We start from the raw sequence: 57,671 nt of genomic DNA on the forward strand, positions 1-57,671 counted from the left end.
TCAGGACGTCTTTTCTCTTTACTTTAAATGATTATGTAAAAGGTTTAGTAAAATGTTATACATAACTTTAATTGTTTTAGGGAAATACCTTTCATCTATTTTTTCTTTCTTTTAAGATTAAGAAGAACTGTTTTTTACGTGAAGAGAAAAACATTATTGAGGAATGAACGAAATAAGGGAAATACCTCTTAATAATCATACTTGAGTGGGCGTGATAAAAGTTTTCTAGCCTTTCTTTATAAAGGAATCATCAATCTAAAGTTGGGGATGACATTTTGTTAAAACGTATGTTATGAGGATAAGTTGATTGGAGTGGAGACTGGGCGACTCCTTGGGGATTAGCGATAGAGGAACGAAGGCTAAAACCATCACATCCTGTGATAATGCCTTCGTGACCAACATCGTGTTGGCCCGAGACCCTGGAGCGAGCAACGTGAGTGAAGCGGCTCATCGGACGCCCCCAGGAAGCTCTGCTCTGCGCGAAAGCGAAGCGTCAGCGGCAAAGCGCCCAGTCGGAACGGAAATCAACCCCACGTTTCGGTGATCATCCTAAAATGTGTGTAGTTCTAAAATAAGATAGTTCATACATAGTCAATTTAGAGGGGAAAAAAAGACAAAATGCGCTTTTGTTTGTTATGATAGGTTAGTATACGTCCGATTAGTTGTAGTGGGGGAGTTAGCATGTTTAAAAAGCTATTAGGTAAACAAATAAATATGGATTCACAATCATTGGAGGAACGTGTTGCCCTTGCTAAAAACGAGCCGATTCCTGCCCATGTAGCGATTATTATGGACGGAAATGGACGTTGGGCGAAGAAACGTGCCATGCCACGTGTTGCTGGGCATCACGAAGGTATGAAGACAGTCCGGAAGGTAACTAGATTTGCATCCGATTTAGGTATTAAAGTTTTAACGGTATATGCGTTCTCTACAGAAAATTGGAAGCGACCAAAACCTGAGGTCGATTTTCTAATGCGTTTACCTGTAGAATTTTTAGGTTCCTTTTTACCTGAAATGATGGAGCGTAATGTACGTGTTGAAATGATAGGGGATCCATCTTTATTACCTGCACATACGCAAAAAGCGTTGTATGAGGCGATGGAGGAAACGAAACATAATACAGGATTAATATTAAATTTTGCTCTGAATTATGGAAGTCGTTCCGAAATGGTTAGCGCCATGAGAACAATGCTTCAAAAGGTGCAGGATGGTCAATTAACGATGCAAGAAATAACAGAAGAATGTTTGACATCTCATTTAATGACGGCTCATCTGCCAGAGCCAGATTTATTAATTCGAACAAGCGGTGAAGTACGCTTAAGCAACTTTATGTTATGGCAGCTCGCTTATACAGAATTTTGGTTTACAAATACATTGTGGCCAGATTTTAGCGAGGAAAACTTACTGGAAGCGGTGGAAAACTACCAGAAACGTAATCGCCGTTACGGTGGGTTGAAGGGAGAAGGAACAACTTGAAACAACGAATTATCACAGCAATAATTGCAGCAGCGCTATTTATTCCATTTGTTATTTATGGAAAAGTGCCATTTACAATTCTTGTGCTTGCAATGGCTGTTGTCGGCTTTTATGAAATACTAAAAATGAAAGGTATTTCACTTTTTTCAGTGCCTGGTTTTTTAGGGCTACTAACATTAATACTACTTGTTATACCAAAGGACTGGTCAAGTAAAGTGGTAGAAGCAATTGGCTATTCCTCTGATTTAATGGTTGTGTATGGTCTAATGATGCTTTTGCTCATTTACGTAGTCCTTGTGAAAAATAAAATTACATTCGATGAAGTTGCATTTATTTTATTAGGTGCGTTTTATGTCGGACTAGGTTTCCATTACTTAATTGAAACACGAAGCTATGGTCTTGAGTTTGTCGTATATTGTTTACTAGTAGTTTGGACAACTGACTCTGGTGCATATTTTGTTGGAAGAAAATTAGGTAAAAATAAGCTTTGGCCTGAAATTTCACCGAAGAAAACTGTGGAAGGTTTTGTAGGTGGCATTGTTATTGCTGTAATCTTTGCTGTCGCGATGCAAGCAATTTATCCATTTGCAAATGGTTATGTCTCACTTATTTTCATCACAATCATTGCGTCAATTATTGGGCAAATGGGCGATTTAGTGGAATCTGCTATAAAGCGACATTTTGACGTAAAGGATTCAGGAAATATTTTACCTGGGCATGGCGGTATTTTAGACCGCTTTGATAGTCTGCTATTCGTCGTGCCTTTACTACATTTTTTACATCTTTTTGGTAACTAAAAATAATAGGTGCTCATCGGACGCCTTTAAAAAGCGCCCAGTCTGAATCGATATCAACTCTACGATCTGATGATGAGCCATAATAATAGCAATTTCCTCTAAACAGAGAGGAAATAATCGTGCTATATCATTTGTTGAGATAGAAAAAGGGGACAATTTGTCGTGAAAAAAATTAGTTTACTTGGTGCAACTGGTTCAATCGGTTGGCAAACCTATGATATTTTAAAAGAACAACGCGATGCCTTTCATTTAGTAGCGTTTTCTTCAGGAAAAAATATCGAAAAAACGCGTGAAATGATTGAAACTTTAAAGCCAGAGCTTGTATCTGTTCAATTAGAAGAAGATGCAGTTATGCTCGCTAAAGAATATCCACAAGTACAGTTTACGTTTGGTGCAAAAGGGCTTGTAGAGGTTGCTACACATCCTGATTCAACGGTGCTTGTAAACGCGGTTCTTGGAAGCGTTGGACTAGAATCGACATTAGCTGCAATTCGCATGGGCAAAACAATTGCCATTGCCAATAAAGAAACGCTTGTAACCGCTGGACATTTAGTAATGGCAGAGGCCAAGAAATATAATGCAACAATTTTGCCAGTAGATAGTGAGCACTCAGCGATTTACCAATCGATGAATGGTGAGAATCCAAAAAATATTGAACGATTAATTATTACAGCTTCTGGTGGTAGCTTCCGTGACAAAACACGCGAGGAATTGAAGCATGTTACGGTTGCAGATGCATTAAACCACCCGAATTGGTCAATGGGTGCAAAAATTACGATTGATTCAGCTACAATGATGAATAAAGGACTAGAAGTTATAGAAGCACATGTCTTATTTGATATGCCCTATGATAAAATAGATGTACTTTTGCATAGAGAAAGTATTATTCACTCCCTAGTTGAGTATCATGATACTAGTGTCATTGCACAGCTAGGTACGCCGGACATGCGTGTACCTATCCAATATGCATTAAGCTATCCAGATCGTATGCCACTGCATAACGGACAACGACTTAATTTAGCACAAATTGGTCAACTTCATTTTAAAGAAATGGATTTTGAACGTTATCCAGCATTACGTCTAGCATATGAGGCTGGGCGCACAGGCGGTACAATTTTAACAGCGATGAACGCAGCGAATGAAGCGGCAGTTGCGGCATTTTTACAAGGGAAAATAACATTCCTTGAAATTGATGAAACGATTGAGCGTGTAATGCAAGCACATAACAATATAGTAGTACCAGATTTGCAAACGATTTTGCATGTAGACAGTGAAACAAGAAAAACAGTATTAAACATGGTAAAATAAAGAGAGAAGATATCGTTAACTATTCGCTTTTAAAGGTGGGGTATTATGCAAACAGCTATTGCATTTATTTTAATATTTGGCCTACTTGTATTCTTTCATGAATTTGGTCACTTCTTGTTTGCGAAACGAGCAGGCATTATGGTTCGAGAATTTGCAATCGGTATGGGACCAAAAATTTATGGGAAAACACACGGTGAAACAATCTATACAATACGTTTATTGCCAATTGGTGGTTACGTTCGTATGGCTGGTGAGGACATGGATGGTACCGAACTACAGCCGGGTTACCGAGTAGGGCTTATTGTAGATGAAGATAATGTTGTAAAGAAAATAATCTTTAATCAAAATAATAAGCAACTACCAGATTTATTATTTTTAGAAGTTGAGCGTGCCGATTTAGAAAATGAATTGTTTGTAGAAGGCTATGATGAAGAAGAAAAATTAGTTCGTTATAATGTTGCAAGAGATTGTATGCTTGTAGAAAACGGTAAAGAAACGTTAATCGCACCGTATGATCGTCAATTTAACGCTAAAACAGTCGGTCAACGTGCTATGACAATCTTTGCTGGTCCGTTATTTAACTTTATATTAGCTTTTGTTATTTATTTGCTAATTGGATTAATTAATGGTGTGCCTACGTATGAGCCAATCATAACAGAAGTTGTGGAAAATGATCCAGCTGCACAGGCAGGCATGCTTGCAGGTGATAAAGTAGTTGACATTGGCGGACAAGCAGTTGAAAAATGGCAAGATTTAGCTGCCATTGTACAAGATCACCCGGGTGAAAATATTAATGTTACGGTTGAACGAGATGGTCAGCGAGTTAACCTAAATATGACGGTTAAAGAAGTAGAACAAAATGGCGAAAAATACGGTCAAATAGGGGTTAAGTATGAGAGCCCACGTGAATTTAATCCGTTAAAGGCTGTTGTTTATGGCGCTCAAGAAACGTATACTATGACTGCTCGAATATTTGAATTGCTTGGTATGTTAATTACCGGTAAATTCACGATAGATGCGTTATCAGGTCCAGTAGGCATTTATAAAGCGACAGAGCAGGTAGCTCAATATGGATTCATCAATTTAATGAATTGGGCTGCGATGTTAAGTATTAACCTTGGAATTATGAATTTATTACCGCTTCCAGCACTTGACGGTGGCCGTCTATTGTTCTTCGGCTTCGAAGCAGTAAGAGGTAAACCAATCGATCGTCAAAAAGAGGGTCTTGTGCATTTTGTAGGTATTGTACTATTGATGATCTTAATGGTTGTTGTTACATGGAATGATATACAAAGATTTTTCTTTTAACTAAATAAAGTTAAGCTTTTCAAGTAAAACATTATTTAGAGGAAGCCCTGGCAATTATGCCAAGGTGAAAATTGATTGAAAAAACATAGCTTTGAGCGCAATTTTTTTGAAACATTGCGTTCAAAGCTAAATTTGTTTATGCTAATTAGAGTATAAAACTTATTTATTAAAAAAGGTGGAACACTGAATGAAGCAAAGTAAAACATTTATCCCAACGCTACGTGAAGTACCTGCTGATGCAGAGGTAAAATCACATAAGCAATTACTGCGTGCAGGGTTTATTCGTCAAAATACAAGTGGGGTATACTCGTATTTACCGCTTGCAAAACGTGTATTAACAAAAATAGAAAATATTGTTCGTGAAGAGATGGAAGCAATCAATTCAATTGAACTTTTAATGCCTTCATTACAATCTGCGGAACTATGGCAGGAGTCAGGCCGCTGGGAAAAATATGGTCCAGAATTAATGCGTTTAAAGGATCGTCACAATCGTGATTTCGCATTAGGGCCAACACATGAAGAAGTGATTACAACTTTAGTACGTGATGAAATTAAATCATATAAAAAATTACCGTTAACACTTTATCAAATTCAAACTAAATTCCGTGATGAAAAGCGACCTCGCTTTGGTTTACTGCGAGGCAGAGAGTTTATTATGAAAGATGCGTATTCATTCCATGCATCGCGTGAAAGTTTAGATGAAACATATGATGATATGTATCGTGCCTATTCAAATATTTTCTCTCGTCTTGGTTTAAACTATCGTGCAGTTATTGCAGATGCAGGCTCAATTGGTGGGAAAGGTACACATGAATTTATGGTACTTTCTGAAATTGGGGAAGATACAATTGCATACTCTGATACATCTGATTATGCTGCGAACATTGAAATGGCAGAGGTTCTTGTAGACTATCAACCATCAGATGCAGCATTAAAAGACCTTGAAAAAGTGGCAACACCAGATCAAAAAACGATCGAAGAAGTATCAGCTTTCTTAAATGTTGACTCTTCAAATGTCATCAAGTCATTAGTATTTGACGTAGATGGTGAATTAGTAGTTGTACTTGCTCGTGGAGATCACGAAATTAATGATATTAAACTGAAAAACGCACTTGATGCTGGTTCTGTTGAACTTGCTAGTGAAGAGGCAATCCGCGAATTATTAGGCTGTGGAGTTGGTTCAATCGGTCCTGTTAAATTACCAGTAGACGTAAAAGTAGTAGCTGACAATGCTATTAAATCGATTCGTAACGGTGTAGCCGGTGCAAATGAGGATGGGTTCCATTTAGTAAATGTAAATCCAGAGCGTGATTTTGCAGTGAATGAATACTTAGATATTCGTTTTATTCAAGTGGGTGATCCATCTCCAGATGGACAAGGTATTATCAAATTTGCAGAAGGTATCGAGGTTGGTCATATTTTCAAATTAGGAACAACTTACTCTGAAAAAATGAATGGTACATTCTTAGACGAACAAGGTAAAGCACAGCCATTTATTATGGGATGCTATGGTATTGGGGTATCACGTATTTTAGCTGCTGTTGCAGAGCATTTCCAAGATGAAAATGGTTTTGTTTGGCCAACACAATTAGCTCCTTATGATATTCATGTTGTACCTGTTAATACAAAAGATGAATCACAAGTTGCCTTAGCTGATGAGCTATACGGTTTATTGAAATCATACCGTTATGATGTGCTATTAGATGATCGTGCAGAGCGTGCAGGGGTTAAATTCGCAGATGCTGACTTAATTGGCTTACCTGTCCGTGTTACAGTAGGTAAAAAAGCAACTGAAGGTATTGTTGAGGTTAAATTCCGTCAAACAGGTGAAACGTTCGAATGGAAAAAAGAAGAGGTCATTGATCGCTTAAATGAATTTTTCCGCAAACATTAAATTCCTTTAGAAGAACCGCTGTCCTAAATGGTATTAAATAGATAAAAAATTCGCGCCACTTCTCGGGGACAGCGAGCCAAGCATGAATTCATAGATGTTTAGGATTTGTGAGGCTTGACGGTCGCTCGTGGAAAGGGTGCGATTTTTTTTCCGTCTAGGCTAAAGCGCTACATCCTTGAGGTCGCTTCGATCCCTCGGGCAAAAGTAGGTAGATCGCTTACTTTTGCTTCGGGCTCTCCAGCGCTTGTCGGATGTAAACGAGCGCTTTAGCGCATTTGTTCCTTTAAATCGTAAACGTTGGTGAGGAAATAAAATATGGGGCATGTAAGACTGCCTCATTCTGAAAGTAGGTGTCAATAGTTGGAACAGCAACAAGAAGCAAGAGCAAGGTTTCAAATGCTCTTGCAACAACTAGAACTAACAGATGATGTGTATATGTCCTTTTTTGAGGAAGGTGAATTATCACGACTAACTGTACACAAAAAGAACAGGCTATGGAATTTTTCCATTAAATTACGAGATATACTTCCTTTTTCACTATACCAACTTTTTCGTACTCGTTTAGCTGAGAAATTTTCAGCTATCGCTGAAATCCATACAACTTTTGATACGGAAGAGAAAAATGTGACGGAGGAGCTAGTCCAACAATATTGGTTAACGGTAGTAGAGCAAATCGATGAGATGGCGCCCACTTTGAAAGAATGCCTAGTATCGCAAGTGCCTATGTGGAATGGGCAAAAAATTACGTTATCCTGCATGCAGGAAATGGAATTTATGATGCTGAAAACAAAGTATGCAGAAAAGCTTTCTGCAAGCTATAGTCAGTTCGGCTTTCCGCATATTGTGTTAGATTTCGTACTTCAAGATCAAACAGAAGAAATGATTGCCGCACAGGAAGCTTTCATGGAACAGAGGCGTTTAGAAGAAGCTGCTTTAGCTCAGCAAGCGATAGAAGATTACCAAAAACGTGAGAAGGAGAAGAAAGAAAATCCTGCTATTGCGAATCTTGGTGATCGACCATTCCAGCTTGGTATGTTAATTAAAGATGATGAAACAATGGAAATTAAACGCATTGTTGAGGAAGAACGTCGTGTGATCATTGAAGGCTTTGTATTTGATGCAGAAGTTAAAGAGCTGAAAAGCGGTCGTTCTTTATTGCAAATTAAAATTACCGACTATACGGATTCCATCGTTGTAAAAATGTTCTCACGTGATAATGATGATGCGGAACTTATGCAGCATTTGAAAAAGGGTATGTGGGTAAAAGTCCGAGGCTCTGTACAAACTGACACATTCATTCGTGATTTAATCGTTATGGCAAACGATATTAATGAAATCAAAAAAGAAACACGACAGGATAAGGCGCCAGAGGGAGAAAAACGGGTTGAATTGCATTTGCATACACCAATGAGCACGATGGACGCTGTAACACCAGTTGATAGACTTGTTTCTCAGGCTGCGAAGTGGGGTCATCCAGCCGTGGCTATTACCGACCATGCTGTTGTACAATCCTTCCCAGAGGCTTATGCAGCAGGGAAGAAACATGGTATAAAAGTTATTTATGGATTGGAAGCGAATTTAGTAGATGATGGTGTACCGATTGCTTATGCAGCTGAGCACCGATTATTAGATGATGATACTTATGTCGTGTTTGACGTAGAGACGACAGGTCTATCTACTGCTTACGATACAATCATTGAGCTTGCCGCGGTGAAAATTAAAGATGGGCAGGTAATCGACAAATACGAAAGCTTTGCCAATCCCCATCACCCACTTTCAGCGACGACCATTGAACTGACAGGCATTACAGATGATATGGTACGTAACGCGCCAGAAGTGGAACAAGTCATTAAGGAGTTCCATGCATTTATCGGAGATGGCATAGTGGTTGCCCATAATGCATCATTTGATATTGGCTTCTTATACACAGGCTATAAAAAATATGGACTAGAGGGAACTATTCATCCAGTTATTGATACGTTGGAGTTAGCCCGATTACTTTATCCAACGATGAAAAACCATCGTTTAAATACACTTTGTAAAAAATTCAATATTGATTTAACTCAGCATCACCGAGCTATTTATGATACAGAAGCAACTGGTTTCTTACTTTTACAGCTGTTAAAAGATGCAGATGAATTAGGTATTAAATATCACGACGACTTTAATAAGCATATCGGGGGCGGGGATGCTTACAAAAAGGGACGACCAATGCATTGTACGATATTAGCAGTAGACAATGTTGGACTAAAAAATTTATTTAAATTAGTCACTCACTCCCATACAAAAACTTTCTATCGAGTACCTCGAGTAACACGAGCGGTCCTAGAACAATATAGAGAAGGATTATTAATCGGATCAGGTTGTAATAATGGTGAATTATTTGAGACGATGATGAATAAATCCCCAGAGGAAGCGGAGCAAGTTGCGAGATTCTATGATTATATTGAAGTTCAACCAAAGGCTGTGTATGCACCGTTAATTGAGCGCAATGTCGTACGTGATGAATGGACACTTGAAGATATTATTCGCAAGCTCGTAAAGCTAGGGAAGAAAATCGATAAACCCGTTGTAGCAACCGGTAATGTTCATTACTTAGATCCGACAGATGGAATGTTTAGACAAATACTAATTGGCTCTCAAGGTGGTGCCAACATATTAAATAGATCGAAGCTGCCTGAAGTTCATTTCAGAACGACGGATGAAATGCTTAAAGAATTTGATTTTTTAGGTCCGGATCTTGTGAAAGAAGTAGTTGTTACCAACTCTCAAAAAGTCGCAAATATGATTGGTGATGTTAAGCCAATTAAAGATGATTTATACACACCAAAAATTGAAGGCTCAGATGATGAGGTTACAAATTTAACCTATGAAATGGCTCATCTTATATATGGAGAAGAGCTACCAGAAATCGTGAAGGCCCGAATTGAAAAGGAATTAAAGTCAATTTTAGGCCATGGTTTCGGAGTAATTTACTTAATTTCAGCGAAGCTTGTGAAAAAATCATTAGCTGATGGCTATTTAGTAGGTTCCCGTGGTTCAGTTGGATCTTCATTAGTAGCGACCTTTATGGAGATTACTGAAGTAAATCCACTTCCTCCTCATTATGTTTGTCCAGATTGTAAGCATTCAGAGTTTTTTAATGATGGTTCAGTAAGTTCAGGCTATGACTTACCAAATAAAGATTGTCCGGAATGTGGATCACCGTATAAAAAGGATGGGCAAGATATCCCATTCGAAACGTTCCTTGGCTTTAAAGGAGACAAGGTACCTGATATCGATTTGAATTTCTCCGGGGAATATCAACCACAAGCCCATAATTATACGAAGGTATTATTCGGTGAAGATTATGTATATCGTGCAGGAACAATCGGTACAGTCGCAGAGAAAACAGCGTATGGCTACGTAAAGGGCTATGCCAATGATAACAACCTACATTTCCGCGGTGCCGAGGTAGATCGTTTAGTACAAGGCTGTACAGGCGTAAAACGTACAACAGGACAGCACCCTGGAGGAATTATCGTAGTACCAGATTATATGGATATTTTTGATTTCTCACCAGTACAATTCCCTGCGGATGCACAGGATGCAGAATGGCGTACAACGCACTTTGATTTCCATTCCATCCACGATAATATTTTAAAGCTTGATATACTGGGGCACGATGATCCGACTGTGATTCGGATGTTGCAGGATTTATCAGGGATAGATCCAAAAACCATTCCAACAGATGATCCAGTCGTTATGAAAATCTTTAGTTCGCCAGAAACTTTAGGCGTAACAGAAAAACAAATTGGCTGTAAGACAGGAACACTCGGCATTCCTGAGTTCGGTACCCGTTTTGTACGCCAAATGCTTGAAGATACAAAGCCATCCACATTCTCGGAGCTCGTGCAAATTTCAGGACTATCGCACGGAACAGACGTATGGCTTGGTAACGCGCAAGAGTTAATTCACAATGGTACATGTGTGCTAAAAGAAGTAATTGGCTGTCGTGACGATATTATGGTGTATTTAATTTATCAAGATTTAGAACCGTCACTGGCGTTTAAAATTATGGAATCCGTGCGTAAAGGGAAAGGATTATCTGACGAATTTGAAGCGGAAATGCTAGCGAATAAAGTACCAGGCTGGTATATCGAATCATGTAAAAAGATAAAATACATGTTCCCGAAAGCCCATGCTGCCGCGTACGTGTTAATGGCAGTGCGTATTGCATGGTTTAAGGTACATTTCCCAATCCTTTATTACGCAGCGTATTTCACAGTTCGTGCAGATGATTTTGATTTAATTGCCATGGTACAAGGTCCGCAAATGATTCGTACAAAAATTGATGAAATCAATCTGAAGGGCTTAGATGCTTCAACAAAAGAGAAAAACCTATTAACTGTAATGGAATTAGCACTTGAAATGTGTGAGCGTGGTATGAACTTCCAGAAAGTGGACTTATATCGTTCGCAAGCTAGTGAATTTATCATTGATGGGAACTCTTTAATTCCACCATTCGATGCGATTCCTGGACTTGGTACAAACGTTGCTAAACAAATTGTGGCAGCACGTGAGGACGGAGAATTTTTATCGAAGGAAGATTTACAGCAACGAGGTCGTGTATCCAAAACATTAATAGAATACATGGATCAATTGGGTTGTTTAGAAGGAATGCCTGATGCCAATCAGTTATCACTTTTCTAAAATTACGAAAGTTAGCTTGAAGGCATCTTCATCAATCACACGAATAACTTCTCTACCTTTTGCTCAAATTAAGGCTTATAAAGACATTTGTTAAAATGTATACCATGTATATAAGTTGATTGAAGGCAAGGTTGGGCAACTCTAGAATAGCGCCTAGCTTGAACGGAAATCAACCCCACGTTGTAGTGATGGCTTAATTTAAGCACAATTTTGATTTCTGGACACATTGTTTATCTGTGCGAAAGCGAAGCGACAGCAACAATTATGTCAAGGCATACTGGATTAGATGTCTAGAAAAAGGAAATTTGCATTGTGCTGTAAACTATGCTATCCTTATGGTAATAATTTGTTGATATTTTTCCAGCAAAAGAGTGGGACCTTCCCGCTCTTTTCTGTTGTTATACCGTAGCAAAACAAATTTTTGACTAACAGCAGGTAAGACCGTTAAATTTCACCAAAGCTACTGGTGGAATTTCTGTTTTATTACGCCAGAATTTGATAGATACAGGAGGAAACAATGAGCAAAGTACCATCTTTAATTGAAGAGCTCGCTAAACCGATTGTTGAAGAGTTGAATCTTGAGCTTGTAGATGTCGAGTTCGTAAAAGAAGGACGTAACTGGTTTTTACGTGTTTATGTGGATACACCTGAAGGTGGGATTGACATTGAACAATGCGCTCAAGTTAGTGAACGACTAAGTTTGCTATTGGATGAAAATGACCCAATTACACAAAACTATTATTTAGAAGTTTCTTCACCTGGAGCAGAACGTCCATTGAAAAAAGACACTGATTTTGAAAAAGCGATTGGCAAATTTATTTATGTTAAAACCTATGAGCCCATTAAGGACATGAAGGAATTCCAAGGCTACTTAACGTCATACGATGAACATACATTAGTGATGGAAGTACGCATTAAAACGCGTAAAATAACAGTAACAATTGAACAAGAAAAAATCGCATTGGCGCGACTTGCCATCGATTTTTAAGCATATTGCATATTTAGGAGTGAAAATAAAATGAGTAGTGATTTGTTAGATGCGCTAAATGCGTTAGAAGAACAAAAAGGAATTTCAAGAGATGTGTTAATTGAAGCAATAGAAGCGGCATTAGTTACAGCTTACAAACGCAACTTCAATCAAGCACAAAATGTTCGTGTGGACTTAAATTTAGATAAAGGCTCTATTCGTGTCTTTTCACGTAAAGATGTTGTTGAAGAAGTAGAAGATGATCGTTTACAAATCTCTGAAGAAGATGCTAAGGCAATCAACCCTGCATATCAATTAGAAGATATCGTGGAGCAGGAAGTGACACCTCGAAACTTTGGTCGAATTGCTGCACAGACAGCGAAACAAGTTGTTACACAACGAGTGCGCGAAGCAGAACGTGGCTTAATTTACGAGCAATATGTGGACCGTGAAGATGATATCGTAACGGGTGTAGTTGAACGTCTAGATGCTCGCAATATTTACGTAGGTCTAGGAAAAGTAGAGGCTGCATTACCACAAAACGAACAAATTCAAGGTGAAACATATCATCCACATGACCGTATCAAGGTCTATATTACAAAGGTTGAACGTACAACACGCGGACCACAAGTAATTGTTTCACGTACACATCCTGGTTTATTACGCCGCTTATTTGAAATGGAAGTACCTGAAATCTACGAAGGTATCGTAGAAATTAAATCAATTGCTCGTGAAGCAGGAGACCGTTCTAAGATTTCTGTTTATGCACATAACGAAGAAGTAGATCCAGTAGGTTCATGTGTAGGGGCAAAAGGCGCACGTGTGCAAACAATTGTAAATGAATTGAACGGCGAAAAAATCGATATCGTTGAATGGTCAGAAGATCCAGTTGTATTTGTAGCAAATGCTCTTAGCCCATCAAAGGTTTTAGATGTTCAAGTAGATGAAGAAGAAAAATCCACTACAGTTGTTGTTCCAGACTATCAATTATCATTAGCAATTGGTAAACGTGGTCAAAATGCTCGTTTAGCTGCGAAGTTAACTGGCTGGAAAATTGATATTAAGAGTGAAACAGATGCTCGTGAGTTAGGTATTTATCCATCTGCTACAAGCACTTTCATACCTGCTGAGGATAAAGAAAGTGATTTTGATGATGTGACAGTTGACTTATATCAAGACGACGAAGAATAAGTAAGAAAGCCCGTGTGACTAGTTAACTACCATTATTCAGTAGGCGTTGGGCTGCGCCGACTGAATAATGGCAGAGCCTACAATTGAAAATAGTACAGTATTTAATTAAAATGCAAGTATATAACCAATGTAGTGCACGGCTAGTCCACCTCTTACGACAAGCTTTAGAGAGGAAAGGTGATTCTTATGGCTATCAATAAAAAAGTACCTCTTCGAAAATGTGTAGCTACTGGAGAGATGCTATCAAAGAAAGAAATGATTCGTGTCGTTCGTTCGAAAGATGGCGAGGTAAGTGTAGATGTTTCCGGGAAAAAACCTGGACGTGGTGCCTATGTCTCTAAATCAGAGAAAGCGATTGAAATCGCCCGTAAGAAAAATGTTTTAGGGCATCAACTTGATGTGAAAATCCCTGAAGAAATCTACGAAGAACTTATTTTGTTGATTCGTAGGGAGTCTATATTATGATCAATCAAGCAGTGCATAATTTGCTTGGAATAGCGGCAAGAGCCCGTAAAGTGATTTCAGGAGAAGAGTTAGTAGTAAAGGAAGTTCGCAATGGTAATGCTAAGCTAGTACTGCTTGCAAACGATGCTTCTAAAAACTCTAGCAAAAAAATTCAAGATAAATGCACGTACTACAACGTTGAGTATCATGTAATTGGTGATCGTTATGATCTAGGACATGCTACAGGTAAGGAGGCCCGAGTGGCTTTAGCTATTACCGATAAAGGTTTTGCAAGTAAATTGTCTAGTCTACTCAACGAAAAATAATCGGGGGTGAGCAGATGACCAAAATCAGAGTTCATGAATATGCGAAACAAGTGAATAAAACGAGTAAAGAGGTTATTGAAGCACTAAATAAATTAAATGTGAGCGTAACAAATCATATGTCAATGTTAGAAAACGACATAGTGACAAAGTTAAACCAATCATTTAAAAATAATAAAGATGTGAAGCAACCTACTCAAAATGTTTCGCAAAAACAGCAGCAACCGGTAAAAAAGCAAGAAGGGCAAAAGCAACAATCTGCTACTTCTAAGCCTAAAGCAAATAATCAGCAACAAACGCGTCAAAACTCAAATTCGTCTAACGAAAAATCTAAGAATATAAAAGGTAATCAAAATAGAAATATGACACAAAATAATAATAATAACAATAATAATAATAATAATCGCAGAGGTGGCGGTGGTTACAACCAACGTCCAAAACCAGGAATCCATGGCGGGAAACGTCGCCATCCAAAAACACATCAACCAAGTCTACCAGTGAAACAAAAGGAATTACCAGAAAAAATTACTTTTGTTGAATCACTTTCTGTAGCGGAATTAGCAAAAAAATTACACCGTGAGCCATCAGAAATTATTAAAAAATTATTTATGCTTGGTGTAATGGCAACGATTAACCAAGAATTAGATAAGGATGCAATTGAATTAATTTGCGCAGACTATGGTGTAGAAGTTGAAGAAGAAATTCGTGTAGATATTACGGATTTAGAAACACACTTCGAACAAACAGAAGAAATTAACGAGGAGGAGTTATCAGAACGTCCTCCTGTAGTAACAATTATGGGTCACGTTGACCATGGTAAAACTACATTGTTAGACTCTATTCGTAATACTAAAGTTACCGCTGGCGAAGCTGGAGGTATCACGCAACATATCGGTGCTTATCAAGTTACTGAAGGCGACAAAAAAATTACTTTCCTTGATACACCAGGACACGCTGCGTTTACAACTATGCGTGCGCGCGGTGCGAAAATAACTGACTTAACGATTTTAGTGGTAGCTGCGGATGATGGCGTTATGCCACAAACAGTAGAAGCAATTAACCATGCAAAAGCAGCAGAAGTACCAATTATTGTTGCAGTCAACAAAATGGATAAACCTTCAGCTAATCCAGACCGTGTGATGCAAGAGTTAACAGAGCATGGCCTAGTTCCTGAAGCTTGGGGCGGCGAAACTATTTTCGTACCGATCTCAGCACTTAAAGGTGAAGGCATTGACACATTACTTGAAATGATTTTACTTGTCGCTGAAGTTGGAGAGTTAAAAGCGAACCCTAATCGCTTAGCACTTGGTACAGTAATTGAAGCACAGCTAGATAAAGGTCGAGGTTCTGTTGCAACACTTTTAGTACAAGATGGAACATTAAAAGTTGGAGATCCAATTGTTGTTGGCCATACTTATGGTCGTGTACGTGCTATGGTGAATGACAAAGGCCGTCGTGGAAAAGAAGCTGGACCATCAACGCCAGTAGAAATCACAGGTTTAAATGATGTACCACAAGCTGGCGACCGTTTCGTTGTCTTTGAAGACGAAAAAACAGCACGTCAAGTTGGTGAAACTCGTGCAATGTCAGCGATTCAAGCACAACGTTCAGAAAAACAACGTGTAACGCTTGATAACTTATTCGAACAAATGAGTCAAGGTGAAATGAAGGAGCTTAACTTAATTGTTAAGGCTGACGTTCAAGGTACTGTAGAAGCTATGGCTGCATCATTAATGAAAATTGATGTTGAAGGCGTAAACGTAAAAATTATTCACACTGGCGCTGGAGCGATTACAGAATCTGATATTTCTCTTGCTGCGGCTTCAAATGCAATTGTTATCGGCTTCAACGTTCGTCCGGATGTTAATGCAAAACGTGCAGCAGAAGAAGAGGGCGTAGATATTCGTCTACACCGTATTATCTATAAAGTAATCGAAGAAATTGAACAAGCAATGAAAGGTATGCTTGATCCAGAATTTGAAGAAAAAATTATTGGTCAAGCAGAAGTTCGACAAACAATTAAAGTATCAAAAGTTGGTACAATTGCTGGTTCATACGTAACAGAAGGTAAAGTAACTCGTGATTCAGGCGTACGTGTAATTCGCGATAATGTAGTAATTTTTGAAGGTGAATTAGATACACTTAAACGTTTCAAAGATGAAGTAAAAGAAGTTGCCCGAGGTTACGAATGTGGTATTACAATTACAAACTTCAACGATATTAAAGAAGGCGACATTATCGAAGCCTATATTATGGAAGAAGTTAAACGTGCTTAATGATCGTTTACGCAGAGGTTGAATTCATTATTCAAACTGCCCATTCGTTGAAGGAAAAACGTGCTGTCTTACAGCGTATGATTACCCGCACGAAACAAAAATTTAATGTATCGATTGCGGAAATTGATCATCAAAATGTATGGCAACGCACGAAAATAGCGCTTGTTGCTGTTTCTTCTTCAAAAGAAGCAGCCGAGCGTGAAATTAATCACGCGCTTCACTACTTACAGTCAAATCCATCTTGGGAACAGCTAAATGTGTGGCGGGACTATTTATAAGTTACATTATAAGTTGTGTTGTATGATTTACCACCTTGCATGAAAAACTATGTAAGTGAGGACACAACTTTCTGTACATCGAAATTGAGGTGACAAACTATGTCTCTACGCTCAAACCGTGTCGCTGAGCAAATGAAAAAAGAGCTTGGTGATATTATTGGACGTAAAATAAAAGATCCGCGTGTTGGTTTCGTTACTGTTACTGGTGTTGAAGTAACAGGTGATTTACAGCAAGCGACGATTTATATTACAACTCTAGGCAATGAACGTGAGAAAGAGGATACACTAAAAGCTTTATTAAAGGCTTCTGGTTTTATTCGCTCAGAAATCGGTTCACGAATCCGCTTACGTCGTACACCAGAACTAATTTTTGAATTCGATTCATCGATTGAATATGGGAACCGTATTGATACATTGCTACGTGGTTTACACGAAGAATAAGATAACTAAAAAAAAGTCTGCCATATGCATGTTCATGCAGGCAGGCTTTTTTACATTGATTGAAATATAACAAGACATTTTGAGGCCCTATCACCTCTATCAAAAGGGTGATAAAAGGTTGCGGACTCTCAAAACAGGCTGAAAATGTATTGATTTTAGGAGGAAAGTTATGAACGGTATTTTACCGCTTTGGAAGGAACGCGGCATGACAAGTCATGATTGCGTCTTTAAATTACGAAAAATTTTACGCACAAAAAAAGTAGGACATACAGGCACACTTGATCCTGGTGTTGAGGGGGTTCTCCCAATTTGTATTGGTCAAGCAACACGCATCGCAGAGTATTTAACGGATGCAGGAAAAACCTATGAAGCTGTTATTTCAATTGGCCGTACAACGACAACTGAAGATGCAGAAGGAGAAACGGTTGAGCAAGATCATACGAATAAAAAGTTTACACGTACTCAATTGCAAGAAGTTTTAGCCTCACTTACAGGTGTCATTCAACAAACGCCACCAATGTTTTCAGCTGTTAAAGTAAATGGTAAACGTCTCTATGAATATGCTCGAAAAGGCGAGACCGTCGAAAGACCGACACGTCAAGTTACTATTTATGCATTAGAGCTACTAGATGATGTTGAACTATATGAAGGACAAGAAATTACATTCCCTGTACGGATAGCGTGTAGTAAAGGGACGTATATTCGAACACTAGCTGTGCAAATCGGAGCAGCGCTTGGCTACCCTGCGCATATGAAAGAGCTCGTACGCACAGCCTCAGGTACGTTTACACAAGAAAATTGCTTTACATTGGCACAGGTAGCTGAGCTGATGGAAGCTGAACAAATCGATACATGCATTTTACCAGTTGAGTATGCATTGACAGACTATCCATTTATTGAAATAACTTCTGCTAATGAAAAAGAAATTTTCAATGGACAAGTGCTTCCCGCAGATGCATTATTAAAGATACATGATAAAATTGTTTTTGGAATCAGTGGGAAAGCAGTTGCGGTCTATCAAGCCCATCCTACAAAGGAAGGGTTTATGAAGCCACATAAGATGTTTCCGACGATAGAGTAGGAGGATTTTTTGTATGGAGGTCATTCATTTAAAATACCCACATCAGCTACAGCAACGAGAAAGCATGCAACCGTATTCATTGGCACTTGGCTTTTTTGATGGTGTACATAGAGGGCATCAGGCAGTTATTCAGACAGCGAAGGAAGAAGGAGACAAGCGTCAAATTCCAACAGCTGTTATGACATTCGATCCACATCCTTCTTTAGTGCTAGGCGGTCGTAACGAAAAAGTATTTTATATAACGTTATTACAGCAAAAATTGCAGCTATTTGAAGAACAGGGTGTGGATACAGCATTTGTTGTACATTTCACTTCTGATTTTGCAAAGCTTTCACCTGAAGCTTTTATTGATACATTTATTCGTGGGCTGAACATTCAACATGTTACAGCTGGCTTTGACTATTCTTTTGGTGCATTCGGTAAAGGTAAAATGGAAGATATGCGTGCATTAAGTAATGGAGATTACGGCGTAACGGTTGTTGAAAAGAAAACCGACGATATCGAAAAAATTAGCTCTACACGTATCCGAAAGCTTTTACAAGAGGGGGATATGGAAGCAGCGAGATTGCTTCTAGGAAGACCATTTGAAATTTCGGGTATCGTTGTACATGGTGATAAACGAGGACGCACAATAGGTTTCCCAACTGCTAATGTCCAAGCGTTAGAGGGAACTTATATCCCAGCAAGCGGTGTATATGCGGTTCGATTACTGGTGCAAAATAACTGGTATGATGGTGTATGTAATGTAGGCTATAAACCAACATTTAAAGATCCAAATGACAAGCAATTATCCATCGAAGTCCATATATTAAACTTCGAAAAAAATATTTACGGTGAAGAAGTGCATGTCGCTTGGTATAAACGTATAAGAAGTGAACGGAAATTCGATGGTATTGAAGCTTTGAAAGCCCAAATCCAAAAGGATAAACAAGAAGCAATTGACTATTTTGGGATTATCGCCGAAAGTTAAAACGTACGCCATGAGTTGATTGGAGTGGAGGTTGGGCGACTCCTTGGGGATCAGCAATAGAGGAACGAAGGCTAAGAGCATCACATCCTGTGATAACGCCTTCGTGACCAACCTCGTGTTGGCCCGACGCCCAGTTGGAACGGAAATCAACCCCACGTTATGGAGATGAGCCTAAATCTGCTTTAGCCTATGAATAGGCGCTTACGTTAACACTTGCTTGACCTTTTGATTTATGGTAACATTCATAAGTGCATAATATGCTTAACCTTAGCTCGGTATATCGATGACTCCAACGTTTACTGTGCTAATGGGGATTAACAATTATTTAGGAGGTCCATACAAATGGCTATTTCAAAACAACGTAAAAACGAACTTATTGCTGAGTTCCGTACTCACGAAAGTGACACTGGTTCTCCAGAAGTACAAGTTGCAGTATTAACAGAGGAAATTAACTCTCTAAATGCTCACTTACGTACACACAAAAAAGATTTCCACTCTGAGCGTGGTCTTCTTAAAATGGTAGGTCGTCGTCGTCACCTATTAAAATATCTTCGTGAAACTGACGTACAACGTTACCGTGAACTAATCACTCGTTTAGGCTTACGTCGCTAATTGTCGAAAAGCGGGATTAATCCCGCTTTTTCTTTATGTTTATAAATATTAAGAAGACGGTTAACTTTACTATTGCGAAAAAAAGCATATATATGACACGAATTTCAAGCAAAAAAACTTTGTTTCAATCAAATACAGAAATAAATCCTAAATAAATTGGCAATAACTGAATTTAAATGTATGATTATTTGATGAAATATTTAGCATAGAACAAGCATTTTTGGTACACTTACTATTAGTACATACAGACGAAGTAAGTGTTTTTATAATAGAGAGGGGTTCATTGAATGAACGAAAAGAAAGTCTATTCCTATGAATGGGCTGGCCGTCCGCTTGTAATCGAAGTCGGACAGTTAGCAAAACAAGCAAATGGGGCCGTTTTAGTACGTTATGGTGATACATCTGTACTTTCAACAGCGACAATGTCAAAATCACCGAAACCACTTGATTTCTTCCCATTAACAGTAAACTACGAAGAACGTTTATACGCAGCAGGTAAAATTCCTGGAGGCTTTATTAAACGTGAAGGACGTCCATCTGAAAAAGCAATTTTAGCAAGCCGTTTAATCGACCGTCCGATTCGTCCGATGTTCCCAGACGGTTTCCGTAATGAAGTACAAGTGATTTCGATGGTCATGTCTAACGATCCGGATTGCACGTCTGAAATGGCTGCAATGGTTGGTTCATCAATAGCGTTAGCTATTTCAGATATTCCATTCGACGGACCGATTGCAGGTGTACAAGTTGGCTATATCGACGGTAAATTTATCGTGAACCCAACAGTGGAACAAGCTAATCAATCAACAATCCATTTATCTGTAGCAGGTAACAAGGATGCTATCAACATGGTTGAAGCAGGTGCACTAGAAGTACCAGAGGAAATAATGCTAGAAGCTATTATGTTCGGTCATGAAGAAATCCAAAAAATTATTGCTTTCCAAGAGCAAATCGTTGCAGAAGTAGGAAAAGAAAAATTACCAGTAACGTTATTTGAAATTGATGAAGCGATTCAAGCAGATATAAAAGCAGCTTGTGAGACTGACATGCATGATGCAATTCAAACTGCTGAAAAACATGCACGTGATGAAGCTATTAAAGCGGTAAAAGACCGTGTTATTGCTTCTTATGAAGAGCAAGAAGCTGATGAAGTAACAATGAAGCAAGTTTATACAATTCTAGATAAAATGGTTAAAGACGAAGTACGTCGTCAAATTACAGAAGATAAAGTACGTCCAGATGGTCGTAAGTTAGACGAAATCCGTCCACTTTCTTCTGAAACAGGTATATTGCAACGTACGCACGGTTCAGGATTATTTACGCGTGGACAAACACAAGCCCTTTCTATTTGTACATTAGGTGCACTTGGAGATGTGCAAATTATCGACGGTTTAGGTGTAGAAGAATCAAAACGCTTTATGCATCACTATAACTTCCCTCAATTCTCTGTAGGGGAAACTGGCCCAATTCGTGGACCAGGTCGTCGTGAAATCGGTCATGGTGCATTAGGCGAACGTGCTCTTGATGCGGTTATTCCAGATGAAACTGTATTCCCGTATACAATCCGTTGTGTATCGGAAGTACTTGAATCAAACGGTTCTACATCTCAAGCCTCTATCTGTGCTTCAACGTTAGCGATGATGGATGCTGGTGTTCCATTAAAGGCTCCTGTAGCAGGTATTGCAATGGGTCTTATTAAAAAAGGAGAACACTACTCTATTTTAACTGATATTCAAGGTATGGAAGACCACCTTGGAGATATGGACTTTAAAGTTGCAGGTACAGCTAAAGGTGTAACAGCACTTCAAATGGACATTAAAATTGATGGTTTATCACGCAATATTTTAGAAGAAGCATTAACACAAGCTAAAATTGGCCGTATGCACATTTTAGAATCAATGCTTGCTACTCTTGCAGAACCACGTGAAAAATTATCTACATTTGCTCCGAAAATTGTAATCGTGAAAATTAATCCTGATAAAATTCGCGATGTTATCGGACCTGGTGGTAAACAAATTAACAAAATTATTGAAGAAACTGGCGTAAAAATTGATACAGAGCAAGATGGTACAATTTACATCTCTTCTGCAGATGAAGAAATGAACGCTCGTGCAAAACAAATTATTGAAGACATCGTACGTGAAGCAAAAGTTGGCGAGTATTACTTATCAACAGTGAAACGTATTGAAAAATTCGGTGCGTTCTGTGAAATATTCCCTGGTAAAGACGGCTTACTTCACATCTCTGAAATTCAAGAGGAACGTACAAAGCAAGTTGAAGATGTATTAAAACTTGGCGATCAATTACTTGTAAAAGTTATTGAAATTGACAAGCAAGGTCGTGTGAATTTATCTCGTAAAGTAGTTATCCAAGAGGAAAAAGAACGCGCTGAGCAAGATAAATAATAAATTGTAGAAAAGGCTGCGTATAATGCGCAGCCTTTTTTAAATCAACTATAAGGAAACTGGTTCTATTCGAGATATCCAAATAAATTTTGGGATGCTTCACATTGCCTTTAATATTGAACCAGAGATGAATTGGGGGAGATTTTTTGGTACAAGTACATACATGTCAGAATGGTGTGCGTATTGTGTCTGAGCAAATCGATCATGTAAGATCCGTTGCGCTAGGCATTTTTGTTAATGCAGGATCTCGTTATGAGCTACCTGAGGAAAATGGTATTACACATTTTATCGAGCATATGCTTTTTAAAGGGACAAAAAATCGAACAGCTCGACAAATTGCTGAAGAATTTGACCGAATTGGTGGCGAGTTAAATGCTTTTACATCTAAGGAAAACACTTGTTATTATGCAAAGGTTTTAGACCATCATGCAGAGCTCGCCGTTACAATATTAGCGGATATGTTCTTTAATTCTACGTTTGCAGAGGAAGAGTTAGAGAAGGAAAGACAAGTTGTACTAGAAGAAATACTAATGAGTGAAGACGCACCTGATGACGATGTTCATGAAAAGCTATGGGAAGTCATGTATCCAAACGACGCACTTGGTCGTCCAATACTAGGAACTGCGACTACGTTAAAAACATTTACAGCAGATATGATCCGTAACTATATGGCTAAACATTATGGTCCAGAATCAGTTGTTATTTCAATAGCGGGAAATATCTCTACAAAGCTTATGCAAACAATTGAAGACTTATTTGGTCACTATCAGCCATCTCCACTTGTGGTTGAACCGGTACTATCGAATCCTCATTTTTATCCAGGAGAGATTTCAAAAACTCGCGATACGGAGCAAGCGCATTTGGCTATTTCGTATCCAGCAATTGGTGTAAAGGATCCGGATATGTATAGCTTTATTGCACTTAATAATATTATTGGGGGTAATATGAGCTCTCGTTTGTTCCAAGAAGTACGCGAAGAACGTGGTTTGGCATATTCGATATTTTCTTATCAATCTTGTTATGCTGATGTTGGCGCATTTACGATTTATGGTAGTACAAGTCGTCAGCAATTATCACAGCTTCAACATACAATTGATGCGACATTACTTGATATCGTAGCAGGTGGTGTGGCCGAGGAAGAACTTATGAATGCGAAGGAGCAGCTGAAGGGGAGTTTTGTACTCGGTCTAGAGGGGACAGGCGCTCGTATGAATCGTAATGGTACAAGTGAGTTAGTGCATCGCAGACATCGTTCTGTAGACGAAGTATTAGCGTCAATCGATGCCGTATCAATGGAATCGATTGATCGTTTAATAGCAAAAATCTTAAAAGCTGAGCCAGCCATTTCAATTATTGGTCCAGAAGCTTAATCATGTCTAACATTTGTAGGGTAAATAAAGTTACAGTTTATGTTACTTTGAATATTACTAATTTTCATTACCATCAATTTTTTGATAAAAAGAGGATTTCGATAGCTATCGGAGTCCTCTTTTTTTTAGTTGAAAATGCTCATTCTCAATTAAAAGTTGATATTCCCAATGAAGTTTGATAGAGTAAATGATATTGAATATCATTATCATTTAGATGGAGGCTTGTATTGTTATGAATAAATGGATAGGTGCTGGATTTCTAGCATTATCACTTACATTAGTTGGGTGCTCACAACAAGAAAAAGAGGCAGATAAGGAGATACAGAAAGAAGAGACATCTCAATCACAAGAAGTATCAGAAGCAACACAGAAGGGGAAATTTGAGGATGGTGTAAATGAAGAGGCATTTCAAAAAGCACTAGCTAGCTTTCCAGCAACAGTTCCTGAAAAAATCGTTACTACTTCGGTTCCTTTAACAGAGATGCTACATATACTTGACATCACACCTGTGGGCGTTCCGACATCGACAAATCCGATTCCGGTAGATTTCGATGCTATTACACGAATTGGCTCACCTATGGCACCAGATCTAGAAGTTATATCGAGTTTACAAACTGACTTAATAATTGGAGCTTCTTCTCTACAAAGTTCCCTAGATCAAGCACTTCAGGGAATGAATTTACCAACAGCCTATCTACCGACAGATTCCTATGATGACTTAAAATTGAGCTTCAAGGTACTTGGTACATATTTTGGAAAAGAAGAAAAAATGAATGAATTACTTCAAAACATTGTCGCAAAAGAAAAGGAACTTGAAACAAAAGCACAAGGAAAGGAACTTCCATCTGTTATGCTTGTGATCGGAACTTCTGACTCATTTATGGTTATGAATGAAAAATCATATCTGGGTAGTCTGGTTGAGCGTTTAGGTGCTGATAATATTGCAAAATCAGTATTAAAAGCAAAATCAACTTATTCTGCAATGAATCTAGAAGACATTGTCGTTGCTGATCCAGATATCATTTTCGTATTAGCATCAGGTGACCATGGAGCAAATGAAGATAAGTTCAAAGAAGAGATTGAAAAAAATAGTGCATGGAAACAACTCTCAGCTTATAAAAATGACAAAATCCATATGCTTGATTATAGTACGTTTGGTGTAACTTCCATTTCTAATGTTGAGACAGCACTTACAACAATCGCAGATTATTTTTACAAATAACAATGAGGTATTCCTATGATTAGTACTACAAGAAGTCGAATAATTATTATCATGACCTTTGTGTTAACAATGGTAGCAGCTATTGTTGCGATAGGGCTAGGGAGTGTGAAAATTGCAATCCCAGATATTTTAACAACAATTGCCAATGGACGTGATAATGCTGGCGTATATACTACAATTATTTGGGATATTCGTTTACCACGTGTTTTATTAGCACTAATAGTTGGAGCTAATATTGCAATCTCAGGTGCATTATTGCAGGCCGTAATGGGAAATCCACTAGCTGATCCAGGGTTGACGGGTGTTACAAGTGGAGCAGCGGCATTTGTTTTAATCATTTTATTAGCAAATCCAGAATTCACTCACTTTATCCCAGCCGCAGCTTTTATTGGTGGCTTAATTGCCGCAACTATAATTTATGCACTGGCCTGGCGACGAACAGGCATTACACCAATCACTATTATTTTGTCAGGAGTTGCAGTAAATGCACTGTGCGGTGGGGTTATTGGATTTTTATCGATTCTTTATAGTGATCGACTACCATCAGCGGTGCAATGGATGAATGGTAGTTTAGCGGCCAAGGGAAATGCGTCACTGCAAATGATTTATTTGTACGCAATAATAGGTTGGATCATATCTATTTTTGCGATACGCAAGGCAAATATTATACGTTTAGGAGATCAAGTAGCAGTAAATTTAGGGGAAAATGTAACTCGTATTCGTATTATGTTATCTATTTTGGCTGTATTTTTAGCGGCAATCTCGGTAGCAGCAGTAGGAATGATTGGCTTTATTGGTTTAATCGTACCGCATATGGCTCGAATGCTTGTAGGCTCAGACTATAAATATTTACTACCAATGAGTATGGCGATGGGGGCTATTGTGTTACTTATTGCTGATACTGGTGGACGAACATTGTTTGCGCCACTCGATATTCCAGCGGGCATTCTAATGTCAGTCATTGGTGGACCTTACTTCTTATATTTAATGCGAAAGAAGGCGTTTTAATGTTAAAAATTGAACAGCTATCTGTCCGCTATGAACAAAAGGAAGTTGTCCATAATTTTTCTTTTGAAGTTGTAAAAGGTGAGGTCCTATCCATTATTGGACCTAATGGCTCTGGAAAATCTACTATTTTAAAAGCTATTGCTCGTATGCAGCCTTATAATGAAGGAACAATTATCTTTGATGGCGAAAATATCCGTCGACTCTCGTCCAAAGACATAGCAAGAAAAATGTGTATGTTGAGTCAAAAAAATCAGGCTCCAACTGATATATCTGTTAAAAACCTAGTGGCATACGGACGATATCCACATAAAAAGTGGTTTGAGCGTTTAAATGCAGAGGATGAGGCCATTATTGATTGGGCTCTTGAGAAAACACATCTCACACATTACAGAGAAAAGCCTATTGCAGCTTTATCGGGTGGTGAATCACAGCGAGCTTGGATAGCGATGGCTTTAGCGCAGCGGCCACAAATTTTATTGTTGGATGAGCCAACGACATACTTAGATATCGCACATCAGCATGAAGTTCTAGAATTAGTGAGAGAGCTTAATTATGAAATGGGGATGACGGTTGTGATGGTGCTCCATGATTTAAATCAAGCATCTAGCTATAGTGATAAAATCGTAGTTGTAAAGGATGGTCAACGCGCTCATGTTGGCACGCCTGAAGAGGTAATGACCGAACAGATGATTCAGCAAATATACCGAATGGATGCAGAAATTCAATATGTATCATGGGATAGTGCTCCACGGATTCAATTAAAAAGTACTGTCAAGGCATAGGAGGAAGTAAGATGCAAAAAGAAATGGATATTGAGCAAGTAAAGCAGGGCTATGAAACATTTATTCAAGGAAAGAAAAGTTGTATGTTAAGTCTAGTGGATGGAGAAGGGAAACCTTTTAGTAGCACTACTCCATTTGTGCGTTTGAATGGTAAATTTTACGTCTATATTAGTCGTATCGCAGAGCATTTCCAACTCATGGAGCAGGCTCAATTTGTAGATGTACTTTGCGTGGCAGATGAGGCAGTAACACCAAATCCATTTGCAGCAGAACGGGCACGTTGGCAATGTACACCAAAGAATTTAGGGAACGAAGGATATGAGGACGTATTTGCAGCATTCAATAAATTGTTTAATGCTAAAATGATGGAGCTGTTACGTACACTTGATTTCTCACTATTTGAGCTCACACCATTGGAAGGTCGCTACGTGGTAGGCTTCGGTAAGGCATTTACAATTGATATAGCGAATGATACGTTAGTCCATGTAGTAATTGATAAAAAATAGGTCGCCATTTTTCGGCAACCTATTTTTTTATTCATTAAAAAACTTCTCTTGCTAAATATAAAGTAAGGCTTTGAAATAAAATAGAAATACTAATGATTATACTCATGATTGTAGGAATCAAAATAATGAAGATGGCTGTTATCATTCGAAAATGACGCGTCCGCTTCGCCTCGTTTAGATGATGGATATAAAACTGAACAAAGAAGAATCGAAGGCTTCTCATTGTATGCTTTATTGTTATGAACTAGTGCCTCTGATATTTTGCTTACTTCCTCATTACTTCCTTTAAATAGCGCCAATCACTATCCAATATTTTAAAACCTTTTTCCATAGTCTTGTCGAGTTATGTCGTATTGAGCGTTTCAAGTATATGTAAATCGTCAAAAACTACACCGATGTCGTTTTTTATCGGTAATTCATGTTCGACAACATCCTTGTCGAATAGCAAAATTTCGCACTATTATTTTTGGGAAAATATCGTAGTCGACTCCCCGGTTCAGTAAAACCAATGGTAGCCTCAGTACTGAAAAACACTTACATCATTAAGAGAAAACCATTCATGCTTTTAAGTAAAGTATGAAGTTCAATAGTATTCATAACTAACTCCTATACTTCCTCTTTTGTTAGCCCAGCAGTTAAGACCGTTCTAACCGTTTACTGCATATACTCTTAAAAATGACGCAATAATTCCTCGCGTAGAAAATCTTGATTTCTTTCTGTAACAAAGCTTCCTTTTCCAGTTATCGTTTCGATAAATTAAATTAAGTTTGCACAAATTCCTCACGTCACAAATTTGTATATATACACTATTTGTAGATGTGCTAGTAAAATGCACATTTCAGACTTTGGGTAAGGGTCACGAATTGCAAAAACTCGGCATATATTGGGGTAACGGTTCAAGGAGGGAGATGAGGCATGCTACTATCAGAGATGGTGGATAAAGAGTTAATTCAAGTTGAGGGTGGCGTACACTTTGGCATATTGGCACATACGGAATGTCTATTAGATGTGCAAACAGGAAAGATTCATGGTTTTGAGATTGTGAAAGATAAATTGCCATTTCAAAAAAAGAAAGTGAAAGTAAGTGAAATGATACCTTGGCACGAAATTATACTAATTGGCGAAGATCGAATTTTATTTAACAAAACAACGACAGTACAGTCAGAATTTTTACAGTGAGGTGAGCTTTTGGAAAATGAAAAATGGCTTGTTATCGGTGAGGATCTAAGGTTAAAGGAATTAGCTACCATGCTAAGAAGCCCATCGAGAACAGTATTTTATAAAAGAACATCAGTTTGGAATGAAGAGTTGAATAAGCTTGTATTAGAATTCCAACCAAATAGAATTATTCTTCCTATACTTCCACTAAAAATTGAAGTGGAACAGCTTTATGGCATATCTCAAGTTAAGTTTTATACAGGGCGTTTAACGATGCATTGGAAGCAATTGCTTGAGAAAAATGAAACAAATTGCTATTTACAACAAGAATCATTTATTTGGCAAAATGCAAGATTAACAGCGGAGGGATTTATCGCCACGTTTTACGGACTCGAGCAAAAATGTATTTACGGACAAAACTTTACTATCGCAGGATTTGGGCGCACAGCCAAAATGCTCGCTTCTTTACTCGTCAAGATGGGCGCTAATGTCCATATAGTAGCGCGTTCAGTTGTACAAGTGAGTGAAGCAAAGGCATATGGTTATAAAGCTACGGATTTAGATGATCGTCAATGGTCAATTAATGATGGGATTTTTGTCAATACGATTCCTGCTAAGTGGATTACTGAATCATTCCAAGAACATGTCCCGGTTGTACTATATGATTTGGCTTCAGAGCCTGGCTGTTTAGATATAGACGTTGAACAATTACAAACGTACGTGCTATTGCCGTCATTACCTGGGAAATACTTTGCACATAATGCAGCGACAATATTGTGCAAGGCAATAGAGGAGGAAGAAAATTGCTAACGGGGAAACGAATTGGTTTAGGGATTACAGCCTCCCACTGTACGTATGCGGACGTAGTACCTAAAATCCAAAACTTAATAGATGCAGGAGCAACAGTTGTTCCAATCATTACACACTCCGTTTTACATGCAGCTACGCGTTTTGGTACTGGGGAGGAGTGGATTGCCAAAATAGAGGAATTAACTGGAGAAAAGGTTGTTTCTTCTATTAAAGAGGCAGAACCATTTGGACCATCCAATCCATTGGATGCGATGGTTATAGCCCCAATGACTGGAAATAGTATTAGTAAATTTGCAAATGCAGCAACAGATAGTCCGGTATTGATGGCTGCGAAGGCAACATTGCGTAACGGTTCACCTGTTGTTCTAGGTATATCAACGAATGATGCGCTTGGCTTAAATGGTATAAATATAATGAGGCTGTTAAATGCTAAAAACATTTATTTTATTCCATTTGGGCAGGACGCGCCACATTCAAAACCAAATTCCTTGATTGCTGATTTTGATCAAATGGTCGCGACTGTTTATGAAGCGATTACGGAGAAAAAGCAATTACAGCCACTGTTGGTACAATATTTAAAATAATTCGTAAATTACACACAATTTTCAGTATTTTTGTGATACAATAGCACACATTATGTAACTTGTATTCAAGGAGAGTTGATGACAGATGACAAAGCAGTTAACAGTTGCTGTAGTTGGAGCAACAGGGGCAGTAGGCACAAAAATGATGGAACAACTAATTAAACGGGAGTTTCCAATTGGAGATATTAAGTTTTTAGCTTCGGCACGTTCAGCAGGAAAACCAATCGAATTTAATGGAAAGACATATACAATTGAAGAAGCGACACCTGAAGCTTTTGAAGGCGTCAATGTCGCTTTATTCTCAGCTGGTGGTTCGGTATCAGCAGTGCTAGCACCAGAAGCGGCAAAACGCGGTGCAGTAGTGATCGATAACACGAGCCATTTCCGCATGGATCCAGACGTACCCTTAGTTGTTCCAGAAGTAAATCGAGGTGATCTTGCTAAGCACAAAGGGATTATTGCAAATCCAAACTGCTCTACGATTCAAATGATGGCTGCACTTGAACCTATTCGTCAAGCATTTGGCTTAACAAAAATTATCGTATCAACATATCAAGCAGTTTCAGGTGCAGGTGTTTCTGCTATTCAGGAATTAAAGGCACAAAGTGCAAATTGGGATGCAGGTAAGGATGTAGAAGCAAATATTTTACCTTCTGGTAGCGACAAACGTCATTATCCAATCGCTCGTAATGTCATTCCACAAATTGATAAATTTACAGACAATGGCTTTACATACGAAGAAATGAAAATGATTAATGAAACGAAGAAAATTATGCATGCACCAGAGCTAAAAGTAGCCGCAACTTGCGTTCGTGTGCCAGTCGTTTCAGGACACTCTGAATCTGTTTATCTTGAAGTAGAAAAAGAAGCAACAGTACAGGAAATCTTTGAAGTATTACGCAATGCGCCTGGTGTCGTATTACAAGATGATATCGCAACACAAACTTACCCAATGCCTATTTATGCAGAAGGGGAAGACGCTACTTTTGTAGGGCGTATCCGTCAAGATTTAGACAATAAAAAAGGATTCCACTTATGGATCGTTTCTGACAATCTTTTGAAAGGCGCTGCATTAAACTCTATTCAAATTGCTGAAGCAATGCTAGAGGATAACTTACTATAAGAGGGGTGTAAGGATGAATTTAGGTCGAATTGGAACGGCGATGATTACGCCGTTCAAAGAAGATGGCACGATTAATTATCCAGAACTAGAACGTATTATTAATCATTTGATTGATAATGGTACAGATTGTATTGTCGCATGTGGCACAACCTCTGAAAACCCAACTATGTCCACAGAAGAAAAAATTGAAGTTGTACGCTTTACCGTAGAGAAAGTGGCAGGTCGTGTACCGGTTATTGCAGGTACAGGAGATAACGAAACGGCTTACTCTATAGCAATGACGCACAAGGCTGAAGAAAATGGCGCAGATGGTATCATGCTTGTAGCACCATATTATAATAAGCCAAATCAACGCGGTATTTTTGCGCATTTTGAAACAATTGCAAAAGAAACAAGTTTACCTGTCATGCTTTATAACGTGCCAGGACGTACAGGCGTCAATGTTGCCTATGAAACTTCTGTTGCTTTAAGTAAAATTTCTAATATTGCCTGGATAAAGGAAGCGAGTGGCAATTTAGATCAAATGGGCGATATTATTGAGAATGTTGATTCAGATGATAATTTCTTAGTGTATAGTGGGGATGATGGTTTAACACTCCCACTACTAGCAATCGGCGGAGCAGGAATTATTTCAGTTGCTGCCCATGTTGTAGGGAATGATATGCAATTAATGATTAAAGCGTTTGAAGAAGGAAATCACGAGCTAGCAGCCAAAATTCACCGAGCATTATTACCACTTGTACGTGCGTTGTTCGCACAGCCAAACCCATCGCCAGTAAAATACGCGATGACCAAATTAGGCTTTGATACACTTAATGTTCGTTTACCAATGATGGAAATGACAGATGAAGAAAAAGCAAACTTTGACCGAATTTGGGATACGTATCAAGAAAAGGCGAGAAGCTTTAGAGAAATAAGTACCTTTAGTTAATTTGTAATTCAAGCTAAATAGTGAATCCTCAGACCGTAGACAAACTCGAAATTTTTAGTTTGTTTACGGTCTTTTTCTTTTGGAACTTTCATAGAAGGGTGAGACACTTTCCCAAAAAAATATAGAGTATTCGCCCTAATGAGGATAACTGCTCAAGGATGACTGATATTCTCTCAGGTAAGAATCCGGAATCTATCAAGGTATTTGGATCTATTTTTATAGTCAATTGTTTTTGTATCTTTTAATCATCGATTTATTTATATGGAAGTTGAAATAGCTTACGTGCAAGAAAAAACATTACTGAAAATGGCTTATATCGGCACTATATCCCAATCTCCAAAAGCTCGCTTCGCTTTTTTTTATAAAATTAAACCTTTCACGATGCTACATCCTCCTCCTACTTTCCATCTATTAGAAATAAAATTAGCAATAAATTTCTGTTTCTATCATGAAAGATGCATTTTTAATTTGTGCAAAAGCTTTGCAAACCTTATAATAAATCTTAAGTGGTTGCTGTTCGGGATATTTTTTAGGAGGAAATAAATTGACGAAAAAGAAAAATGAATTAATTCGCATCATCCCACTTGGTGGCGTTGGCGAAATTGGGAAAGCAATGTACGTAGTAGAAATCGACGAAGAGCTATTTGTAGTGGATAGCGGATTGATGTTCCCAGAAGACGAAATGCTGGGCATTGATATCGTAATTCCAGATATTACGTATTTAGAAGAAAATAAAGAGCGTGTGAAAGGAATTTTCTTAACACATGGTCATGAAGATGCAATTGGCTCAATTGCTTATGTATTACAAAAAGTGAAAGCGCCAGTGTACGGATCAAAATTAACAATTGCACTTGCAAAGGAACATTTAAAGGAATTGCCTGCACCACATCAGGTGAAATTCTTTGAGGTTACGAACCGTAGTCGTATGAATTTTAACTCAACGTATGTGACATTCTTCCATACAACACATAGTATTCCCGATTCGTTAGGGGTAGTGTTCCATACATCTGAGGGAGCAATTGTTCATACAGGTGAGTTTAAATTCGATCAATCTGCGACAGGTAAATTTAAGCCTGATTTAGCAAAAATGGCTCAGCTAGGAGAAGAAGGCGTATTTATGCTGTTATCTGAGTCGAGTGAAGCTGAGCGACCAGGTTACACGACATCTGAGATTGTGATTGAAGAGCAATTATCAAAAACATTCCATTCAGCACCAGGTCGTATTTTAGTTGCTGTTTATGCATCGAATTTTATTCGTATACAGCAAGTGTTGACACAAGCTCAAAAGTCGTTCCGTAAAATAGTTATTGTAGGAAAACCTTTAGAAAAAGCTGTGGATTTAGGTGCACATCTAGGTTACTTAACAGTAGAAGAAGATACAATTATCCCTATCTCGGAAATGCAAAAGTATCAAGATGATGAGATTATTATTATCGCTACAGGTAATAAAGGGGAGCCACTTGATGCATTAGAGAAAATTGTCCGCAAACATCACCGAGACATTAAAATTAAAAAGAATGATACAGTATTAATTACATTTACACCGTCTCCTGGTATGGAAGTGCAGATGGCTAATACGATGAACTCGATCGCAAAAGCAGGTGCTGAAATTCTCACATCTAGCAAAAATGTACATGTATCGGGTCACGGTAGCCAAGAAGATTTAAAGTTAATGTTAAACTTAATGCAACCAAAGTACTTTATCCCTGTGCAAGGTGAGTACCGCATGCTTATTGCTCACTCTAAGCTTGCTCAACAGCTAGGTATGCAAAAATCACAAATTTTTATCGCCGATAAAGGGGATATTGTAGAATATAAAAATGGTAAAATGCGAATGAGTGGCCGTGTACAAGCAGGTAATGTTTTAATAGACGGTATCGGTGTAGGTGATGTAGGGAACATAGTACTTCGCGATCGTAAATTATTATCGCAGGATGGTATTTTCATTGTTGTCGTTACATTAAACCGTGCTCAAAAGAAAATCGCATCTGGTCCAGAAATTTTATCGCGTGGTTTCGTATATGTACGCGAATCAGAAGAATTAATGGTGGAAGCTTCTGATATTGCTAAAAATGTTATTGAAAAATACGTTGGTAAAGATACATTTGAATGGACAAACATTAAACAAGAAATTCGAGATACACTGAATACGTATTTATTCCAAAAAACGAAGCGCCGCCCAATGATTATCCCAATCATTATGGAATATTAAAAATGAAAGATCATCGTTGATTGAAAAAGGATTTTCTAACCGAATGTAAACGGTGGAAAATCCTTTTTTGCCTCAATACGGAAAGTTAGATATCGCATTTATTGTATTATATGCCATGTGTAATAAGTTGATCTTCGTTAAGGCTGGGCGACTCCTTGGGAATCAGTAATAGAGGAACGAAGGCTAAAATCATCACATCCTGTGATAACGCCTTCGTGACCAACATCGAATGTTTTATCTGTAGCGAAAGCGAAGCGGCAGCGGCAAATGTTTTACCTGCGCGAAAGCGAAGCGGCAGCGGCAAATGTTTTACCTGCGCGAAAGCGAAGCGGCAGCGGCAAAGCGCCCAGCCGGAACGGAAATCAACACCACATTATGGTGATGATTTTTTTGGAATAATCAAGTTCTACATGTTATTATTTGCTACATATTAAAGAATGGATTGCAAAAGAAGGTGAAATAGATGGCGACTAGTAAAAAAAGAAAAGTCACGAAAGGAAAAGCGACGACAGAGAAAAAAGAAATGCATCCGCTTATGTATGAAATTTTAGGTCTTATCTTAATTGCGTTTGCGGTTATTATGATTTTTGAATATGGCATGATTGGCCGAGTTCTACAAACAATTGCGATGTTTCTTTTTGGAAATTTACATTTTGCTGTGCCGTTTATGCTTATTTTTGTTGCGGTGTTACTGATGATTGGGCGGAAAAAAATAAGCATTTATGATCGTGTCATATTAGGTATGCTCCTAATTGTTATGAGTTTAACAATTTTTAGTCATGGCATTTTGTTTGAACAATTATCAAAATCTGGTGGATTATTATCAGACTCTGTTTTGCGAGAATCTTGGCGAATTTTAATTAATTCTGAGGGTATCATCAATCGAAGTAATGCGCTTGGCGGCGGAATGGTGGGTGCACTGTTATTTAGTGCTCTACATGTTTTATTTGAGGCGGCAGGTGCGAAAGTCGTTGCATGGGTTATTTTCTTTATCGGATTAATATTAGTAACAGGAAAGGCCCTTGTTCCATATTTAGCGAAAAAAATGCCCGACCTTTTTGGCAAATGGCAGAAGAAGCATCGTGATAAGAAAAAGAATATGCCGAAAAAACCTACTAATCGCCGTTCAAAAGTAGAAAGCAAGGATGACATTGCGGCCGTTGATCAGGAGCCAGAAGTACAAGAGGAAGAAGAGATTTCTCATGAACCAATCATCTCTGCTTTTACTCAAAATGTGTCTCATGAACGAGAGTCATTTGCAATGGCCGAAAATGAAGACATTGAACATGGTGAGATGGTTGATGATGTTCATATTGAAGGCGCAGATGCTGTGGAAAATGCAGACTACCAACTTCCGTCTTATAATTTATTACAATTACCACCACAACATGACCAAAGTGGCGAATATTCTGTCATACAGGCAAATGCGAAAAAGCTAGAGCAAACGTTGCAAAGCTTTGGGGTAAAAGCAAAAGTTACACAGGTACATTTAGGTCCAGCTGTAACAAAGTACGAAATATTACCAGATGTAGGTGTGAAAGTAAGTAAAATTGTAAATTTACAGGATGACCTTGCCTTAGCACTTGCTGCGAAGGATATACGTATGGAAGCACCTATTCCTGGGAAGTCAGCGATTGGCATTGAAGTACCAAATAGTGAGGTAGCTATTGTTACACTCCGAGAAGTGTTAGAGTCTAAGGACGGCGTAAAGCCAGAAGCATTATTGCAAGTTGCATTTGGTCGTGATATTACTGGACAAGCAGTACTTGCTGAGCTCAATAAAATGCCACATTTACTTGTTGCGGGTTCGACGGGTAGTGGGAAAAGTGTGTGTATAAATGGTATTGTCGTATCAATCCTAATGCGTACAAAACCACATGAAGTTAAGCTGATGATGATTGACCCGAAAATGGTGGAGTTAAATGTTTATAACGGTATTCCACATCTACTGGCACCAGTTGTTACGGATGCACGTAAAGCGTCTCAGGCGCTGAAGAAAGTTGTGGCGGAAATGGAACGCCGCTACGATCTATTTTCTCATACAGGTACCCGTAATATCGAAGGTTACAATAGTCATGTACAAAAAGTTAATGAGCAAACAGATGAGAAACACCCTAAATTACCATATATTGTAGTAATTGTAGACGAGTTAGCGGACTTAATGATGGTTGCCTCAAGTGATGTAGAGGATTCTATTACACGTTTAGCACAAATGGCACGTGCAGCTGGGATTCATTTAATAATTGCAACTCAACGACCAAGTGTAGATGTGTTGACAGGTGTTATTAAAGCAAATATTCCTTCGCGCATTGCCTTTGCAGTGTCATCTGCAATCGATTCTAGAACGATTTTAGATATGGGTGGAGCCGAGCGTTTACTCGGTCGAGGAGATATGCTGTTTTTACCAGCGGGTGCATCTAAACCAAAACGTGTGCAAGGTGCTTTTTTATCAGATCAGGAAGTTGAGTCAGTTGTTAACTTTGTTATAGAACAGCAAAAGGCACAATATCAGGAGGAAATGATTCCGACCGATGAAGAGACAATTTTAGAAGAAACGGATGAATTATTTGATGAGGCTGTACAGTTAGTTGTTAGTATGCAGACGGCCTCTGTTTCGATGTTGCAACGCCGCTTCCGTATCGGTTATTCGAGAGCTGCTCGTATTGTCGATCAAATGGAACAACGTGGTATTGTCGGGCCTTCGGAGGGTAGTAAACCTCGACAAGTGCTCATTCATCAATACGATAATTAGTGCCAAAATAACGTTAAAAAATTGAACAATGTTGTATACATTGAGTAGGCCCAAATTCATTTAAAAATTCGAAAGCAATTACATTATGTGTAATTGCTTTCGGTCTATAAAAATGTTATATTTATGAACGATTAGTAGGAATGTTGTACATCAGATGTCTGATCTCTGATTTTGGTGGTGATATATGTGACTATTAAAGCAGATCATCGTCATCTCTATCTTCAAGTAATTGATCGTTTAAAGTCTGACATTGAAAAAGGCGTTTTTAAAGAAAATGAAAAACTGCCTTCAGAGTTTGAATTATCGAAATCACTAGGAGTCAGTCGAGCAACTCTTAGAGAAGCGCTACGACTGTTGGAAGAGGAAAATGTGATTGTGCGTCGACATGGGGTGGGCACATTTGTAAACCCTAAGCCGTTGTTTACATCAGGTATCGAGCATTTATCGAGCATTTCTTCCATGATCGAGGCAGCGGGTATGGAACCCGGTTCCCGCTTTTTAAAGGCGACGGAAAGCATACCTGCTGAAGAAGATTTAAAACGCTTCCAGTGTGATGGCGAGGATAAAATACTCACAATTGAACGTGTCAGAACAGCGGATGGTGAGCCGGTAGTTTACTGCATAGACAGATTACCAGCAAGCTTCCTGCCAACTGACTTTGTAGAAAAAAAAGAAGTTTCACTTTTCTCTGCACTTGAACAATCCGGTAAAATTCATGTTGCCTATGCTGTTACATATATTGATCCTATTGGGTATCATGAGCAAGCTTCGCCGATTTTAAATTGCGGACGTGAAACAGCTCTTTTAGTATTAAAGCAGTTACATTACGATGATCATGATCAAGTAGTGTTGTATTCAAAAAATTATTTCCGAGCTGATAAATTCAGCTTCCATGTAGTTCGTAAACGGGTGTAGAACATTTCTAATTTTTTCCTGCTAATTACAATACCTTTGGGGGGTTAATCAAATGAAAAAACGTAAATTTGGTTTAGTATTATCATCAGTTTTAGCTGCAAGTGCAATCTTAGGTGCATGTGGTACGAAAGAGGAAGAAAAAACTAATAAAGAAAATGAAAACGCTTCACCAGGCGAAAGCAACCAAGAAGGTGCCTTCTCAGTAGCAATGGTAACTGACGTAGGTGGAGTTGATGATAAATCATTCAACCAATCTGCTTGGGAAGGTGTTCAAGAATTCGGTAAAGAACATGGCCTAAAAAAAGGTGATGGCGGCTTCGACTACTTACAATCAAAATCAGATGCAGACTATGATTCAAATTTAAATGCGTTATTACGTCGTGACTTTAACTTAATCTATGGTATTGGTTTCATGATGGAAGATTCTATTACTGCAATCGCTGAAGAAAATCCAGATAACCATTTCGCAATCATTGACGCTGAAGTAAAAGCGGACAATGTAGTATCAGTATTGTTCAAAGAGCAAGAAGGTGCTTTCTTAGCAGGTGTAGCTGCTGCGAAAATGTCTAAATCAGGTAAAATCGGTTTCGTAGGTGGCGTAGATATTCCAGTTATCAACCGCTTCGAAGCTGGATTTTTTGAAGGTGCAAAAGCTGTAAATCCAGATATCGAAATCACATCAAAATATACTGCTGCATTCGATAAAGCTGACCTTGGTAAAGTTACTGCAAACAGCATGTACTCTTCAGGTGTAGATGTAATCTTCCACGCAGCTGGTGCAACTGGTAACGGTGTATTCTCAGAGGCAAAAGAACGTAAGAAAAAAGATCCTAATGCAAACATTTGGGTAATCGGAGTAGACGCTGACCAATATGAAGAAGGTAAAGTAGACGGTAAAACAAATGTTACTTTAACTTCTATGTTAAAAGGTGTAAATACAGCAGTTGTAGATATTTCTAATAAAGCGAAAAAAGGTGAATTCCCAGGTGGCAAAACGCTTACTTATGGTTTAGCTGAAGACGGCGTGAAGCTTGCGGATTCTCGTGGCGCAATCCCAGAAGATGTACTAAAGGTTATTGAAGAATATAAAGAAAAAATTGCTAAGGGTGAAATTAAAGTTCCAGAAAAAGTGAAAAAATAATTCACCTTTTGATCATCATAAGGGACTTTTTATGAAGGCCCTTATGATGATTTTTCAATCTATCGTTATATTTTGACTATTCGTAATATTCTATTTAACTATACTGGTCATTACCGTAGAGGTAGAATTTTATATGAGCTTATCGTAAGAATAGTAATGATGGTAACAAGTTAATAGAAGAAAGGTTTCTAACGATGACCTTTCCTGTATTAATTTATCTTCATTTAGAAGACTATCTACCTCTATTAGTGGGACAAGATAGGCATGGATTTTTTGTGGATTGGGTGCATAATGCCCAATGAACGAAGAGTTAATCTCTGACAGAATTCATTGTTGTGCGATGTGATAAACGCTGAGCAACAGGGATTATGTCAAGTATTTAGATTAGTTTTAAGCGATGCAACAATGTTTCATGTGCGAAAGTGCAGTGCAACTTTGCGACAGTAACAAAATGCTTTCTGTGGCGACAGCCACAATTACGTCAAGGCGAAATTGATAAAAGTGCCTATTAAGGGAGTGACAAAATTGGAATACGTGATTGAAATGCTAGGAATCCGAAAAGAGTTCGGTAATTTCGTGGCGAATAATAACATCACCCTCCAGCTGAAAAAAGGCGAAATTCATGCACTGCTAGGCGAAAATGGTGCAGGTAAATCGACTTTAATGAACGTCCTTTTTGGTTTGTATCAACCAGAGGGTGGCGAAATTCGAGTTCGTGGGAAGGCTGTTAAAATTACAAACCCGAATGTGGCCAATGATTTAGGGATTGGTATGGTCCATCAACATTTTATGTTAGTGGAAAATTTCACAGTAACAGAGAACATTATTTTAGGTTCTGAACCAACAAAAATGGGTATTGTTAACATTAAAGATGCAGCGAAGAAAGTACAAGCACTTTCTGAAAAATATGGCTTAGATGTTGATCCATATGCCAAAATCGAGGATATTACTGTGGGGATGCAACAGCGTGTTGAAATTTTAAAAACACTATACCGCGGTGCAGAAATTTTAATTTTTGATGAACCAACTGCATCTTTAACACCACAGGAGATTACAGAGCTTATTCAAATAATGCGCCGCTTAATTGCAGAGGGCAAATCTATTATTCTAATTACCCATAAACTAAAAGAAATTATGGAAGTCTCTGACCGTGTGACAATTATTCGTAAAGGTGAAGGGATTGGAACAGTTATCACTGCTGAAACAAATCCTAACCAATTAGCTGAAATGATGGTTGGTCGCCAAGTCGAATTTAAAACCGAAAAAACAGAAGCCAACCCAACTGATGAAGTAATTGCAATCGATAATTTGGTTGTTACAGACTACCGTAATATCGATAAAGTAAAAGGCTTAAACTTAAAAGTACGTAAAGGTGAAATTGTTGGTATTGCAGGTATCGATGGTAACGGACAATCTGAGTTAATCGAAGCCATTACTGGTTTACGCAAAATAAAGAGTGGTTCTGTTAAATTAAATGGCAAAGATATTACAAATATGAAACCTCGTAAAATTACTGAGGAAGGCGTTGGGCATATTCCACAAGATCGCCACAAGCATGGTTTAGTTTTAGATTTCCCAATAGGTCATAATATCGCACTACAAACATATTATCAGTCTCCAATCGCTAAGGGCTTTGTTATGGACTATAAGAAAGTGTCTGAAAAAGCACGTCAAATCATTGAAGAATATGATGTGCGTACAGGTAATGGTGAAATGACACCAGCACGTGCCCTTTCAGGTGGTAACCAACAAAAAGCGATTATCGGTCGTGAAGTTGATCGTAATCCGGACTTATTGATTGCTGCACTACCAACACGTGGTCTTGATGTAGGGGCAATTGAGTTTATTCACTCTCGCCTGATCGAGCAACGTGATAAAGGAAAAGCGGTACTGTTAATTTCATTTGAATTAGATGAAGTCATGAATGTTTCGGACCGAATTGCTGTTATTTATGACGGTCAAATTGTTGATGAGTTAAATCCAACAGAAACGACAGAACAAGAGCTAGGTCTATTAATGGCAGGACAAAAAAGTGAAAATAAAAAGAATGGTGCGAAGGAGGGGAATGACTAATGTCAAATCGTGTCATTAATATTCTCGTTCCTATCATCTCTATCATTATCGGTTTAATTGTTGGAGCTATCGTGATGATAGTTAGCGGCTATGACCCAGTACAAGGTTATAGCGCACTTTGGACAGGTATTTTTGGAGATTCATATTCTATTGGGAACACAATCCGTCAAATAACACCGTATTTATTGGCGGGTCTAGCGGTAGCATTTGCCTTCCGTACAGGTTTATTTAACATTGGTGTAGAAGGTCAGTTAATTTTAGGTTGGCTAGCAGCAGCTTGGGTAGGCTATGCGTTTGATCTACCTAAAATCATTCACTTACCATTAGCATTACTTGCGGCAGCAGCTGCAGGTGCATTTTGGGCCTTTATTGCAGGTTTCTTAAAAGCGAAATTTAAAGTTCACGAAGTTATTGCGACAATTATGTTAAACTATACTGCGCTTTATATTGCGAATGCAGTGATTAAAAAATTGTCTGACGGTGGCTTTAAAACAGAACGCGTTCATGAATCAGCTTCTTTACGTTCTCCGTTTTTAAGAGAGCTTACAGACAATTCAAGTCTTCACTATGGCATCATTGTTGCACTGTTAATGGTTATGGTTATGTGGTTCATTTTAGAAAAAACAACACGTGGATATGAGCTTAAGGCGGTAGGCTTTAATAAGCATGCTGCAGACTATGCTGGTATGAGCGTCAACAAAAACATTATTTTAGCTATGACGATTTCAGGTATGTTCGCGGGTCTTGGTGGTGCTATGGAGGCATTAGGTACTTTCCAAAACGCTTCTATTAAACCAGGCTTTACAGGTATAGGTTTCGATGGTATCGCCGTTGCCTTACTTGGTGCGAATACGCCTCTTGGGGTTGTATTCGGAGCTTCATTATTCGGCTCACTTAAATACGGAGCATTAAATATGCCAAATGCTGCAGGTATTCCTGAGGAAATCGTATCTATTATTATTGCGTTAATTATTTTCTGTGTAGCATCGGGCTATATTATTCGAGTAGCATTGCAAAAGTTGCGCAAGAAAAAGGAGGGACAATAACATGAGCTTTTTAGAAATGTTATATTTCATCATCCCTTCTGCAATTTTCTTCGCAACACCTTTAATTTTTACGGCAATCGGTGGTGTATTCTCTGAACGATCTGGTGTTGTCAATATCGGACTAGAAGGTTTAATGGTTGTTGGTGCATTTGTTGGTATTTATGTCAATTTAGAATTTGCTTCAACATTTGGTGCAGCAACAATTTGGGTAGCTATGCTGGCAGCTGTCATTGCTGGGGGAATCTTCTCTCTATTCCATGCAGTTGCTTCGATTTCCTTCCGTGCCGATCAAACAGTATCGGGGGTTGCTATTAATTTATTAGGTTTAGCGGTAACTGTATTCTTAGTAAAAATGATTTATGGTAAAGGGCAAACTGATATGATTACCCAACCAATAACTCGTTTCGCTATCCCTTATTTAAAGGATATTCCGTTCTTTGGTCCATTATTATTCCGTGATGTCTATAGTACGTCAATTTTAGCTTTTGCAGTAGCTATCGGGGCATGGTTTATCATTTATAAAACACCATTCGGTTTACGTTTACGCGCTGTCGGTGAACATCCAATGGCTGCAGATACGATGGGTGTAAATGTTAATAGAATGCGCTATATTGCTGTTGTCATCTCAGGGGCATTAGGTGGTCTTGGTGGTGCAGTGTATGCGCAATCAATTACAAGCGATTTCTCACATGCTACAATTGCGGGTCAAGGCTTTATGGCCATCGCTGCAATGATTTTTGGGAAATGGCATCCAATCGGTGCATTAGGTGCAGCTTTATTCTTTGGAGTAGCACAAACGTTAAGTGTTGCAGGAAGCACAATTCCTTACGTTCAGGACATTCCTGCTGTATACTTACAAATTTTACCATATGTATTAACAATCCTTGCATTAGCAGGATTTATCGGTAAAGCAAATGCACCAAAAGCTAGTGGTCAACCTTATATTAAGGGGAAACGCTAAAAAACAGACAATTTTTTACACGAAAGACTGGGCGAAAATGCTCAGTCTTTTTCCTTGTACATAGCTCAAGTGTTTGGGAAAATAATGGTTGAAGGTTGATCTTTATTTGCTAGTATGAACAGGTTCATTAAGTAACCAAATGAAATTTCACACTTTCCGTATGCATACTTTGGATTCTTTTTGCAATTATAGACAATAGACATGTATAGTATGTGTAGTACTTTGTTATATTAAGAAAGATAAGGAGGGTTCTATATATGTTTAAAACAATCCCTTTTGCAAAAGGTGTCAATTTGCATATCCGACAAACAACCCAATTTAAAACCGTAAATTTTTCAATTAAATGGAGAAGAGCATTAACGGCTACAAATGCGTCTGAACGCACAGTGTTAACAAATGTGTTGCAACACAGCAATGCTAAATATAAGACAACAGCTGCATTCCGAGGTTTCTTGGATGACTTGTATGGCACAGTGCTTTATTTTGATACATCTAAACGTGGTAATGAGCATACAGTACTGATGAATGTAGAAACCGTTAACGATCATTATTTGGCAAATACAAGTGTTTTAAACGAGGTGCTTGGTTTATTGCATACAGCAATCTTTGAACCAAATATAGAAAACGGTGTATTTAAAGAATCGATTGTAGAGCGTGAAAAGAAAACGGTCATTCAACGTATCGAGTCTATTTTTGACGATAAATCTCGATTTGCGCAGCAACGTATTCAACAGATTTTACGTCCGAATGAACCGGCCTCTATTTCTGCTAACGGAACTGTTGAGGACATTCAAAAAATTACCCCTGCGTCATTGTTTGAAGCATATCAATCGATGCTTGCTAACGATAAAATAGATATTTATGTCGCGGGTGATATTAATGAAGACGAAATCGTGACGCAGCTGAAAAAAGCTCTACCGTTTAATGATCGTACACCTGAAGAAGTTCCTGCTGTGCTTCCGCAACAGCATCCACAAAATGATTATGTACGTGAGCAACAAGATATGAAGCAAGGAAAGCTGCATATTGGCTTTAGTACACCAGTACGATTTGGTGATCCTGATTTCGCTAAAATGCAAATCTTTAACGGCGTATTTGGTGGCTACCCTCATGCTAAATTATTTATGAATGTTCGTGAAAAGGAAAGTTTAGCTTACTATGCGTCTAGCTCCTATGCATCACATTATGGCTTAGTCTTTGTTGTATCTGGGATTGAACAAAAGAATGAAGAAAAAGCACTATCACTAATAAAAGAACAAATTGCTGTTATGCAAGCAGGCGACATTACTGATTTGGAATTAGAGCAAACAAAGGCAATGCTGACGAATCAGCTAAAAGAGTCATTGGATTCTGCTCGAGGACAAATAGAAATTTTTGACCAATATAAAGATTTACCCGAGGAGTTCTCTGTTGAAGCTTGGGCAAATAAATGGAAAGCTGTAACGAGAGAAGATATCGTTGAAATGGCGAAGCAAATTCAGCTAGAAGCGGTCTATTTCTTATGTGGGAAGGAGCAAGCCGCACAATGAAGACAATTGAATTCAAACAATTAGATGAAACATTGTATTATGAAAAATTAGAGAATGGCTTAGATGTCTATATTTTACCGAAAAAAGGCTATTCCAAAACATATGTGACGTTCACAACTAAGTACGGTTCTGTTGATCGTACATTTGTGCCGCTTGGTGAGACGGAAAGCATTACAGTTCCAGATGGCATTGCTCACTTTTTAGAGCATAAAATGTTTGAAAAAGAAGATGGCGATGTATTCCAAAAGTTTAGTGAATACGGTGCTTCAGCAAATGCCTTTACATCATTTACACGTACGGCGTATTTATTTTCTTCGACGGACAATATTTATAAAAGCACAGAAACATTATTAAATTTTGTGCAAGAACCTTACTTTACGGAAGCAACAGTGAATAAGGAGAAGGGCATTATTGGACAGGAAATTACGATGTACGATGATCAGCCAGATTGGCGCTTGTATTTTGGTACGATCGAAAATATGTATCATAATCACCCAGTAAAAATTGATATCGCTGGTACAATCGAGACGATTGATGGCATTACTGCGGACCACTTATATACGTGCTACAATACGTTCTATCATCCATCCAATATGTTATTGTTTGTTATTGGTGCTGTAGACCCTAATGAAATGATAACGTTTATTCGTGACAATCAAGGTAAAAAAGAATTCACTGAACCAACACCAATACAACGCTACTTTGATAAAGAACCGACTGAGGTTGCTATCAAAGAGCGTGAGTTGCATATGGATGTACAAAAGCCAAAGGTTTATATCGGCTTAAAAGCAAAAGAAACAAATCTTTCTGGTCGTGATATGTTAAAACATGAGCTATCTGTTCAAATTGCACTTGAACTTATTTTCGGACGTACATCTGAATTTTATGAGCGCATCTATGAAAATGACTTAATTGATGAAACGTATGCATTTGATTTCACGTTAGAAAACGGCTTTGGTTTTGCTATGATTGGCTCGGATTCTGCAGACCCGGCTGCATTAGAGAAAGCTATTAAAGAAGAATTAGCAAAGTATGATGAAGATGCACAATTTGAAAGTGGCGATTTAGAACGAGTGAAACGTAAAAAAATTGGTTTCTTCCTACGTGCGCTGAACTCTATTGAATTTATCGCCAACCAATTTACACGTTATTCGTTTAATGAGATGAATTTGTTCGATGTTGTACCTGTGCTAGAAGAATTAACGATTGAAGATTTGAAAAAAGCATTTTCTTCAATTCAAGGTGAATCTCAACAAACTGTCTTTAAAATTTTACCTACAGATAAGGGCGAACAGTGAAAAAGTTTGCCCTCGTGTTAGGTGCATCGGGTGAGATTGGTCGTGCTATTTGTCAGAGTCTGGCAGAAGACGGCTGGTCCATCTACATACACTTTTCAAACAATGAAAAAGCAGCGCAGGCTTTATACCATTCTCTTTCAGAAAATTTCCCTTCACAGGAATTTATGCTTGTGCAGGGAGATTTTTCGAAAGCGTCCGGGGCACAATTACTAGCATCGCAAATTTTTAATGTGCAAGCAATTGTCTTTGCAAATGGTCAGGCGTATTATTCTCTACTTGAAGATACTACTGTGGAGGATATGGATGCATTATGGCGTGTCCATGTGCAAAATCCAATGCGTCTGACGGCATTGCTGTCATCAAAGCTTCGTGCGCATGACGTTAGCTATGTGCTTTTTATCGGTTCGATTTGGGGAGAGGCTGGATCGGCTGGTGAAGCTCTTTACGCAGCCGTGAAGGGCGCCCAACATGCTTTTGTAAAGTCGTATGCGAAAGAAGCGGCACTGTCACGTATTCGTGTTAATGCCATTGCACCTGGCTTTATAAATACCTCGATGAACAGTCATTTAAGTGAAGAGGAGCTTGACTATATTTTAGAGGATATTCCGCTAGGCATAGCTGGTCAAACAACGGATGTTGCTAAGATGGTACGCTTCTACCTTTCTGGAAATGCAGATTATGTAACGGGACAAGTAATTCGATTAAACGGTGGTTGGTACATATAATGTTCTTTTTTGCACATACTACATGTGTAAAGGAGGAGGAACAGTATGACTATCTTAGAGAACTGGCATAAATGGACATCGTTTTTAGGTCAAAATGTTATGCGTGCAGAATCAAGCGGTGTACCATCGCAAATGATTCAACAAGCTGCTGTACAAATTGGAGAATATTTGGCGACAAATGTCGATCCTAAAAATGAACAAGAACGAGTGCTGTCGGATTTATGGGGCGTTGCCTCTGAAGAAGAAAAACACGCACTGGCGAATTGTGTCGTTAAACTTGTGCAAAATAAACCTGTACAGTAAAAAAGAGGAGAGCGATCTCCTCTTTTTTTTATATAAAAAAGCAATTTCTGCATAGAAAAGGGAACGTATGTAAGCCTATTTAGGATGTTCAAAAAAAAAATAGTAAGTTTTTAAAAATAACGCTATAATTCCATGTATTCTAACTTTCCATTACATAAAAAATCAGCTATGATGGAACTTATAAGGGATTTTTTACGTTAACTAATAGGAAGGGAACGAGTGTGTTTGAGCGATTGGTACTTTGAATATGAAATTCAGGTGAATCGCCCTGGATTATTAGGAGATATTGCTTCACTTTTAGGGATGCTTCGTGTCAATATTATTTCAATAAATGGTGTCGATGAGGATCGACGTGGTATGTTAGTGCATACAGACAACGATGAGACAATTGAGCGTTTTCGTACAATTGTTTCGACAATGGAACATATTAACGTGACCAAATTTCGACAACCTAAACTCCGTGATCGTTTAGCCATAAGGCACGGTCATTATATTCCTCGAGATGCAGATGAAAAAAATACCTTCCGCTTCGTCCGAGATGAACTTGGTATTTTAGTTGACTTTATGGCTGAGCTATTTAAAAAAGAAGGGCATAAGCTCATAGGAATACGTGGAATGCCTAGAGTTGGAAAAACTGAATCGATTGTAGCGGCTAGTGTATGTGCCAATAAAAAATGGATTTTTTTATCATCTACAATGATTAAACAGACTGTTCGCAATAAACTCGCTGGTGATGAATTCAGTGACAATAATATTTTTATATTAGATGGCATTGTAACACGTCGTTCATCTGATGAGCGGCATTTACAACTAGTGCGTGAAATGATGAATATGCCTTCCATAAAGGTCGTCGAGCATCCAGACATGTTTGTTCAGCATTCAGATTATAGGATAGAGGATTTTGATTATATCATTGAATTACGTCATCACCCAGATGAAGAAATTACGTATGAGATAATGGAAAAAAATCATATGATGTCCGAATCCAATTCATTTGGAGGATTTTAGGATTTAATTTTTAAATTGATGTTAAAGTAGGTGTTTTGAGTGGCAGAATTAGGGACTCGACTGAAAGAGGCGAGACTGTCTAAAGGCTACAGTTTAGACGATTTACAAGAAATAACGAAAATACAAAAGCGTTATTTAATAGGTATTGAAGAGGGCAATTATTCGATCATGCCTGGTTCATTTTATGTACGAGCTTTTATTAAACAATATGCTGACGCCGTTGATTTGAACGCAGAGGAAATTTTAGAAACGTATAAAAGTGAGCTACCAGGTACTTCGAACAATCAAGTAAGTCAATCGATAACGAGTAGTCCAAGTAGAAGAAAAATTACAAAAGGCCCTTCTACTAAAATGATGGAGGCAATGCCGAAAATAATCGTTGGTTTATTTATCATTGTCATTATTGTAGTCATTTGGGTACTCATGCAGTCTAAAAATAATGCAGTACCGAATTCTGGAGAAGAGACACCTCCAGAAATGCAATATGATACAAAAGCAAAACCAATAGATACAGAAAAAGATAAAGAAAAAGAAAATAAAAAAGCTCAATCAAATGACAAACAAGAGTCAACAGATTCAGCAAAGGAAACATCTGACGAAACTGAAGAGGTTAAGCAATCGATTTCAGCGGGGACTGTTGAAGCGGATGGTGCTACAACTTCATATACGTTAACAGGTGCAGATACATTTAAAATACGTATCGAAGTATCAGGTCCTACATTTATCGGTATTCGAGACCAACAGCAACAAGAAATACTAACAGATACTCGTGTATATAATGCAGGAGAAGTAGTAGAATTTGATGCAACATCTCAAAATTATGCTCGTATCCGTTTAGGTAATTCAACGCAAGCCAAGGTATACATTAATGACGAGCCTTTAACGTATGCACAGCAAGCTGTAACGCAAAACATCGTCATCAATTTCAATAAAGAATAGTAGTCATCTAATGATGACTACTTTCTTTCATCATGAAAGGTGTTAGAAAAATGAACATTCCAAATAAAATTACCATCTCTCGAATCTTACTTATTCCGTTCTTTGTCATTGTTATGATGTTTGATTTTGGCTGGGGAACAATGTCACTATTCGGAGCGGATATGCCTGTTCATCATTTTGTAGGTGCACTTATTTTTATTTTTGCTTCAGCGACTGATTGGGTGGATGGTTTTTACGCACGTAAGTATAATCTTGTGACAACATTTGGTAAGTTTTTAGACCCACTTGCTGACAAATTACTAGTTTCAGCAGCTTTTATTTTAATGGTAGAGCTTGATATGGCGCCTGCATGGATAATAATTATCATTATTAGCCGTGAGTTTGCAGTAACTGGTCTTCGTTTAATATTGGCAGGTGAAGGAGAAGTTGTTGCGGCAAACCAGCTTGGTAAAATTAAAACGTGGGCCCAAATTGTGGCCATCGGAGCAGCACTTTTACACAATACAATCTTTACACTTATTGGTATTCCATTTGATACAATTATGTTATATATTGCATTGTTCTTTACACTATGGTCTGGATGGGATTATTTCTATCTAAATCGACGTGTCTTACTTGATTCTAAATAAGAGAGGTCTTGAGGATCATGAATGCTGAAATTCTTGCAGTTGGCTCAGAGTTATTGCTTGGTCAGATTTCGAACACAAATGCAAAGTTTATTTCTAGTCAGTTGTCCGAATTAGGAATAAATGTGTATTATCACACTGTAGTTGGAGATAATGCACAACGTTTAGAAGAAGCTATTTCCATTGCAGAGACTCGTGCTGATTTAATCATTTTTTCTGGTGGGCTTGGGCCTACAAAGGATGATTTAACAAAGGAAACGATTGCTCGTCATCTTGGCGTTACTCTTGAATTTGACGATATCGCGCTGACATATATTGAGCAATTTTTTGCAAAGCGAGGACGTCCAATGACGGACAATAATCGTAAGCAAGCTTTAATACTAGCAGGTAGTGAGGTGCTCGCAAACCATCACGGTATGGCACCTGGCATGATACTAGCGAAAGATGAGCGTACTTATATTTTGCTTCCGGGGCCACCTAAAGAGCTTGAGCCGATGTTCCAGTTTGAAGCAAAGCCAAAGCTTAGTGCGATGTTAAATGCAGGAGGGGTTATACTATCGCATGTTATGCGTTTTTATGGCATTGGAGAGGCAGAGCTTGAAGTAAGTGTCCAAGCTATTTTAGATTCGCAAACAAACCCAACTGTTGCGCCGCTTGCTTCTGACGGCGAAGTTACACTGCGTGTAACTGCTAAGGCAGAAACGGAGCAAGAAGCACAGCAGCTTATTGCTGCAAAGGTAGCAGAGATTCAAGCGCTTGTAGGTGACTATCAATACGGTATAGATGATGATTCTCTAGCCTCTAAAACAGTAGAAATGTTACTAGATAATCAGTTAACAATTTCTGCGGCAGAAAGTTTAACAGCAGGATTATTTCAGTCTGAGCTTGCAGAAATACCAGGTGTTGGGGATGCCCTAGTTGGTGGCGTTGTCACGTATACAGAAGAGGCTAAAATAAAGCAACTCGGTATTTCTAAAGAATTATTAACTACACATGGGATTGTAAGCAGTGAATGTGCAGCAGCTATGGCTAGCGCTGTACGTGAAAAATTTGATACTGATATTGGTATTGGATTAACAGGTGCAGCAGGTCCTACAGCCCATGATCATCAACCAGTGGGGACGGTTTGGATTGGTATCGCAATTGGCGATGAGAAACCGCTCACGTACTTACTTCATTTATCGGGCATGCGTAATACAAATCGACTGCGTGCTGCGAAATTTACTTGTCATTATTTAATGCAGCTTTTGGAAGAAAGAGGCTTTAAAAAACGTTAATCAATTTGCCCCGGCATAATATAGGTTCATCACCAAAAGTTGCGGATGACTTTTGTTTAAAACGATTATTATGTAAATAAGTTGATTGGAGCGTAGGCTGGACGCCCCCAGGAAAGCGCCCAGCCGGAACGAAAATCAACTACACGTTTTGGTGATGGTCCATAATATAGTTAAAATAGAAATTTGGGTAATGGAAAGTTACCCAAATTTTTATTTTGAATAAAAACGAATAAACGTTCGCTTTTTTCTTGCGTCTTCTCTTAAAAACAAGTATAGTAGAGATAGAGAAAAACAGTGAACAGTTTTCGAAGGAGGAAAATGAATGAGTGATCGTAAAGCAGCCTTAGAACAGGCGTTAAAACAAATTGAAAAGAACTTTGGTAAAGGTTCTATCATGAAACTTGGCGAAAAGACGGATTTAGAAATTGCTACATCTTCAAGTGGTTCGCTAGCACTTGATGCTGCATTAGGTGTAGGTGGTTATCCACGTGGACGTATTATTGAAGTATACGGCCCTGAATCATCAGGTAAAACAACGGTTGCGCTTCATGCCATTGCAGAGGTTCAGGCAAATGGTGGACAAGCAGCGTTTATCGATGCTGAGCATGCATTAGATCCAATATATGCACAAAAATTGGGTGTCAATATTGATGAGCTTCTATTATCTCAACCAGATACAGGCGAACAAGCGCTTGAAATCGCAGAGGCATTAGTACGTAGTGGCGCAATCGATATTATCGTTATAGACTCAGTAGCAGCATTAGTTCCGAAAGCGGAAATCGAAGGAGATATGGGTGACTCGCATGTTGGTTTACAAGCGCGTTTAATGTCTCAGGCTTTACGTAAACTTTCAGGTGCTATCAATAAATCAAAAACAATTGCTATCTTCATTAACCAAATACGTGAAAAAATCGGTGTTATGTTCGGAAACCCAGAGACAACGCCTGGTGGTCGTGCACTTAAATTCTACAGCTCTGTTCGCTTAGAAGTACGTCGTGCAGAAGCCATTAAACAAGGTAATGACATTATGGGTAACCGTACTAAAATTAAAATTGTGAAAAACAAAGTAGCGCCACCATTCCGTACAGCTGAAGTTGATATTATGTACGGTGAAGGAATTTCAAAAGAGGGCGAAACAGTTGATTTAGGTGTAGAACTAGATATCGTACAAAAAAGCGGTTCTTGGTATGCTTACGGTGATGAGCGCCTAGGACAAGGCCGTGAAAATGCTAAACAATATTTAAAAGAAAATCCAGCAGTGCTTGACGATATCGCAAATAAAATCCGTGCTTCTTACGGTATTGCATCATCATCTTATACAATTGCTGCGCATGATAATGAAGAAGAAATGGATGATGAATTAAAGCTTCTTCTTGAAGATGAATAATATAAGTGCATTGTTCCCACTCTTTATAGTGAGAGCAATGCATTTTTTTATTGTTAAGGAAACTACAGATTTTTGCCTGTGGATAAACTAAAGTATAGTCGGTGTCTAGGGTAAAGCACTACATCCTCGAGGTCGCTGCGATTTCTCGGGCAAAAGTGGAGGAGCGTTTACTTTTGCTTCGACCTCTCCAGCGCTTGTTGGAAGTAAACGAGCGCTTTAGCGCATTTGTTCTTTACACATACTGGGGAATGTGGTTGTATAATATTTGTTAGGATATCCATATATTTAGTGATGAAGGCAATCGCCAGAGCAATGAGTCGGCAATAGGAAGAGGTAATCAAAGAAGTGATAGATTGAACGTCATAAAGGGAAGTGGGGATCATATTTTCCTCACCGTAAATTGATATAGCATCGGGAATAAATAGCTTCCACCAAAAGAAAATGATACTTCCTAAGTACTGCTTCTACGTATGAAAATGAAAAGTTAAATTTAACGTTAGTGTAAAAGTAATAGGTAATTAATTCTCCTAATGGATATGGCTGACTTTTTTTCTTTTGAGAGGCGAACAGATGCCCGACTATCCTTGACAGAGCTTGAGGCTAGTTATACAATTAAATATGTATAATTACTGAATTATGACTTTAAATAGGCAGTACATTACATTTTGACTTCATTTTGGAAAGGCCTTTAAAGATCTCGTAAATGAAGTTGAAGCCTCTGGCAAATGGCAAGATTTTGAACAGACAATGATGCATTAGAATGTTCGCCTTAAAGCTTCGCATCCTGCGAAAACGGCTAACTAATTTGCATAGGTAAAACACTACGTCCAGTGACTTTACCGAATGACCGACATTGTTTCGGTCCTCGTGCATACTTTAACACAATTCAAAATCCGGGACATAGTTATGCCAAGGTGAAATGAATGTATGCGCCGATTGAAACTGTATTACCCAAATAGCAAGAGGAGGTGTTCATATGGATGCAATTACTATCATCTCCGCTTTGCTTGGACTCATCGTTGGTGCCGCTGTTAGCTATATCTACATGAAAAAAGTGAATGACTCAAAAATCACTGGTGCTAAACATGTCGCTGAAACAATCGTTGAAGAAGGAAAACGAGAAGCGGAGGCATTGAAGAAAGAAGCACTACTTGAAGCCAAAGATGAAACTCACAAATTTCGTACTGAAGCAGAAAATGACATTCGTGAACGTCGTTCTGAGCTTCAGAAACAAGAGAACCGTTTATTGCAAAGAGAAGAGAATCTTGATCGCAAAGATGATGCTCTAAATAAGAGAGAAGCAGGTTTAGAGCGTAAAGAACAAGCTCTAAGCGAAAGACAACAGCATATTGAACAGATGGAAAGCAAAGTGGACGAGCTCGTTGCCTCGCAAAAAACAGAGCTAGAAAGAGTTTCTGCTTTAACTAGAGATGAAGCAAAAGCTATTATCTTAGGAGAAGTAGAAAAAGAGCTAGCAACTGATATTGCTGTGATGACGAAGGAAGCTGAGACACGTGCGAAGGAAGAGTCAGATAAAAAAGCGCGTGAAATTTTATCACTGGCACTACAGCGTTTTGCAGCAGATCACGTAGCAGAAACAACAGTATCTGTCGTGAACTTGCCAAATGATGAAATGAAAGGTCGTATTATTGGTCGTGAAGGTCGTAATATTCGAACTTTGGAAACGTTAACAGGTATAGATTTAATTATTGATGATACTCCAGAGGCAGTTATTTTATCAGGCTTCGATCCAATTCGTCGTGAAACGGCTCGACTTGCACTTGAAAAACTTGTACAGGATGGCCGCATTCACCCTGCTCGAATTGAGGAAATGGTGGAAAAAGCTCGTCGTGAAGTGGATGAACAAATCCGCGAAACAGGTGAGCAAACAACATTTGAAATTGGCATTCATAACTTACATCCAGATTTAATGAAGATTTTAGGCCGCATGAAATACCGTACAAGCTATGGACAAAACGTCCTAAAACATTCAATTGAAGTCGCATATTTAGCTGGCTTGCTTGCTGCTGAACTTGGTGAAGATGTAGCATTAGCTCGCCGTGCAGGCTTATTACATGATATTGGTAAGGCAATTGACCATGAAGTTGAAGGTAGCCACGTCGAAATCGGTGTGGAATTAGCTACAAAATACAAAGAACATCCGATCGTTATAAACAGTATTGCTTCTCACCATGGCGACACAGAAGCAACATCTGTTATTGCAGTATTAGTAGCTGCAGCTGATGCGTTATCAGCAGCTCGTCCAGGTGCTCGAAGTGAGACGCTTGAAAACTATATCCGTAGACTAGAAAAGTTAGAAGAAATTTCCGAAAGCTATGATGGTGTAGAAAAATCCTTTGCAATTCAAGCTGGTCGTGAAATCCGTATTATCGTACAACCTGAAAAAATTGATGACTTGGCTTCACATCGCTTAGCGAGAGATATCCGTAAGCGAATTGAAGAAGAACTTGATTACCCAGGCCATATTAAAGTAACGGTTATTCGTGAAACACGTGCCGTAGAATACGCAAAATAATTGTCATACAGAAACGTCTTTTACTCAAAATAGAGTAAAAGACGTTTTTTTTTATAGTTAAGGAAACGATAGATTTTTTGCCTGTACATAACCTAAAGCGACTTCGAGGATCTAGGCTAAAGCGCTACATCCTCGAGCTCGCTTCGTTTCCTCGTGCAAAAGTAGTGGAGCATTTACTTTTGCCTCGGCCCCTCCAGCGCTTTTGTTCTTAACTTGGTTGTGTAAGCTACTGTCATATTTATCGTGAAAATAGGCATATATACAATAAGTGCCTTTATTTATCAGCAATAAAATTTCTACTAATAATTATTTAAATTGGTGAAAAACAGTTAGGTGATGAATTGGAATAAGGAGATGATGAGCATGGTTGATACTCACAGCCATTTATTATCCGGAGTTGACGATGGACCACAACAACTTTCAGAGTCATTGCAATTACTAGAACATGCTGTGATGCAAGGAATAACAGCCATTATTACTACTCCTCATGCCAAGCACCCAATGTACGATGTGCCATATGAAAATGTATTACATCAGGTACATACTTTACAGCTAGAAATAGAAAAAAGAGCATGGCCAATCAAACTATTTCCTGGACATGAAGTACGCATCAATGAAAATATTTTAGAGTCTATCACAACTAAACAGCTTCATACGTTGGCAAACTCAAACTATCTATTACTTGAATTACCTTCGGAAACAATCCCTTTCTATTGTAAGGAAATTATTAGGTTATTAGTTGCATCAGGTATTACACCAATTATTGCGCATCCTGAGCGAAATGGAGCTATTCGACAAAATGTAGCACTCCTTGAGCAATTCATTCGTGATGGGGCATTAGCACAAATTACGGCAGGTAGCATTACGGGGCATTTTGGCAAAAAAATTCAACAATTTGCAATGGATTTAATAGAAGCAAGACTTGTTCATACGTATGGTTCAGATGTCCATAATATGTCTACAAGACCATTGCTTTTTGAAGCTGGGTTAGATTACTTGGAGAAAATGAAACAGCTGGATATGGTTGACCTTTTCCTTGAAAATAATGAACGTGTTTTAGAAAATAAGCAGCTATTAATTGCGGAGCCAATCGTTATAAGTGAAAGAAAATGGTGGCATCTTTTCACAAAATAACATACGGAATGAAGCTATAGTGAGGGTGATGAAAGTGCGGTTTTTTATCCTAACGATATGTATGAGTGTATTACTACTCTTCAGTGCATTATCTTATGAAATATCTATACTAATTTACTTTACTGTCTTTTTTTCCATCTTTCCGATCATCCTTTTCATCTATAATCGCAGTGCAAATATTCGTAGAATGTATGTGAGCGATATATTTTTCTTTCTATTTATTATTTGTGGGCTATTAAGTGCTTTAGCCAATTCTGATATGGAATCACTTATGAATATTGTATGTATGCTTACGATGTATATAGGGTTATCGATTATATATAACTCTTTTCAAACGGCTACTTTACATGTGCTAGCTATTAGTATTTGTCTCTCGCATCTCATTATTTTATTCTTATCTTTTTTCATGAATCGAGTCGTTTTCAACGCATTTGCGGGGATTTATAGCAACCCAAACATGATGGGATTGGCCATGACATTGTTAGCGGTTGTATTACTAGCTGGGACTATTCAATATTTTCAGAGTGTTACGAAAAAGGTTCCTATCGTAGTCCTAGTAAGCCTATTCTTTTTTGTTTTTTATATTATTTTACTCACACAAAGTAGAACGGCTGCCATCACCGTACTATTCGCTGTCATAATGAGTATGGCCTTGTTAGCTATTCAAAACGCTTCAAGTATTAGAAAAGTGGGCGCACTCGTATCGGTTCTATGTGTACTAAGTATGACATTCATTTTCAGTCTAAGTAAAATTCCGATACTAAACGAAGCGGTTCAAAAAATTGTAGGGAAATTTCAGCGGAAATCGGCTGATCTATCTGATGGACGAATGGCAATTTGGCAAAATATCATAAAAGATTCCACATTATTTGGCCATGGAGAAAATTATCATGTTGGACAATTGGATGCACATAATACCTTTATTGCCCTATTAGCTGAGTATGGTTGGTTGGCCGTTACATTTTTTCTACTATTCGTAGCAGCATTATTATGGAACGCATTTTCTTTTGCTAAAAAACAAGTTAAGTATACGAACATGCTACAACTATTACCATTTTTAATACTTATCACTTATATTTTACTTTCAATGACGGAAATTATTATTTATACAACACCGATAATGATCGTTTTATTTGTTCTTTCTGGCAATTCATTTACCCATCATAAACTCGCACTTAATAGTTCAAATATGAATAAACGTGAAAATTAATAGACGACAGACCATTTTAATTGAAAATTAGCAGTTGTAAGAAGGGGGAATCATCTATTTGAAGATTGGATTTGTCAACAACGGAAAATCATTTTTACCAGAAATCTCAGCCTATGTAGCGTATTTAAATCAGCAGGATAATATTGAAGCCATCACCATTTTAACAGCGGAGATAAATGAAGTTCCAATAACCAATATAGATTTATTATGGAAATTTCCTGGTTTAGATATAAAAAAACATTCAAGAGAGACAAAGATTATCCATGAATATAATTCGTTATCAACTGGTCATTTTCCGATGTTGAAAAATTTTGTGAAAAAAACTTGTAATGTTAAACCGCATGGTCGCGTATTTTTGAATGAACTTGTAGAAAAGGATTTTAAGATGAAGGACAATGTTCCAAAAATTCATCGAGATATGGGAATATCAAAAGACTTTTTCATAAAAACATCAAAAAAAGAGTACGACTTTGTATATGTCGGCGCAATGGGAACTGAAAGAGGTACCGCTGATGCGCTAAAGCCCTTTACGACAACTTTAAAAGATAACACGATTTTATTAATAGGAAATCCAACAAATGAATTATATACATCTTTCAAAGACTATAAAAATATTATCTTCTCAGGATCGCTACCTTATCATGA

General features: G+C 38.2%; 48 protein-coding genes (1 of these 48 only partly in view). All 48 read left to right on the forward strand.

Annotated elements, in window-relative coordinates; all coding sequences use genetic code 11:
• The first annotated feature begins 681 nt into the window (after window positions 1–681).
• The gene (locus tag ACQKN4_RS04905) at window positions 682–1,476 is read left to right on the forward strand and encodes an isoprenyl transferase (RefSeq protein WP_079560490.1); all 795 of its coding nucleotides are present in this window, start codon (window positions 682–684) and stop codon (window positions 1,474–1,476) included.
• Complete coding sequence (locus ACQKN4_RS04910) at window positions 1,473–2,273, forward strand: phosphatidate cytidylyltransferase (protein ID WP_079560491.1); 801 nt, start codon at window positions 1,473–1,475, stop codon at window positions 2,271–2,273. The genes ACQKN4_RS04905 and ACQKN4_RS04910 overlap by 4 nt, the downstream gene beginning before the upstream one ends.
• 162 nt (window positions 2,274–2,435) lie before the next feature.
• Entirely contained in the window at window positions 2,436–3,581 is a 1,146-nt protein-coding gene (gene dxr, locus ACQKN4_RS04915) for a 1-deoxy-D-xylulose-5-phosphate reductoisomerase (RefSeq protein WP_079560492.1), read from the forward strand.
• Between the two features lie 45 nt (window positions 3,582–3,626).
• Window positions 3,627–4,889: an RIP metalloprotease RseP gene (rseP, locus tag ACQKN4_RS04920; RefSeq protein WP_079560493.1), complete on the forward strand. Its 1,263-nt coding sequence runs from the start codon at window positions 3,627–3,629 to the stop codon at window positions 4,887–4,889.
• Between the two features lie 187 nt (window positions 4,890–5,076).
• On the forward strand, window positions 5,077–6,783 hold the full coding sequence (locus ACQKN4_RS04925; RefSeq protein ID WP_079560494.1) for a proline--tRNA ligase: 1,707 nt from the start codon (window positions 5,077–5,079) through the stop codon (window positions 6,781–6,783).
• Between the two features lie 360 nt (window positions 6,784–7,143).
• A complete protein-coding gene (locus tag ACQKN4_RS04930) occupies window positions 7,144–11,475 on the forward strand; it encodes a PolC-type DNA polymerase III (protein ID WP_427482590.1) in 4,332 nt (1,443 codons plus the stop codon).
• Between the two features lie 517 nt (window positions 11,476–11,992).
• Window positions 11,993–12,463 (forward strand): ribosome maturation factor RimP, encoded by a 471-nt coding sequence (gene rimP / locus ACQKN4_RS04935; protein ID WP_079560495.1) that lies wholly within the window; start codon window positions 11,993–11,995, stop codon window positions 12,461–12,463.
• 30 nt (window positions 12,464–12,493) lie between these two features.
• Window positions 12,494–13,633 carry a transcription termination factor NusA gene (gene nusA / locus ACQKN4_RS04940; protein WP_079560496.1) on the forward strand — a complete coding sequence of 380 codons (1,140 nt, stop codon included), beginning with the start codon at window positions 12,494–12,496 and terminating at the stop codon, window positions 13,631–13,633.
• A gap of 186 nt (window positions 13,634–13,819) precedes the next feature.
• Complete coding sequence (gene rnpM / locus ACQKN4_RS04945; RefSeq protein WP_079560497.1) at window positions 13,820–14,098, forward strand: RNase P modulator RnpM; 279 nt, start codon at window positions 13,820–13,822, stop codon at window positions 14,096–14,098.
• Window positions 14,095–14,403 carry a YlxQ family RNA-binding protein gene (locus ACQKN4_RS04950; protein ID WP_053483263.1) on the forward strand — a complete coding sequence of 103 codons (309 nt, stop codon included), beginning with the start codon at window positions 14,095–14,097 and terminating at the stop codon, window positions 14,401–14,403. The genes rnpM and ACQKN4_RS04950 overlap by 4 nt, the downstream gene beginning before the upstream one ends.
• 14 nt (window positions 14,404–14,417) lie before the next feature.
• A complete protein-coding gene (infB, locus tag ACQKN4_RS04955; RefSeq protein WP_427482592.1) occupies window positions 14,418–16,676 on the forward strand; it encodes a translation initiation factor IF-2 in 2,259 nt (752 codons plus the stop codon).
• On the forward strand, window positions 16,676–16,954 hold the full coding sequence (locus ACQKN4_RS04960; RefSeq protein ID WP_079560499.1) for a DUF503 domain-containing protein: 279 nt from the start codon (window positions 16,676–16,678) through the stop codon (window positions 16,952–16,954). The genes infB and ACQKN4_RS04960 overlap by 1 nt, the downstream gene beginning before the upstream one ends.
• Before the next feature lie 99 nt (window positions 16,955–17,053).
• The gene (gene rbfA / locus ACQKN4_RS04965) at window positions 17,054–17,395 is read left to right on the forward strand and encodes a 30S ribosome-binding factor RbfA (protein ID WP_079560500.1); all 342 of its coding nucleotides are present in this window, start codon (window positions 17,054–17,056) and stop codon (window positions 17,393–17,395) included.
• Between the two features lie 169 nt (window positions 17,396–17,564).
• Entirely contained in the window at window positions 17,565–18,476 is a 912-nt protein-coding gene (gene truB / locus ACQKN4_RS04970; RefSeq protein WP_079560501.1) for a tRNA pseudouridine(55) synthase TruB, read from the forward strand.
• Between the two features lie 13 nt (window positions 18,477–18,489).
• Window positions 18,490–19,446, forward strand: coding sequence for a riboflavin biosynthesis protein RibF (gene ribF, locus ACQKN4_RS04975; protein ID WP_079560502.1), 957 nt, complete (start codon window positions 18,490–18,492; stop codon window positions 19,444–19,446).
• Between the two features lie 342 nt (window positions 19,447–19,788).
• Window positions 19,789–20,058 (forward strand): 30S ribosomal protein S15, encoded by a 270-nt coding sequence (gene rpsO, locus ACQKN4_RS04980; protein ID WP_079560503.1) that lies wholly within the window; start codon window positions 19,789–19,791, stop codon window positions 20,056–20,058.
• Between the two features lie 287 nt (window positions 20,059–20,345).
• Window positions 20,346–22,460 carry a polyribonucleotide nucleotidyltransferase gene (gene pnp / locus ACQKN4_RS04985; RefSeq protein ID WP_079560504.1) on the forward strand — a complete coding sequence of 705 codons (2,115 nt, stop codon included), beginning with the start codon at window positions 20,346–20,348 and terminating at the stop codon, window positions 22,458–22,460.
• A 146-nt stretch (window positions 22,461–22,606) separates the two neighbouring features.
• Entirely contained in the window at window positions 22,607–23,830 is a 1,224-nt protein-coding gene (locus tag ACQKN4_RS04990) for a M16 family metallopeptidase (protein ID WP_427482596.1), read from the forward strand.
• 232 nt (window positions 23,831–24,062) lie between these two features.
• Entirely contained in the window at window positions 24,063–25,052 is a 990-nt protein-coding gene (locus tag ACQKN4_RS04995) for an ABC transporter substrate-binding protein (protein WP_170938914.1), read from the forward strand.
• A gap of 15 nt (window positions 25,053–25,067) precedes the next feature.
• Complete coding sequence (locus ACQKN4_RS05000) at window positions 25,068–26,060, forward strand: FecCD family ABC transporter permease (RefSeq protein ID WP_079560507.1); 993 nt, start codon at window positions 25,068–25,070, stop codon at window positions 26,058–26,060.
• A complete protein-coding gene (locus tag ACQKN4_RS05005) occupies window positions 26,060–26,842 on the forward strand; it encodes an ABC transporter ATP-binding protein (protein ID WP_427482598.1) in 783 nt (260 codons plus the stop codon). The genes ACQKN4_RS05000 and ACQKN4_RS05005 overlap by 1 nt, the downstream gene beginning before the upstream one ends.
• 11 nt (window positions 26,843–26,853) lie before the next feature.
• Complete coding sequence (locus ACQKN4_RS05010; RefSeq protein WP_427482600.1) at window positions 26,854–27,348, forward strand: HugZ family protein; 495 nt, start codon at window positions 26,854–26,856, stop codon at window positions 27,346–27,348.
• 915 nt (window positions 27,349–28,263) lie between these two features.
• The gene (locus ACQKN4_RS05015) at window positions 28,264–28,527 is read left to right on the forward strand and encodes a sporulation protein, YlmC/YmxH family (RefSeq protein WP_053594254.1); all 264 of its coding nucleotides are present in this window, start codon (window positions 28,264–28,266) and stop codon (window positions 28,525–28,527) included.
• Window positions 28,528–28,536: 9 nt separating this feature from the next.
• A complete protein-coding gene (locus ACQKN4_RS05020) occupies window positions 28,537–29,316 on the forward strand; it encodes a dipicolinate synthase (RefSeq protein ID WP_079560510.1) in 780 nt (259 codons plus the stop codon).
• A complete protein-coding gene (locus tag ACQKN4_RS05025; protein ID WP_427482602.1) occupies window positions 29,310–29,900 on the forward strand; it encodes a dipicolinate synthase subunit B in 591 nt (196 codons plus the stop codon). Before ACQKN4_RS05020 ends, ACQKN4_RS05025 begins: the two co-directional genes overlap by 7 nt.
• 85 nt (window positions 29,901–29,985) lie before the next feature.
• Entirely contained in the window at window positions 29,986–31,023 is a 1,038-nt protein-coding gene (locus tag ACQKN4_RS05030) for an aspartate-semialdehyde dehydrogenase (RefSeq protein ID WP_079560512.1), read from the forward strand.
• Between the two features lie 13 nt (window positions 31,024–31,036).
• Window positions 31,037–31,954 carry a 4-hydroxy-tetrahydrodipicolinate synthase gene (dapA, locus tag ACQKN4_RS05035; RefSeq protein ID WP_079560513.1) on the forward strand — a complete coding sequence of 306 codons (918 nt, stop codon included), beginning with the start codon at window positions 31,037–31,039 and terminating at the stop codon, window positions 31,952–31,954.
• Window positions 31,955–32,498: 544 nt separating this feature from the next.
• On the forward strand, window positions 32,499–34,166 hold the full coding sequence (locus ACQKN4_RS05040; protein ID WP_079560514.1) for a ribonuclease J: 1,668 nt from the start codon (window positions 32,499–32,501) through the stop codon (window positions 34,164–34,166).
• Window positions 34,167–34,321: 155 nt separating this feature from the next.
• Complete coding sequence (locus ACQKN4_RS05045) at window positions 34,322–34,600, forward strand: hypothetical protein (protein ID WP_427482605.1); 279 nt, start codon at window positions 34,322–34,324, stop codon at window positions 34,598–34,600.
• A 29-nt stretch (window positions 34,601–34,629) separates the two neighbouring features.
• Window positions 34,630–36,918, forward strand: a complete 2,289-nt coding sequence (locus ACQKN4_RS05050; protein ID WP_427482607.1) for a DNA translocase FtsK — start codon at window positions 34,630–34,632, stop codon at window positions 36,916–36,918.
• 186 nt (window positions 36,919–37,104) lie between these two features.
• Window positions 37,105–37,833, forward strand: a complete 729-nt coding sequence (locus tag ACQKN4_RS05055; RefSeq protein ID WP_079560516.1) for a GntR family transcriptional regulator — start codon at window positions 37,105–37,107, stop codon at window positions 37,831–37,833.
• 52 nt (window positions 37,834–37,885) lie between these two features.
• Entirely contained in the window at window positions 37,886–38,974 is a 1,089-nt protein-coding gene (locus ACQKN4_RS05060) for a BMP family lipoprotein (protein ID WP_079560517.1), read from the forward strand.
• A 525-nt stretch (window positions 38,975–39,499) separates the two neighbouring features.
• Window positions 39,500–41,047 carry an ABC transporter ATP-binding protein gene (locus ACQKN4_RS05065; protein WP_079560518.1) on the forward strand — a complete coding sequence of 516 codons (1,548 nt, stop codon included), beginning with the start codon at window positions 39,500–39,502 and terminating at the stop codon, window positions 41,045–41,047.
• Complete coding sequence (locus ACQKN4_RS05070; RefSeq protein ID WP_079560519.1) at window positions 41,047–42,093, forward strand: ABC transporter permease; 1,047 nt, start codon at window positions 41,047–41,049, stop codon at window positions 42,091–42,093. The genes ACQKN4_RS05065 and ACQKN4_RS05070 overlap by 1 nt, the downstream gene beginning before the upstream one ends.
• A gap of 1 nt (window position 42,094) precedes the next feature.
• A complete protein-coding gene (locus tag ACQKN4_RS05075) occupies window positions 42,095–43,054 on the forward strand; it encodes an ABC transporter permease (protein ID WP_079560520.1) in 960 nt (319 codons plus the stop codon).
• 257 nt (window positions 43,055–43,311) lie between these two features.
• Window positions 43,312–44,583 (forward strand): EF-P 5-aminopentanol modification-associated protein YfmF, encoded by a 1,272-nt coding sequence (yfmF, locus tag ACQKN4_RS05080; protein ID WP_079560521.1) that lies wholly within the window; start codon window positions 43,312–43,314, stop codon window positions 44,581–44,583.
• Window positions 44,580–45,881, forward strand: coding sequence for an EF-P 5-aminopentanol modification-associated protein YfmH (gene yfmH, locus ACQKN4_RS05085; RefSeq protein ID WP_427482612.1), 1,302 nt, complete (start codon window positions 44,580–44,582; stop codon window positions 45,879–45,881). Before yfmF ends, yfmH begins: the two co-directional genes overlap by 4 nt.
• Window positions 45,878–46,606 (forward strand): elongation factor P 5-aminopentanone reductase, encoded by a 729-nt coding sequence (gene ymfI / locus ACQKN4_RS05090; RefSeq protein ID WP_427482614.1) that lies wholly within the window; start codon window positions 45,878–45,880, stop codon window positions 46,604–46,606. The genes yfmH and ymfI overlap by 4 nt, the downstream gene beginning before the upstream one ends.
• A 45-nt stretch (window positions 46,607–46,651) precedes the next feature.
• Window positions 46,652–46,909 (forward strand): DUF3243 domain-containing protein, encoded by a 258-nt coding sequence (locus ACQKN4_RS05095; RefSeq protein ID WP_079560524.1) that lies wholly within the window; start codon window positions 46,652–46,654, stop codon window positions 46,907–46,909.
• A 225-nt stretch (window positions 46,910–47,134) separates the two neighbouring features.
• Window positions 47,135–47,917 (forward strand): DUF3388 domain-containing protein, encoded by a 783-nt coding sequence (locus ACQKN4_RS05100; RefSeq protein WP_197141989.1) that lies wholly within the window; start codon window positions 47,135–47,137, stop codon window positions 47,915–47,917.
• 39 nt (window positions 47,918–47,956) lie between these two features.
• A complete protein-coding gene (locus ACQKN4_RS05105) occupies window positions 47,957–48,856 on the forward strand; it encodes a helix-turn-helix domain-containing protein (protein ID WP_079560525.1) in 900 nt (299 codons plus the stop codon).
• Between the two features lie 50 nt (window positions 48,857–48,906).
• A complete protein-coding gene (gene pgsA, locus ACQKN4_RS05110; RefSeq protein WP_079560526.1) occupies window positions 48,907–49,485 on the forward strand; it encodes a CDP-diacylglycerol--glycerol-3-phosphate 3-phosphatidyltransferase in 579 nt (192 codons plus the stop codon).
• A 17-nt stretch (window positions 49,486–49,502) separates the two neighbouring features.
• On the forward strand, window positions 49,503–50,759 hold the full coding sequence (locus ACQKN4_RS05115; RefSeq protein ID WP_427482618.1) for a competence/damage-inducible protein A: 1,257 nt from the start codon (window positions 49,503–49,505) through the stop codon (window positions 50,757–50,759).
• A gap of 322 nt (window positions 50,760–51,081) precedes the next feature.
• Window positions 51,082–52,146: a recombinase RecA gene (gene recA / locus ACQKN4_RS05120; protein ID WP_079560528.1), complete on the forward strand. Its 1,065-nt coding sequence runs from the start codon at window positions 51,082–51,084 to the stop codon at window positions 52,144–52,146.
• Between the two features lie 976 nt (window positions 52,147–53,122).
• A complete protein-coding gene (rny, locus tag ACQKN4_RS05125) occupies window positions 53,123–54,682 on the forward strand; it encodes a ribonuclease Y (RefSeq protein WP_079560529.1) in 1,560 nt (519 codons plus the stop codon).
• 363 nt (window positions 54,683–55,045) lie between these two features.
• Window positions 55,046–55,816, forward strand: a complete 771-nt coding sequence (locus ACQKN4_RS05130) for a tyrosine-protein phosphatase (protein WP_427482621.1) — start codon at window positions 55,046–55,048, stop codon at window positions 55,814–55,816.
• A gap of 61 nt (window positions 55,817–55,877) precedes the next feature.
• Entirely contained in the window at window positions 55,878–57,026 is a 1,149-nt protein-coding gene (locus ACQKN4_RS05135) for an O-antigen ligase family protein (RefSeq protein WP_427482622.1), read from the forward strand.
• Window positions 57,027–57,084: 58 nt separating this feature from the next.
• A protein-coding gene (locus tag ACQKN4_RS05140; RefSeq protein ID WP_427482624.1) for a hypothetical protein crosses the window boundary here: on the forward strand, window positions 57,085–57,671 show its 5' portion. It continues 322 nt past the right edge of the window; the window shows 587 of its 909 coding nt (coding positions 1–587); the start codon lies at window positions 57,085–57,087; its stop codon lies beyond the right edge, outside the window.

The organism is Lysinibacillus sp. NPDC093692 (assembly GCF_050280125.1).
Classification (GTDB): domain Bacteria; phylum Bacillota; class Bacilli; order Bacillales_A; family Planococcaceae; genus Lysinibacillus.

Excerpts from the sequence above, each read along its gene's own strand:
- ACQKN4_RS04905 (WP_079560490.1), top strand. The coding sequence starts at position 682 with ATGTTTAAAAAGCTATTAGGTAAACAAATAAATATGGATTCACAATCA.
- rseP (WP_079560493.1), top strand. The coding sequence starts at position 3,627 with ATGCAAACAGCTATTGCATTTATTTTAATATTTGGCCTACTTGTATTC.
- ACQKN4_RS04925 (WP_079560494.1), top strand. The coding sequence starts at position 5,077 with ATGAAGCAAAGTAAAACATTTATCCCAACGCTACGTGAAGTACCTGCT.
- rimP (WP_079560495.1), top strand. The coding sequence starts at position 11,993 with ATGAGCAAAGTACCATCTTTAATTGAAGAGCTCGCTAAACCGATTGTT.
- nusA (WP_079560496.1), top strand. The coding sequence starts at position 12,494 with ATGAGTAGTGATTTGTTAGATGCGCTAAATGCGTTAGAAGAACAAAAA.
- rnpM (WP_079560497.1), top strand. The coding sequence starts at position 13,820 with ATGGCTATCAATAAAAAAGTACCTCTTCGAAAATGTGTAGCTACTGGA.
- ACQKN4_RS04950 (WP_053483263.1), top strand. The coding sequence starts at position 14,095 with ATGATCAATCAAGCAGTGCATAATTTGCTTGGAATAGCGGCAAGAGCC.
- infB (WP_427482592.1), top strand. The coding sequence starts at position 14,418 with ATGACCAAAATCAGAGTTCATGAATATGCGAAACAAGTGAATAAAACG.
- ACQKN4_RS04960 (WP_079560499.1), top strand. The coding sequence starts at position 16,676 with ATGATCGTTTACGCAGAGGTTGAATTCATTATTCAAACTGCCCATTCG.
- rbfA (WP_079560500.1), top strand. The coding sequence starts at position 17,054 with ATGTCTCTACGCTCAAACCGTGTCGCTGAGCAAATGAAAAAAGAGCTT.
- truB (WP_079560501.1), top strand. The coding sequence starts at position 17,565 with ATGAACGGTATTTTACCGCTTTGGAAGGAACGCGGCATGACAAGTCAT.
- ribF (WP_079560502.1), top strand. The coding sequence starts at position 18,490 with ATGGAGGTCATTCATTTAAAATACCCACATCAGCTACAGCAACGAGAA.
- rpsO (WP_079560503.1), top strand. The coding sequence starts at position 19,789 with ATGGCTATTTCAAAACAACGTAAAAACGAACTTATTGCTGAGTTCCGT.
- pnp (WP_079560504.1), top strand. The coding sequence starts at position 20,346 with ATGAACGAAAAGAAAGTCTATTCCTATGAATGGGCTGGCCGTCCGCTT.
- ACQKN4_RS04995 (WP_170938914.1), top strand. The coding sequence starts at position 24,063 with ATGAATAAATGGATAGGTGCTGGATTTCTAGCATTATCACTTACATTA.
- ACQKN4_RS05000 (WP_079560507.1), top strand. The coding sequence starts at position 25,068 with ATGATTAGTACTACAAGAAGTCGAATAATTATTATCATGACCTTTGTG.
- ACQKN4_RS05005 (WP_427482598.1), top strand. The coding sequence starts at position 26,060 with ATGTTAAAAATTGAACAGCTATCTGTCCGCTATGAACAAAAGGAAGTT.
- ACQKN4_RS05010 (WP_427482600.1), top strand. The coding sequence starts at position 26,854 with ATGCAAAAAGAAATGGATATTGAGCAAGTAAAGCAGGGCTATGAAACA.
- ACQKN4_RS05015 (WP_053594254.1), top strand. The coding sequence starts at position 28,264 with ATGCTACTATCAGAGATGGTGGATAAAGAGTTAATTCAAGTTGAGGGT.
- ACQKN4_RS05030 (WP_079560512.1), top strand. The coding sequence starts at position 29,986 with ATGACAAAGCAGTTAACAGTTGCTGTAGTTGGAGCAACAGGGGCAGTA.
- dapA (WP_079560513.1), top strand. The coding sequence starts at position 31,037 with ATGAATTTAGGTCGAATTGGAACGGCGATGATTACGCCGTTCAAAGAA.
- ACQKN4_RS05050 (WP_427482607.1), top strand. The coding sequence starts at position 34,630 with ATGGCGACTAGTAAAAAAAGAAAAGTCACGAAAGGAAAAGCGACGACA.
- ACQKN4_RS05060 (WP_079560517.1), top strand. The coding sequence starts at position 37,886 with ATGAAAAAACGTAAATTTGGTTTAGTATTATCATCAGTTTTAGCTGCA.
- ACQKN4_RS05070 (WP_079560519.1), top strand. The coding sequence starts at position 41,047 with ATGTCAAATCGTGTCATTAATATTCTCGTTCCTATCATCTCTATCATT.
- ACQKN4_RS05075 (WP_079560520.1), top strand. The coding sequence starts at position 42,095 with ATGAGCTTTTTAGAAATGTTATATTTCATCATCCCTTCTGCAATTTTC.
- yfmF (WP_079560521.1), top strand. The coding sequence starts at position 43,312 with ATGTTTAAAACAATCCCTTTTGCAAAAGGTGTCAATTTGCATATCCGA.
- yfmH (WP_427482612.1), top strand. The coding sequence starts at position 44,580 with ATGAAGACAATTGAATTCAAACAATTAGATGAAACATTGTATTATGAA.
- ACQKN4_RS05095 (WP_079560524.1), top strand. The coding sequence starts at position 46,652 with ATGACTATCTTAGAGAACTGGCATAAATGGACATCGTTTTTAGGTCAA.
- pgsA (WP_079560526.1), top strand. The coding sequence starts at position 48,907 with ATGAACATTCCAAATAAAATTACCATCTCTCGAATCTTACTTATTCCG.
- ACQKN4_RS05115 (WP_427482618.1), top strand. The coding sequence starts at position 49,503 with ATGAATGCTGAAATTCTTGCAGTTGGCTCAGAGTTATTGCTTGGTCAG.
- recA (WP_079560528.1), top strand. The coding sequence starts at position 51,082 with ATGAGTGATCGTAAAGCAGCCTTAGAACAGGCGTTAAAACAAATTGAA.
- rny (WP_079560529.1), top strand. The coding sequence starts at position 53,123 with ATGGATGCAATTACTATCATCTCCGCTTTGCTTGGACTCATCGTTGGT.
- ACQKN4_RS05130 (WP_427482621.1), top strand. The coding sequence starts at position 55,046 with ATGGTTGATACTCACAGCCATTTATTATCCGGAGTTGACGATGGACCA.
- ACQKN4_RS05135 (WP_427482622.1), top strand. The coding sequence starts at position 55,878 with ATGAGTGTATTACTACTCTTCAGTGCATTATCTTATGAAATATCTATA.